The 53,700-nt window shown below is 60.5% G+C and carries 61 protein-coding genes and 1 pseudogene (1 of these 62 only partly in view); 15 read left to right on the top strand and 47 right to left on the bottom strand.

All coding sequences use genetic code 11. The annotated features are described in order from the left end of the window. The first annotated feature begins 38 nt into the window (after positions 1-38). The 5 genes from NKT35_RS17460 to NKT35_RS17480 all read left to right on the top strand — a co-directional run bounded on the left by NKT35_RS17460 (position 39) and on the right by NKT35_RS17480 (position 2,790). Positions 39-584: a GbsR/MarR family transcriptional regulator gene (locus tag NKT35_RS17460; protein ID WP_254295350.1), complete on the top strand. Its 546-nt coding sequence runs from the start codon at positions 39-41 to the stop codon at positions 582-584. Positions 585-759: 175 nt separating this feature from the next. Beyond that, positions 760-1,125 (top strand): hypothetical protein, encoded by a 366-nt coding sequence (locus NKT35_RS17465; protein WP_254295352.1) that lies wholly within the window; start codon positions 760-762, stop codon positions 1,123-1,125. Further along, a complete protein-coding gene (locus NKT35_RS17470) occupies positions 1,122-1,955 on the top strand; it encodes an NAD-dependent epimerase/dehydratase family protein (RefSeq protein WP_254295353.1) in 834 nt (277 codons plus the stop codon). Before NKT35_RS17465 ends, NKT35_RS17470 begins: the two co-directional genes overlap by 4 nt. Next, positions 1,952-2,320 (top strand): DoxX-like family protein, encoded by a 369-nt coding sequence (locus NKT35_RS17475; RefSeq protein WP_254295355.1) that lies wholly within the window; start codon positions 1,952-1,954, stop codon positions 2,318-2,320. Before NKT35_RS17470 ends, NKT35_RS17475 begins: the two co-directional genes overlap by 4 nt. After that, positions 2,317-2,790 (top strand): DUF2269 family protein, encoded by a 474-nt coding sequence (locus tag NKT35_RS17480; protein WP_254295356.1) that lies wholly within the window; start codon positions 2,317-2,319, stop codon positions 2,788-2,790. Before NKT35_RS17475 ends, NKT35_RS17480 begins: the two co-directional genes overlap by 4 nt. A gap of 71 nt (positions 2,791-2,861) precedes the next feature. On the opposite strand, the gene NKT35_RS17485 is transcribed toward NKT35_RS17480, so the two are convergent. The 3 genes from NKT35_RS17485 to leuC all read right to left on the bottom strand — a co-directional run bounded on the left by NKT35_RS17485 (position 2,862) and on the right by leuC (position 6,313). Continuing rightward, a complete protein-coding gene (locus NKT35_RS17485; protein WP_254295358.1) occupies positions 2,862-4,184 on the bottom strand; it encodes a 2-hydroxycarboxylate transporter family protein in 1,323 nt (440 codons plus the stop codon). Positions 4,185-4,247: 63 nt separating this feature from the next. After that, positions 4,248-4,886 carry a 3-isopropylmalate dehydratase small subunit gene (leuD, locus tag NKT35_RS17490; RefSeq protein WP_254295359.1) on the bottom strand — a complete coding sequence of 213 codons (639 nt, stop codon included), beginning with the start codon at positions 4,884-4,886 and terminating at the stop codon, positions 4,248-4,250. Further along, entirely contained in the window at positions 4,883-6,313 is a 1,431-nt protein-coding gene (gene leuC, locus NKT35_RS17495) for a 3-isopropylmalate dehydratase large subunit (RefSeq protein WP_254295361.1), read from the bottom strand. Before leuC ends, leuD begins: the two co-directional genes overlap by 4 nt. 79 nt (positions 6,314-6,392) lie before the next feature. On the opposite strand from leuC, the gene NKT35_RS17500 reads away from it, so the two are divergent. After that, the gene (locus NKT35_RS17500; RefSeq protein ID WP_254295363.1) at positions 6,393-7,349 is read left to right on the top strand and encodes a LysR family transcriptional regulator; all 957 of its coding nucleotides are present in this window, start codon (positions 6,393-6,395) and stop codon (positions 7,347-7,349) included. Between the two features lie 661 nt (positions 7,350-8,010). Then, complete coding sequence (locus NKT35_RS17505) at positions 8,011-13,197, top strand: calcium-binding protein (protein ID WP_254295364.1); 5,187 nt, start codon at positions 8,011-8,013, stop codon at positions 13,195-13,197. Between the two features lie 406 nt (positions 13,198-13,603). On the opposite strand, the pseudogene NKT35_RS24220 reads toward NKT35_RS17505, so the two are convergent. From NKT35_RS24220 to NKT35_RS17550, 10 genes and pseudogenes are all read right to left on the bottom strand, one after another. Further along, positions 13,604-13,705: pseudogene (locus tag NKT35_RS24220) on the bottom strand (phage integrase central domain-containing protein); the annotation flags it as partial. 387 nt (positions 13,706-14,092) lie between these two features. Beyond that, positions 14,093-14,368 carry a helix-turn-helix transcriptional regulator gene (locus NKT35_RS17510; protein WP_254295366.1) on the bottom strand — a complete coding sequence of 92 codons (276 nt, stop codon included), beginning with the start codon at positions 14,366-14,368 and terminating at the stop codon, positions 14,093-14,095. 123 nt (positions 14,369-14,491) lie between these two features. Next, positions 14,492-14,872 carry a hypothetical protein gene (locus NKT35_RS17515; RefSeq protein WP_254295368.1) on the bottom strand — a complete coding sequence of 127 codons (381 nt, stop codon included), beginning with the start codon at positions 14,870-14,872 and terminating at the stop codon, positions 14,492-14,494. Then, entirely contained in the window at positions 14,869-15,078 is a 210-nt protein-coding gene (locus tag NKT35_RS17520; RefSeq protein WP_254295370.1) for a hypothetical protein, read from the bottom strand. Before NKT35_RS17520 ends, NKT35_RS17515 begins: the two co-directional genes overlap by 4 nt. A 40-nt stretch (positions 15,079-15,118) precedes the next feature. After that, on the bottom strand, positions 15,119-17,374 hold the full coding sequence (locus tag NKT35_RS17525; protein WP_254295372.1) for a replication endonuclease: 2,256 nt from the start codon (positions 17,372-17,374) through the stop codon (positions 15,119-15,121). Next, on the bottom strand, positions 17,371-17,781 hold the full coding sequence (locus NKT35_RS17530) for a hypothetical protein (protein WP_254295374.1): 411 nt from the start codon (positions 17,779-17,781) through the stop codon (positions 17,371-17,373). The genes NKT35_RS17525 and NKT35_RS17530 overlap by 4 nt, the downstream gene beginning before the upstream one ends. A gap of 16 nt (positions 17,782-17,797) precedes the next feature. Next, a complete protein-coding gene (locus NKT35_RS17535) occupies positions 17,798-17,977 on the bottom strand; it encodes a hypothetical protein (RefSeq protein WP_254295376.1) in 180 nt (59 codons plus the stop codon). Between the two features lie 109 nt (positions 17,978-18,086). Continuing rightward, entirely contained in the window at positions 18,087-18,368 is a 282-nt protein-coding gene (locus NKT35_RS17540) for an ogr/Delta-like zinc finger family protein (RefSeq protein WP_254295379.1), read from the bottom strand. Positions 18,369-18,370: 2 nt separating this feature from the next. After that, positions 18,371-18,823 carry a YmfL family putative regulatory protein gene (locus NKT35_RS17545; protein ID WP_254295381.1) on the bottom strand — a complete coding sequence of 151 codons (453 nt, stop codon included), beginning with the start codon at positions 18,821-18,823 and terminating at the stop codon, positions 18,371-18,373. Positions 18,824-18,862: 39 nt separating this feature from the next. Then, positions 18,863-19,105 carry a hypothetical protein gene (locus NKT35_RS17550; protein WP_083370102.1) on the bottom strand — a complete coding sequence of 81 codons (243 nt, stop codon included), beginning with the start codon at positions 19,103-19,105 and terminating at the stop codon, positions 18,863-18,865. A gap of 66 nt (positions 19,106-19,171) precedes the next feature. Between NKT35_RS17550 and NKT35_RS17555 the strand changes: the two genes are divergently transcribed. The 4 genes from NKT35_RS17555 (at position 19,172) to NKT35_RS17570 (ending at position 22,250) form a co-directional block, all read left to right on the top strand. Continuing rightward, positions 19,172-19,531, top strand: coding sequence for a helix-turn-helix transcriptional regulator (locus tag NKT35_RS17555; RefSeq protein ID WP_254295383.1), 360 nt, complete (start codon positions 19,172-19,174; stop codon positions 19,529-19,531). 413 nt (positions 19,532-19,944) lie between these two features. After that, the gene (locus tag NKT35_RS17560) at positions 19,945-20,883 is read left to right on the top strand and encodes a hypothetical protein (protein WP_254295385.1); all 939 of its coding nucleotides are present in this window, start codon (positions 19,945-19,947) and stop codon (positions 20,881-20,883) included. After that, complete coding sequence (locus NKT35_RS17565; RefSeq protein ID WP_254295387.1) at positions 20,867-21,442, top strand: hypothetical protein; 576 nt, start codon at positions 20,867-20,869, stop codon at positions 21,440-21,442. The genes NKT35_RS17560 and NKT35_RS17565 overlap by 17 nt, the downstream gene beginning before the upstream one ends. 97 nt (positions 21,443-21,539) lie before the next feature. Continuing rightward, complete coding sequence (locus tag NKT35_RS17570; RefSeq protein ID WP_254295389.1) at positions 21,540-22,250, top strand: hypothetical protein; 711 nt, start codon at positions 21,540-21,542, stop codon at positions 22,248-22,250. A 366-nt stretch (positions 22,251-22,616) separates the two neighbouring features. Here the strand turns inward: NKT35_RS17570 and NKT35_RS17575 are convergent, their stop codons facing one another. From NKT35_RS17575 to NKT35_RS17620, 11 genes are all read right to left on the bottom strand, one after another. After that, positions 22,617-23,111 (bottom strand): type II toxin-antitoxin system HicB family antitoxin, encoded by a 495-nt coding sequence (locus NKT35_RS17575; RefSeq protein WP_254295391.1) that lies wholly within the window; start codon positions 23,109-23,111, stop codon positions 22,617-22,619. A gap of 19 nt (positions 23,112-23,130) precedes the next feature. After that, positions 23,131-23,547 (bottom strand): helix-turn-helix domain-containing protein, encoded by a 417-nt coding sequence (locus tag NKT35_RS17580; protein WP_254295392.1) that lies wholly within the window; start codon positions 23,545-23,547, stop codon positions 23,131-23,133. Next, positions 23,547-23,840: a type II toxin-antitoxin system HigB family toxin gene (locus NKT35_RS17585; protein WP_254295394.1), complete on the bottom strand. Its 294-nt coding sequence runs from the start codon at positions 23,838-23,840 to the stop codon at positions 23,547-23,549. Before NKT35_RS17585 ends, NKT35_RS17580 begins: the two co-directional genes overlap by 1 nt. 413 nt (positions 23,841-24,253) lie before the next feature. Continuing rightward, a complete protein-coding gene (locus tag NKT35_RS17590) occupies positions 24,254-24,517 on the bottom strand; it encodes a hypothetical protein (protein WP_254295396.1) in 264 nt (87 codons plus the stop codon). Between the two features lie 228 nt (positions 24,518-24,745). Beyond that, the gene (locus NKT35_RS17595; protein WP_254295398.1) at positions 24,746-25,942 is read right to left on the bottom strand and encodes a phage late control D family protein; all 1,197 of its coding nucleotides are present in this window, start codon (positions 25,940-25,942) and stop codon (positions 24,746-24,748) included. Further along, positions 25,939-26,397 carry a phage tail protein gene (locus tag NKT35_RS17600; protein WP_254295400.1) on the bottom strand — a complete coding sequence of 153 codons (459 nt, stop codon included), beginning with the start codon at positions 26,395-26,397 and terminating at the stop codon, positions 25,939-25,941. Before NKT35_RS17600 ends, NKT35_RS17595 begins: the two co-directional genes overlap by 4 nt. Then, positions 26,397-29,561 carry a phage tail tape measure protein gene (locus tag NKT35_RS17605; RefSeq protein WP_254295402.1) on the bottom strand — a complete coding sequence of 1,055 codons (3,165 nt, stop codon included), beginning with the start codon at positions 29,559-29,561 and terminating at the stop codon, positions 26,397-26,399. Before NKT35_RS17605 ends, NKT35_RS17600 begins: the two co-directional genes overlap by 1 nt. Further along, entirely contained in the window at positions 29,554-29,757 is a 204-nt protein-coding gene (locus NKT35_RS24225; RefSeq protein ID WP_081571663.1) for a GpE family phage tail protein, read from the bottom strand. Before NKT35_RS24225 ends, NKT35_RS17605 begins: the two co-directional genes overlap by 8 nt. Beyond that, positions 29,685-29,981, bottom strand: coding sequence for a phage tail assembly protein (locus tag NKT35_RS17610; protein WP_254295404.1), 297 nt, complete (start codon positions 29,979-29,981; stop codon positions 29,685-29,687). The genes NKT35_RS24225 and NKT35_RS17610 overlap by 73 nt, the downstream gene beginning before the upstream one ends. 51 nt (positions 29,982-30,032) lie before the next feature. Beyond that, positions 30,033-30,545, bottom strand: a complete 513-nt coding sequence (locus NKT35_RS17615) for a phage major tail tube protein (protein WP_254295406.1) — start codon at positions 30,543-30,545, stop codon at positions 30,033-30,035. A 15-nt stretch (positions 30,546-30,560) separates the two neighbouring features. Next, positions 30,561-31,733 carry a phage tail sheath protein gene (locus NKT35_RS17620; RefSeq protein WP_254295407.1) on the bottom strand — a complete coding sequence of 391 codons (1,173 nt, stop codon included), beginning with the start codon at positions 31,731-31,733 and terminating at the stop codon, positions 30,561-30,563. Between the two features lie 127 nt (positions 31,734-31,860). Between NKT35_RS17620 and NKT35_RS17625 the strand changes: the two genes are divergently transcribed. Together NKT35_RS17625 and NKT35_RS17630 are read left to right on the top strand one after the other, a co-directional pair. Then, on the top strand, positions 31,861-32,319 hold the full coding sequence (locus tag NKT35_RS17625) for a LuxR C-terminal-related transcriptional regulator (RefSeq protein ID WP_254295410.1): 459 nt from the start codon (positions 31,861-31,863) through the stop codon (positions 32,317-32,319). Between the two features lie 49 nt (positions 32,320-32,368). Then, complete coding sequence (locus NKT35_RS17630; RefSeq protein WP_254295411.1) at positions 32,369-32,575, top strand: hypothetical protein; 207 nt, start codon at positions 32,369-32,371, stop codon at positions 32,573-32,575. Positions 32,576-32,622: 47 nt separating this feature from the next. On the opposite strand, the gene NKT35_RS17635 is transcribed toward NKT35_RS17630, so the two are convergent. The 19 genes from NKT35_RS17635 to NKT35_RS17725 all read right to left on the bottom strand — a co-directional run bounded on the left by NKT35_RS17635 (position 32,623) and on the right by NKT35_RS17725 (position 45,396). After that, positions 32,623-33,243 (bottom strand): tail fiber assembly protein, encoded by a 621-nt coding sequence (locus NKT35_RS17635; protein WP_254295413.1) that lies wholly within the window; start codon positions 33,241-33,243, stop codon positions 32,623-32,625. 11 nt (positions 33,244-33,254) lie between these two features. Next, entirely contained in the window at positions 33,255-35,651 is a 2,397-nt protein-coding gene (locus tag NKT35_RS17640) for a tail fiber protein (RefSeq protein WP_254295415.1), read from the bottom strand. Then, positions 35,648-36,214, bottom strand: a complete 567-nt coding sequence (locus NKT35_RS17645) for a phage tail protein I (RefSeq protein WP_254295417.1) — start codon at positions 36,212-36,214, stop codon at positions 35,648-35,650. The genes NKT35_RS17640 and NKT35_RS17645 overlap by 4 nt, the downstream gene beginning before the upstream one ends. Further along, the gene (locus NKT35_RS17650) at positions 36,211-37,101 is read right to left on the bottom strand and encodes a baseplate assembly protein (RefSeq protein WP_254295419.1); all 891 of its coding nucleotides are present in this window, start codon (positions 37,099-37,101) and stop codon (positions 36,211-36,213) included. Before NKT35_RS17650 ends, NKT35_RS17645 begins: the two co-directional genes overlap by 4 nt. A gap of 1 nt (position 37,102) precedes the next feature. Beyond that, complete coding sequence (locus NKT35_RS17655) at positions 37,103-37,459, bottom strand: GPW/gp25 family protein (RefSeq protein WP_254295421.1); 357 nt, start codon at positions 37,457-37,459, stop codon at positions 37,103-37,105. After that, positions 37,456-38,127 carry a phage baseplate assembly protein V gene (locus tag NKT35_RS17660; protein WP_254295423.1) on the bottom strand — a complete coding sequence of 224 codons (672 nt, stop codon included), beginning with the start codon at positions 38,125-38,127 and terminating at the stop codon, positions 37,456-37,458. The genes NKT35_RS17655 and NKT35_RS17660 overlap by 4 nt, the downstream gene beginning before the upstream one ends. A 123-nt stretch (positions 38,128-38,250) precedes the next feature. Beyond that, positions 38,251-38,853 (bottom strand): hypothetical protein, encoded by a 603-nt coding sequence (locus NKT35_RS17665; protein ID WP_254295425.1) that lies wholly within the window; start codon positions 38,851-38,853, stop codon positions 38,251-38,253. Positions 38,854-38,918: 65 nt separating this feature from the next. After that, positions 38,919-39,368 (bottom strand): phage virion morphogenesis protein, encoded by a 450-nt coding sequence (locus NKT35_RS17670; protein ID WP_254295427.1) that lies wholly within the window; start codon positions 39,366-39,368, stop codon positions 38,919-38,921. Further along, positions 39,349-39,819, bottom strand: coding sequence for a phage tail protein (locus NKT35_RS17675; protein ID WP_254295429.1), 471 nt, complete (start codon positions 39,817-39,819; stop codon positions 39,349-39,351). Before NKT35_RS17675 ends, NKT35_RS17670 begins: the two co-directional genes overlap by 20 nt. Beyond that, the gene (locus NKT35_RS17680) at positions 39,803-40,009 is read right to left on the bottom strand and encodes a TraR/DksA family transcriptional regulator (RefSeq protein WP_254295431.1); all 207 of its coding nucleotides are present in this window, start codon (positions 40,007-40,009) and stop codon (positions 39,803-39,805) included. The genes NKT35_RS17675 and NKT35_RS17680 overlap by 17 nt, the downstream gene beginning before the upstream one ends. After that, positions 40,006-40,263: an Rz1-like lysis system protein LysC gene (gene lysC, locus NKT35_RS24230; RefSeq protein WP_371926375.1), complete on the bottom strand. Its 258-nt coding sequence runs from the start codon at positions 40,261-40,263 to the stop codon at positions 40,006-40,008. Before lysC ends, NKT35_RS17680 begins: the two co-directional genes overlap by 4 nt. Positions 40,264-40,566: 303 nt before the next feature. Then, on the bottom strand, positions 40,567-41,355 hold the full coding sequence (locus NKT35_RS17690; protein WP_254295436.1) for an N-acetylmuramidase domain-containing protein: 789 nt from the start codon (positions 41,353-41,355) through the stop codon (positions 40,567-40,569). Beyond that, entirely contained in the window at positions 41,346-41,660 is a 315-nt protein-coding gene (locus NKT35_RS17695; protein ID WP_254295438.1) for a phage holin family protein, read from the bottom strand. The genes NKT35_RS17690 and NKT35_RS17695 overlap by 10 nt, the downstream gene beginning before the upstream one ends. After that, complete coding sequence (locus NKT35_RS17700) at positions 41,657-42,025, bottom strand: putative holin (RefSeq protein ID WP_254295440.1); 369 nt, start codon at positions 42,023-42,025, stop codon at positions 41,657-41,659. The genes NKT35_RS17695 and NKT35_RS17700 overlap by 4 nt, the downstream gene beginning before the upstream one ends. A 4-nt stretch (positions 42,026-42,029) precedes the next feature. Then, entirely contained in the window at positions 42,030-42,242 is a 213-nt protein-coding gene (locus NKT35_RS17705) for a tail protein X (protein ID WP_254295442.1), read from the bottom strand. Continuing rightward, a complete protein-coding gene (locus NKT35_RS17710) occupies positions 42,242-42,724 on the bottom strand; it encodes a head completion/stabilization protein (RefSeq protein ID WP_254295445.1) in 483 nt (160 codons plus the stop codon). The genes NKT35_RS17705 and NKT35_RS17710 overlap by 1 nt, the downstream gene beginning before the upstream one ends. 94 nt (positions 42,725-42,818) lie before the next feature. After that, entirely contained in the window at positions 42,819-43,493 is a 675-nt protein-coding gene (gene gpM, locus NKT35_RS17715) for a phage terminase small subunit (RefSeq protein ID WP_254295446.1), read from the bottom strand. Beyond that, entirely contained in the window at positions 43,490-44,524 is a 1,035-nt protein-coding gene (locus NKT35_RS17720) for a phage major capsid protein, P2 family (RefSeq protein WP_254295447.1), read from the bottom strand. The genes gpM and NKT35_RS17720 overlap by 4 nt, the downstream gene beginning before the upstream one ends. A 32-nt stretch (positions 44,525-44,556) precedes the next feature. Beyond that, positions 44,557-45,396 carry a GPO family capsid scaffolding protein gene (locus tag NKT35_RS17725; RefSeq protein WP_254295449.1) on the bottom strand — a complete coding sequence of 280 codons (840 nt, stop codon included), beginning with the start codon at positions 45,394-45,396 and terminating at the stop codon, positions 44,557-44,559. Positions 45,397-45,544: 148 nt separating this feature from the next. On the opposite strand from NKT35_RS17725, the gene NKT35_RS17730 reads away from it, so the two are divergent. Both NKT35_RS17730 and NKT35_RS17735 read left to right on the top strand, forming a co-directional pair. Next, positions 45,545-47,314, top strand: coding sequence for a terminase ATPase subunit family protein (locus NKT35_RS17730; RefSeq protein WP_254295451.1), 1,770 nt, complete (start codon positions 45,545-45,547; stop codon positions 47,312-47,314). Next, complete coding sequence (locus NKT35_RS17735) at positions 47,311-48,351, top strand: phage portal protein (protein ID WP_254295458.1); 1,041 nt, start codon at positions 47,311-47,313, stop codon at positions 48,349-48,351. The genes NKT35_RS17730 and NKT35_RS17735 overlap by 4 nt, the downstream gene beginning before the upstream one ends. 597 nt (positions 48,352-48,948) lie before the next feature. On the opposite strand, the gene NKT35_RS17740 is transcribed toward NKT35_RS17735, so the two are convergent. The 4 genes from NKT35_RS17740 to trpD form a co-directional block, all read right to left on the bottom strand. Then, entirely contained in the window at positions 48,949-50,205 is a 1,257-nt protein-coding gene (locus NKT35_RS17740) for a tyrosine-type recombinase/integrase (RefSeq protein WP_254295466.1), read from the bottom strand. Between the two features lie 156 nt (positions 50,206-50,361). Beyond that, the gene (gene prmB / locus NKT35_RS17745; RefSeq protein WP_254295468.1) at positions 50,362-51,264 is read right to left on the bottom strand and encodes a 50S ribosomal protein L3 N(5)-glutamine methyltransferase; all 903 of its coding nucleotides are present in this window, start codon (positions 51,262-51,264) and stop codon (positions 50,362-50,364) included. An 89-nt stretch (positions 51,265-51,353) separates the two neighbouring features. Further along, the gene (locus tag NKT35_RS17750; RefSeq protein ID WP_254295470.1) at positions 51,354-52,730 is read right to left on the bottom strand and encodes a phosphomannomutase/phosphoglucomutase; all 1,377 of its coding nucleotides are present in this window, start codon (positions 52,728-52,730) and stop codon (positions 51,354-51,356) included. 60 nt (positions 52,731-52,790) lie between these two features. After that, positions 52,791-53,700 carry the 3' portion of an anthranilate phosphoribosyltransferase gene (trpD, locus tag NKT35_RS17755; RefSeq protein ID WP_254295471.1) on the bottom strand. 119 nt of this gene lie beyond the right edge of the window, so 910 of the gene's 1,029 nt are visible here — the last part of the coding sequence; the start codon falls outside the window, past its right edge — the gene reads right to left on this strand; its stop codon occupies positions 52,791-52,793.

The following is a 53,700-nucleotide window of genomic DNA, read 5'->3' on the forward strand; positions in this document are numbered from 1 at the left end:
TGTTGACAGAAATTTCGGAAATAACTATCGTGTATCTCATGGAACTCACACCTGTAAGCCAACGATTCGTACTGCACTGGGGCGAGATGGGCACCCGCTGGGGCGTCAACCGCACGGTCGCGCAAATACACGCGCTGCTGTTCATCAGCGGCAAGGCGATGTGCGCGGAGGAACTGGCGGAAACGCTGAATGTCGCCCGCTCCAATGTCAGCAACAGCTTGAAGGAGCTGCAAAGCTGGAAACTGATCCGCATCGCCCATGTGCTGGGAGATAGGCGCGATCATTTCGAGACCTCGGGCGATGTGTGGGAACTGTTCCGCATCATTGTCGCCGAGCGGCAGCGGCGCGAGATCGAGCCGACGCTGCAAGTGCTGCGCGAGTGCATGGAGAGTCCGGACTTCAAGCTGGAAAGCCCGCTGGTGCAGCAGCGGATACGCAATACCTGGCAATTCATGGACACCTTGACCGCGTGGACGCGGGAAATGCTGCGGCTGTCCACCGCCACGCTGGGCAAGGTGCTGAAGATGGGCGCTGGCATCCAGAAGTTGTTGGGCCGCAATGGCAAGCCGGAGGCGAGCGAATGAACGGCGAGCGCGGAGCCTGTTGCGCAGCAGGCCGCGCCTTGCCGGCGCGGGAGGCGCAGTGCGGCGCGCGTTGCAGAAGGTTTGGGCCTGCGAGCTTACGGCGCAGGTTTTTATGGCTGTTTTTTTTAAACCAATATTTCTGTTTTGACAGAAATTTCAGAATTAGGAGATTGCCATGGGCGGGTTCATCTTGATCATGATTCTGGTGCCGGTTCTTTGCAGTTTGCTGTGCTGGTGGCTGCTGGCGGAGCCATTGCGGCGGGTGACGCGCGCCTTGTGCGAAAGCGGCGAGGGCGCGCCGTTCTGGAGTCGGGCGTTTTTGCTGCTGGTGCTAGCCACGCCGCTGCTGACGGTATTGCTGCTGGCGCCGGAGCAGGCATCCTCCTCGCTATGGCTGGATATTCGGGCAGTGTTGAAATGGTCTTTGATAGGCGTGGTGGCGCAGTTGCTGGTGTTGGTGCGCTTGGTGTGGCGCCAGGTGGCGTTCAGCCGGCCTAAGCATTCTCCGCTGCCGGCCGCAGTTTCGGAGGCTGCGCAATGAAAATCCTGCTACTGGGCGCTCGCGGCTTTATCGGACGGAGAGTGGCCGCAGCTTTGCGCCGCCAAGGCTATCCGCTGTTGACGCCATCCCGAGCCGAGCTTGATCTGACTTGTCCGGGACCCGCTTGGACGGACTGGCTGGATGGCGTGGCGGCGATCGTCAATATGGCTGGCCTGCTGCGGGAGCGCCGGGAGGGCGAGCTGGAGGCTGCGCATCATTTCGGTCCGGCGCATCTGGCTGGTTTGGCGAGGCGGCTAGGCGTGCGCCGCTGGGTGCAGCTGTCGGCTTTGGGCGCGTCGGAGGAGGCCGACACCTTGTTTCTGGCCAGCAAGGGGCGAGGGGACGCGGCCTTGCTCGCCAGCGGCCTGGATGTCGCCGTCGTCCGCCCCTCGCTGGTGTATGGCGATGATGGCGCTAGCAGCCGCCTGCTGTTGGCCTTGTCCCGCTTGCCGTTCTGGCCGCTGCCCGAGGGCGGCGCGCAAAGAGTGAGGCCCGTGGCGGCGGACGAGGTTGCCGAAGGGCTGCGCAAATTGGTGGAGGGAGAGGTTTGCGGCGTGGTGGACTTTGTCGGGGCGGAGGAGGCCGCGTTGGCAGACTACTTGCGGCAATTGCGCCGCATGCAGGGCATCAGCTCGCCGCCGCGGGTATGGTCCATGCCCAGCCGCTTGGCCGATGGTTTGGCCGCATGCGGCGCGCGCGTGCCGGGCAGCTTGCTGGATGCCGACAGCCTGCGCATGCTGCGCCAGGGCTCCACCGCGGACCCGGCCGCTTTCGCCGCGTTGCTTGGCCGCCAGCCGCTGTCGTTCAGGCAGTTCGGGGAGGTCGCATGAAAGTTTCGCGGCGAATGGTGGAGTTGTCGCTGGCCGCGCTGTGGCTGTGGAGCGGCCTGCAGCCGCCGCTGACGGCCTGGAGCGTTTCTATCGATATGCTGGGCCGGCTGGGTTTGCCGCAGGCTGCGCTGGCGCCGCTGTTTCTGCTTTCCTGCGCGCTGGATGTCGCGTACGCGGTCTGGATCGTTTGGCGGCCTGGCGTACTGGCCTGGCGGCTGCAGGCGCTGACCGTGTTGTTTTACAGCGCAGCGGTGGCGGTGGCCTTGCCGGAGAACTGGCTGCATCCGTTCGCGCCGCTGGTGAAGAACTTGCCCATCCTGGCGATGCTGCTGTGGCTGGGCGCCAATCGGGAGGAAAAATCATGAATGCCTATTTGATCGTCAAGACCCTGCACATTCTGTCCGCCACGCTGATGGTGGGCACCGGACTCGGCTCCGCCTTCTACATGTTCTTCGCCAACCGCGGCGGCAAGGTGGCGGCGCAGGCTGAAGTAGCCCGCTTGGTGGTGCGGGCCGATTGGTGGTTCACTACGCCGGCGGTGATTTTCCAGCCCTTGTCCGGCTTGTGGCTGGCGCATCAGGCAGGCTGGCCTTTGAGCCAGTCCTGGATTGTCTGGGCGCTGGGCTTGTTTTTATTCTCCGGCGCGTGCTGGCTGCCGGTTGTGTGGCTGCAGATCCGGATGGCTGGTATGGCCCGAGATGCGGCGGAGGCCGGCCAGGCGCTGCCGGCGCGCTACTGGCGTTTCGCGCGGATCTGGGAGCGCCTGGGTTATCCGGCCTTCTGCGCGATGCTGGCGGTGTATTTTCTGATGGTATTGAAGCCGGACTGGTCGTGAACGCGGGGCCAGAGGCCGGGGACAAGGTCTTCCCGCAGATCAGGCAAAGGGCGGCCACGGTCTCTTGATGGCTAGTGGAGAAGCTTCATCAGCAGCGTGGCCAGAACGATCATCGACGCCCCGCCGATACGGGTGGAGATTTGCGCGAAGGGCATCATTTCCATCCGGTTGGCGGCCGACAGAATCGCCACGTCGCCGGTGCCGCCCAGGCCGCTATGGCAGGCGGTGACAATCGCCGACTCAATCGGATACATCTTCAGCAACAAGCCGATGCCGAAGCCGCTGGCCACCATGGCCGTAACAATCACCGCGCAGAGCAGCACATATCCAGCGGTGACGGAGGCGAGCATCTGGTTCCACGGCACAAACAGTGTGCCCAGCCCCACCAGGATGGCGTATGTCAGATTGCTGGTCATGAACTTGTACATCTGGTAGGCGCCCAGTTCCATCTGCGCCGGCATGAGCTTGCTCACCTTGATCAAGGCGGTGGCGATGATCATCAACACCGGACCGGGTATGCCGCTAATCGGCGCGAGCAGGGCGCCCAAGGTAAAAATAGCGCAGGTGAGAAGCAGGCCCGCGCCCATCAGGCTTAAATTGATCGGCGTCTCATGCTGAGCGGCAAGCAGTTCACGATCCTCGCCGCTTTTGACCAGCATGCCGTCGCCACTGAACTGCGGCCGCTTCTTGCCGTAAAAGTTGAGCAGGCCGGCCAGCAAGATGGCCACGACATTGCCGATCAGAACGGCCGGAATCAGCGTGGCGACAATCTGCGCTTGCGGGATTCGGGTCATTTCGGAATAGCCGATGGAAAGCGGCAGGATGCCCTCGCCGATGCCGCCGCCCAAAATGGGAATGATGATATAGAAGAAGGTGTGCCAAGGGGTATAGCCGAACAATAGGCCGACAAGCACGCCGGCGGCGACGGCGCCCAGCGTTCCCACCAGCAGCGGGATGAACATCCGCAAAAAGCCCTGCACCAAAACCTTGTGGCTCATGCCGAGAATGCTGCCGACCACCAGACAGGCAATGTAGAGGTATTGCAGATTGGCGGTTTTCATCGCCGTGGTCAGGGCCTTCAGCATGTCGGGGTCGAACAGCTTGTATCCCAGCAATGCCGAGGGGACAAACAGGCAGAGAATGGCCGAGCCGCCGATATGCTTGAGCACGGGAATTCTCTTGCCCAGCTCGCCCAGCAGGAAGCCGGACAACATCATGACGGCCAGGCCGCCGATCAGGTCGTTCGGCAGGCGATGCGCGATGGCCGCGGCGACCACAATGGCGGCGAGCGACAAATAGAGCGGCAAGGGCAGCGGTCCGATGCGCATGGCCATCAGCTTGCTCCATGGCCCATTGCCTGCCGGCGGGTTGCTAACGGTTTCCTCTATATGCATTTTTGTCTCCTCAGATAGGGCGTGACGGCGCCGCCGGACCGGAGGTCCGGCAGGGCGCCCCGCTTACGCCAAACGGTTTTTTGTCATGGAGGCGATGTCTTTCAGCCAGGGCCGCTGCTGCCAATGCTTGGCCGCGAATGCGTGGATCTGGTCTTGCATGGCCAAGGTCGCGCCTATCATGTCCAGGCCTTCGAGGAACATCCGGCGATGGCGTTCTGACAGCGAGAAAGACGCCATCAGACTCTTGCTTCGCACCGTCATGGATGCGACATCGATCGCGACCAGGCTGTTTTCCGGCGTGGAGACATCGGCCAGAATGGCCTCGACATCGGTCTCGGCCAGCGCCACCAGCATCAGGCTGTTGTTCATCGCGTTCGAATAGAAAATTTCGCCGAAGCTGGGAGCGATCACTGCCTGGATGCCGTATTGCCGCAGGCCCCAGACCGCGTGTTCGCGGCTGGATCCGCAGCCGAAATTGGGGCCGGCGACCAGGATCCTGGCCGCGGCGTATTCCGGCCGATTGAGCACGAATTCCGGGCGGGGCTTTCCATCCGGGCCGAAGCGCATGTCGTATAGCAGGCCCTCGGCCAGGCCCGCCTTGTCGATGCGGCGCAGGAATTGCTTCGGCATGATCTGGTCGGTGTCCAGATTGCTGAGCGGCAAGGGCGCGGCCATGCCTTCGATTCGGGTTTGAACGGTCATGCTTGGGCTCCCAGTTTGCGAACATCGGTGATGCAGCCGGCGACGGCGGCGGCGGCGGCCATGGCCGGACTCATCAGGTGGGTGATCGCATCCCGGCCTTGGCGGCCTTCGAAATTGCGGTTGGTGGTGGAGGCGCACCGCTCTCCGGGGTTGAGCACGTCGTCATTCATGGCCAGGCATAGGGAACAGCCGGGTTGACGCCATTCAAAGCCGGCCTCGATGAAGAGCTGAGCCAGGCCTTCCTGTTCGGCCTGGCGGCGCACTTCGCCTGAGCCCGGCACGATCATGGCGCGCACCGAAGGCGCCACGCTTCGTCCGCGCACGATCTCCGCGACAGCGCGCAAGTCCTCGATGCGGGCATTGGTGCAAGAGCCGATGAAGACGCGTTGGACAGGCAAGCCTTCCAGTTGGGCGCCTTCGGCCAGGCCGGTATAGCGCAGCGCCCGTTGCATGGTGAGCCGCTCAGGCCCCTCCGGCGTCAACGCAGCAGAGGGGACGCGGCCGCTGATCGGAATGGATTGGTCGGGGCTGGTGCCCCATGTCACATAGGGCTCGACGTCGCCGGCCTGGAATTCGAGCTCAAGGTCGAATGGGGCGCCGTCGTCGCTGCGCAGGGCGCGCCAGTCCGCTTTCGCGGCGTCCAGCGTCGCGCCGGCCAGGTCCGGGCAGTGGCGGGCGATGTATTCCAGCGTCAGCGCATCCGGCGCGATGAGCGCGCCGCGCGCGCCGGCCTCGACCGCCATATTGCACAGCGTCATCCGCGCCTCTATCGTCAGCGCTTCAATGGCTTCGCCGCAAAACTCGACCGCGTAGCCGCGCGCGCCGTGCGCGCCGATCCGGTTGATGATCAGCAGGATCAGGTCCTTGGCGGTGGTGCCGAGCGGCAAGCGGCCGGCTACATGGATGCGCATGGTTTGCGCGAGGCGATACACCAGGGTCTGGGTCGCCAATACGTGTTCGACTTCGGAGGTGCCGATGCCGAAGCCCAAGGCCCCCAGCGCGCCATAGGTTGTGGTGTGGCTGTCTCCGCAGAGGATGACCATGCCCGGGCGGATCATGCCCAGCTCCGGCGCGATGACATGTTCTATGCCTTGAAAACGGTCGTTGGCGTCGAAAAGCGGGATGCCGTGGCGGTCACAATTCTTTTTCAGGTTCGAGGCCTGCAATGCCGAATTCGGCTCCTCGATGATGCGGATCGCCACGGGGTGGGTCGGGATGATGTGGTCGACCACCGATACGTTCTGGCCGGGCTGCAAGACTGTGCGGCCGGCTTCCGCCAGCCCGGCGAAGGCTTGAGGGCTGGTGTACTCGTTCATGATGTGCAGGTCGGCGTAAAGCAGCACGTTCTGCGGATCCAGACGCGCTACCGTGTGGGTGTCGACCAGCTTCTGGTAAAGCGTTTGGGGTGGGGTTTGCAATGCGGTCACTCTTGTCTCCCGGTGAGCCTGAAAGCGAGGCGGCTTCCTTTGGAGGCAAGTTAGTGGATTGCAAATTTCTGTACAATAATTGAAATATCAAACTGTTTTTAACTTGAACGCAAAAATGAATTCCATATCCGACGTCGCTTTTTTCCTGGAAGTGGTGAAGGCGGGCACGCTGTCCGGCGCGGCGCAAGAGCTGGGCGTATCCACCGCCGCCGTCAGCCGGCGTTTGGCCAATCTGGAGGCGCGGCTCGGCATCCGGCTGTTGAACCGCACGACGAGACGGGCGGCCGTCACGTATGAAGGCGAGCTGTATCTGGCGGAGGGGAAAAAGATTCTTGGGGAACTGGAGGAACTGGAGCAAAGGCTGGCCAGCGCGCAGACCGTCCCGAAGGGGCTGTTGCGCGTCAATGCGACCTTCGGCTTCGGCCGGCAATTCATCGCCCCGGCCATCGCGGACTTCGTCGAGCTTTATCCCGATGTCGAAGTCCAGTTATCCCTGTCTGACCGCCCGGTCAATCTGATCGAGGAGGGCTTCGATGTCTGCATCCGTTTCGGCGAACTGCCCGACGCTCGCATCACCTCGAGGAAGATCGCCAGCAATCGCCGCCTGTTATGCGCATCACCGGCCTATCTGGAACGTTTCGGCGCGCCTGTCTCCCCGATGGATCTGCAGCGCCACCGCTGCATCGTGATCCGGGAAAGCGACGAAACCTATGGCGCGTGGCACCTTCATTCAGGAAATACGCAAGCCAATGTGAAGGTCCGCGGGACGGTCTCGACCAATGATGGCGAGGTCGCAGTCAGCTGGGCATTGCGGGGGCTGGGGATATTGCTGCGCTCGGAGTGGAATGTCGCGCCTTACCTGCGCTCGGGCCGATTGCGCGAAGTGCTCGGCGACTGGCGATTTCCGGCGGCCGACATTCACGCGGTCTATCCGATGAAGAGCAACCTGTCGGCGAAAGTGCGGGCCTTCGTCAGCCATCTGGATAAGCATTTTGAGCCCTATCGCTCAGGAGTGGGTGAAAAGGGTGGTTGGTAGTGTCCTTGCAAAATGGCGCAGATAGTCTCGCTATTCCCCTCCAGGCAGTTGGTGCAATGTCAGGTTTAAATCAATCGCATACTCCCTGCGCCACGAGAGCGGCAATGCTCCGGTGCATGCCCTGCCTATGCATCCTGGGCGAGCAAGCTAGCGGGCTCTTGCGCTTTGGCGTGCTTGTCTGGAATGCGGCAAGTCTTTGATGAAAAACGATTGCTTTGCATGCGGTGGAGGGCGTTGATCCAGGCACAATCATTCGAATGGCAAATGACATGACATTTATATGCTATTTGGTAGAATAGTCGTCATGCTGAATGCTTGCTATGACGCATGCTGATAGCGCTAGCCTGCGCTGTCTGGGGCTTCTTCAATACCTGTTGCGCGATGGCGTGCTCGTTAGGCATCGCTGTAGATCCAACAGACTCAGCTTGCCATCGGCTGTGCTATGACATGTCAATTGCACAGCTTGTATTTTGTCATGGAGGCTGACTTTCAATGGCGGGCAAGTCCGCAGGTATTTCATTAGGAGAGCACGCTCCCACCGCTCAGTTGCACTGAGCTGGCTAGCGTCGGGCAGGCTGGCGTATCGCTTGTGATAGGCATGTGTTGTTGGTGCAGCCGCGGTCTCGGCGGAGGCAAAAAGAGTTCAGATAAAGGAAATATAATGTCGAAATCAAATAATACTTCTGTTAGCCCCTTGGTCATTATTGGCGGGCAGAACGGCGTGATGAACGCTGGCAGCGAGCAAGATTTTTTTGTTCTGAATGCAGGCTGCGGTTTGATGGTGCTGAATGAAATGACCCATAAACTCAGCCAAAACACGGTAGATACGGTGAAACTGGGCTCCGGGTTCAACGCCAGCCAAACCAAGATCATACGCGACTTGTCGAATAATCTGATATTGGATTTCGGCAATGGCGACCAATTGAAACTGACTGCTTATTTTGATTCGGCCTTGTCCAAGCCGTTGATCAGCTTTGCCGATGGCAGCAGTTGGGATTATGCGGCCATCGCCAATCAGCTGGTGTTTGCCGACACCAGCAGCGGCAGCCAGTACCTGTATGGCTTGTCGGGAGTGGACAACCGCATCGTGGGCGGAGAGGCCGACACGCTGACGGCGGGAGCCGGCAACGATACCTTGACCGCGGGCCACCACAATACCCTGATCGCCGGCATCGGCCGCGACACCTTCGTGCTCAATCGGGGCTGCGGCCCGACCGTGCTGAACGAGTCCTCCAAACTCAGCCAGAACACGGTGGACGTGGTGGCGTTGGGCGCGGGCTTCAGCGCCAGCCAGACCAAGATCATCCGCGACCCGTCGAGCAATCTGATACTGGACTTCGGCAATGGCGACCAATTGACAGTCAGAAACTACTTCAGCAATCCGAATGTCACCCGGCCGCTGATTAATTTCGCCGACGGTGTCAGTTGGGACTTTCCGGCCATCGCCAATCAGCTGGTGTTTGTCGACACCAGCAGCGGCAGCCAGTACCTGTATGGCTTGCCTGGCGTGGACAACCGCATTGTGGGTGGGGAGGCCGACACGCTGACGGCGGGAGCCGGCAACGATACCTTGACCGCGGGCCACAACAATAACCTGATCGCGGGTACCGGACGAGACACCTTCGTGCTCAATCGGGGCTGCGGGCTGACAGTGCTGAATGAGTCCTCCAAACTCAGCCAGAACACGGTGGACGTGGTGGCGTTGGGCGCGGGCATCAGCGCCAGTCAGACTAAAATCATCCGCGACCCGTCGAGCAATCTGATACTGGACTTCGGCAACGGCGATCAACTGACCGTCAGAAACTACTTCAGCAACCCGAATGTCACCCGGCCGCTGATTAATTTCGCCGACGGCGTCAGCTGGGACTTCCCGGCCATCGCCAATCAACTGGTGTTTACCGACACCAGCAGCGGCAGCCAGTACCTGTATGGCTTGCCTGGCGTGGACAACCGCATTGTGGGTGGGGAGGCCGATACCCTGACTGCGGGAGCCGGCAACGATACCTTGACCGCGGGCCACAACAATAACCTGATCGCGGGTACCGGACGAGACACCTTCGTGCTCAATCGGGGCTGCGGGCTGACAGTGCTGAATGAGTCCTCCAAACTCAGCCAGAACACGGTGGACGTGGTGGCGTTGGGCGCGGGCATCAGCGCCAGTCAGACTAAAATCATCCGCGACCCGTCGAGCAATCTGATACTGGACTTCGGCAATGGCGACCAATTGACCGTCAGAAACTACTTCAGCAATCCGAATATCACCCGGCCGCTGATCAATTTCGCCAACGGCGTCAGCTGGGATTTTTCGGCCATCGCCAATCAGCTGGTGTTTACCGACACCAGCAGCGGCAGCCAGTACCTGTATGGCTTGCCTGGCGTGGACAACCGCATTGTGGGTGGGGAGGCCGATACCCTGACTGCGGGAGCCGGCAACGATACCTTGACCGCGGGCCACAACAATAACCTGATCGCGGGTACCGGGCGAGACACTTTTGTGCTCAATCGGGGCTGTGGACAGACCGTGCTGAACGAGGCCGTCAAACTCAGCCAGAACACGGTGGACGTGGTGAAATTGGGCGCGGGCATCAGCGCCGGCCAGACCAAGATCATCCGAGACCCGTCGAGCAATCTGATACTGGACTTCGGCAACGGCGATCAACTGACCGTCAGAAACTACTTCAGCAATCCGAACAACATCCGGCCGCTGATCCATTTCGCCGACGGCACCAACTGGGACTTTGCGTTCATCACCAATCAACCGCCGAATATTAATCCGGGCCCGACATTTGTTGCTGGTTCAAACAGCATGTTGATTGCGGATGCCAATCAGGATACTTTCATTTTGAACCGGGGTTGCGGGCTGACGATGCTGAATGAGTCAGCCAAATCCAACCTGGGCCCGATTGATGTGGTGAAGCTGGGCGCAGGCATCAGCGCCAGCCAGACCAGGGTCATCCGCGATTTGTCGAATAGTCTTATTCTGGATTTCGGCAACGGCGACCAGTTAACTGTTCCCCGCTACTTCAATAACCCTAATGCCAACCCTATCGCCCGGCCCGTGTTTATTTTCACGGACGGTAGCAACTGGGACTTCCCGGCGATAGCCAATCAACTGGTGTTCACCGATACCGGCAGCGGCAATCAATTGAGCGGTTTGAAAGGCGTGGACAACCGCATGGTGGGCGCGGCCGGCGATACGCTGACGGCGGGCGACGGCAAGGATACATTGACAGCGGGCTTGAACAATACGCTGCACGCGGGCTCCGGGCAGGATACCTTTGTGCTCAATCGCGGCTGCGGCCAGACGATGTTGTATGAGTCTTCCAAAATGAACCTGGGCCCGGTGGATGTGGTGAAGCTGGGGACGGGCATCCGCGCCAGCCAGACCAAGATCATTCGAGACCTGTCGGATAATCTGGTACTGGACTTCGGCAACGGCGACCAATTGACCGTTTATCGCTATTTTGGCGATCCAAATGCCAATTCCAGCTCCAGGCCGCTGTTCAGCTTCGCAGACGGTAGCAGCTGGGATTTTCTGGCCGTCACCAATCAACTGGTGTTCACCGATACCAGCAGCGGCAATCATTATCTGTACGGTTTGCGGGGCGTGGACAACCGCATCGTGGGCGCGGCCGGCGATACGCTGACGGCGGGCGACGGCAAGGATACGCTGACAGCGAGCTTGAACAATACGCTGCACGCGGGCTCCGGGCAGGATACCTTTGTGCTCAATCGAGGCTGCGGACAGACGATGTTGTATGAGTCTTCCAAAATGAACCTGGGCCCGGTGGATGTGGTGAAGCTGGGGACGGGCATCAGCGCCAGCCAGACCAAGATCATTCGAGACCTGTCGAATAATTTGATACTGGACTTCGGCAACGGCGACCAATTGACCGTTTATCGCTATTTTGGCGATCCAAATGCCAATTCCAGCTCCAGGCCGCTGTTCAGCTTCGCAGACGGCAGCAGCTGGGATTTTCTGGCCGTCGCCAATCAACTGGTGTTCACCGATACCGGCAGCGGCAATCAATTGAGCGGTTTGAAAGGCGTGGACAACCGCATCGTGGGCGCGGCCGGCGATACGCTGACGGCGGGCGACGGCAAGGATACGCTGACAGCGAGCTTGAACAATACGCTGCACGCGGGCTCCGGGCAGGATACCTTTGTGCTCAATCGAGGCTGCGGACAGACGATGTTGTATGAGTCTTCCAAAATGAACCTGGGCCCGGTGGATGTGGTGAAGCTGGGGACGGGCATCAGCGCCAGCCAGACCAAGATCATTCGAGACCTGTCGAATAATTTGATACTGGACTTCGGCAACGGCGACCAATTGACCGTTTATCGCTATTTTGGCGATCCAAATGCCAATTCCAGCTCCAGGCCGCTGTTCAGCTTCACCGACGGCAGCAGCTGGGATTTTCTGGCTGTCGCTAATCAACTGGTGTTCACCGATACCGGCAGCGGCAATCAAGTGAGCGGTTTGCATGGCGTGGACAACCGCATGGTGGGTGCGGCCGGCGATACGCTGACGGCGGGCGACGGCAAGGATACGCTGACAGCGGGCTTGAACAATACGCTGCACGCGGGCTCCGGGCAGGATACCTTTGTGCTCAATCGAGGCTGCGGACAGACGATGTTATATGAGTCTTCCAAAATGAACCTGGGCCCGGTGGATGTGGTGAAGCTGGGGACGGGCATTAGCGCCAGCCAGACCAAGATCATTCGAGACCTGTCGGATAATCTGGTACTGGACTTCGGCAACGGCGACCAATTGACCGTTTATCGCTATTTTGGCGATCCAAATGCCAATTCCAGCTCCAGGCCGCTGTTCAGCTTCGCAGACGGTAGCAGCTGGGATTTTCTGGCCGTCGCCAATCAACTGGTGTTCACCGATACCAGCAGCGGCAATCATTATCTGTACGGTTTGCGGGGCGTGGACAACCGCATCGTGGGCGCGGCCGGCGACACGCTGACAGCCGGCGATGGCAACGATGTTCTGACCGCGGGCCGCAACAATACCTTGAACACCGGCGCGGGGCGGAATACGTTTGTGATCAATCCGGGCTGCGGGCAGACTGTGCTTAATGCATTCGCCAAGTCCAACTCCAGCCCGGTGGATACGGTGAAGCTGGGCGCTGGCATCAATGCCAGCCAGACCAAGATCATTCGAGACCTGTCGGATAATCTGGTGCTGGACTTCGGCAATGGCGACCAACTGACCATCAATGGTTACTTCAGCAATCCTAACTACCGGCCGTTGTTCAGTTTCGCCGATGGCCGCAGCTGGGACTTTCCTGCCGTCGCCAATCAACTGGTATTCACCGATGCCAGCAGCGGCAATCATTACCTGTACGGCTTGCAGGGGGTAGACAACCGCATGGTGGGCGCGGCAGGCGATACGCTGACGGCCGGAGACGGCATGGATACGCTGACGGCGGGTTTGAACAATACGCTGAATGCGGGGGCGGGGCAGGACACCTTTGTGCTGCGCGCCGGGACGGGCGTAGTCACGGTGAATGACAGCGGCGCAAAGCGGGATGCGAATAGCCGCGATGTGTTGCAGTTCGCGGATGCGACGCCTGACCATCTATGGTTCAAGTATGTCAATGGCTCGCTTGAAATCGATGTCTTGGGCACGACGGATGCTGTCATGGTGACAGGCTGGCAAAGCAGCGTCAGCCCGCATATCGGCTCCATCCAGGCGGGAGGAGTGACGCTTGCCTCTTCTGATGTCGATAAGCTGGTGCATGCCATGGCGGCGTTCTCTGCGCCGCCTGGGGGCGTGCATGCCTTGCCGCAGGATCAACAAGCCCAACTGCAACCGATATTGAGCGCGAGCTGGCATTAAGGTCCACGGGGAAAACAACGAGACCGGTCCGATTGGGCCGGTCTTTACTTTTGCCGATTTCGAAGCGGCTTCGCGTCCCTCTATGAGCTGGGTTGCCATTATCTTTCCGAAAAATCAGGCGTCTTGTACCGCCTGTGATGGGAGGGGCACGATATGCAGAGCACCGCTTTCAGCGTCCACTTCAGCTTTCGTGTTTCCAGCGGAATCGTCCAGATGGCCTTGTCCAGATCTAAGTCATTCCCGCTGGCTTGAACCGTTTCGCCCACTCGGGTGAAGCAGATCATGATGGGCTTGATCAGGCATTTGGTTTGCAGGGTTGATGTTTGCGTTTGCGGCCAATGTGCCAAGAAGGCGGGCAGTTCCTCGCGTGAGAGCGAAGGTTGGGGCCTTGAGATGGGGGTAATTCTCAGGCGAGATCTGCCGCAGGGTTGGAAGTGAATCGCCCCGTTTTAACCGCGCGCCGCCATATGGCATTGCAACGTTCGTGCAGTCGATTGGCCGTATCGTGCGGTCCCCGTTTTCAACGGCCTGCAATGTGAGGAGTATCATATATCCCCAGATGTGCCCCGTGCTAGCCCCGGCTGTTACATTGTCTGATCGTACTGGCCAGGAATGAAAAAAGCCGCCAAACCCTTAGTTTTGGCGGCTTTGCGGTCTGTTTAGATGCCGGCGTTTACGATGTCTTCACGGGTCAGCATAGTGGCGAATTGAAGTGTAAGATGCTGAAAAATATATAAATTGTGTTTTCATTTTTGTTTTATACCCCCAAATATACCCCTTGATTTTGTCACGGTGCGAGTACGAAATGCGGGGGGAGGACATGAAAAAAGCCATCGCTAGGATGGCTTTTTTCATGTCGGGGGACAAGCCCAGGGCTCAAGATGGATGGCCCATTTTATGCCGCATCACCCCTTAGGCCGGCGCAGGCAAAGCGCCAGGCAATCCACATTTCGATATGCGACTCCAGAAACCCAACCGAGCCGCCGCCCAGGGCGATGGAAGGCGGGAAGTCGTCGGAGGCCATCCAAGTGTAAAGCGTGGTCTTGGTGACGCCCACGCGCTCCAGCACGACGTCGCGGCGCAAATAGCGGTCGCCTTTGACCGGGCCTTTGCCATGCCAGGGGCGATTGGTTTTGTTCTGGATGGGTGCAGTTACGTTTTTGAGGTTCATCTCGACTCTCGTTGTGATCGGTTGGCGGCCATAGGCGAGCGGCCTTGCCGGTTTTCAGAGGACGGCGCCCAGGTTGATGGGGAGGGCCGGCCGCTCGCCTATGGCCGCTGTGCGGCCGGTTGTTCAGATGGCTTCCACTACCAGCTCCAGGCTGGAGCGTTCTTCGCCGACGGTTAGGATCTGGAAGCGGTCCCGGCCCTGGGCGTCCTGGCCGTTGGCGACGAGCTGGCGCTCCAGGGCTCGGCCGGCAAGCGCCACCACATACTGCTGCATTGGCAGCAGGTCGATGGACAGGCGCAGCACGATATACGGCACGTAGCCGGCGCCGGCTTCCGCGCGGGCATCCAGCTCTATGTCGCTCAGGCGGCGGGCCATGCGCTCGGCGCGCTCGATGTTGCGCAGCTGACCGTTTACCGCCTCCAGCTCGGCGCGGTAGCTGCTGGTGGTGGCGATCATCAGCCGGGTGTAGAGGTTGGTTTGCGGTTGGATGGCTACGGTGTTCATTGCGCTTGCTCCTGTTCTTGGTTTTCCATCAGCTGGCGCCACCTGGCGCGCAGCACGTTGCAGTGCTCATCGCTCCGGCCGAAGTGACGCGCCAGGAAGACTTTTCCCACGCGCTGGCCTTTCAGCAGGTTGCGGCCAATGACCACGGCCTCGGCATTGCGTTGCTGTTCGGCGCGTTCCAGCTGATCGAACAGCTTTTTCTCCAATACGGCTCTATCCGGTCCAAACATGCTTCCTCCTCGCCGCTTACGCGCGGCCTGCTTGGTTGATCCACTGCCGCGCCCTGGCGGTTGCCTGGGCCAGCTGCTGAGAAACGGCGATGCCTGGGCCGCCAGCGCTCCAGCGCTCGTCGCGCGGGCGGGTTTGGCGGCGGCGCGGCTTGTCGGTGCCGAGCGCCTGGGCGCGGATAGCGGACAGCGCTTCCAGCCCTTGGCTGTGCGTCATGCCCAGATTGGCGGCCAATCGCTTGTTGATCTTCTGCATGCGCACACGCTCTCGCGCCTGTTCGCGGTCGCGCTGGGCTTGTACTTCGGCGGCCTCAACGCCGCGCATGGCCCATTCGCGGACAAACTCAGGGAAGCAGCGCAGATATCTGACGTGCGCCTCGTATTCGCGGCGGGCGGCTAGTTCTTCGGCGCTCAGCAGCTCGCTGTCGTCGGCGAGGATGTTGTATTCGACCTCATCGGCCGCGCTCCACAGCCATTCCGGCTTCAGCTCGCCCTGGGGCGGAACTGACAAAAACGTAGAGTTATTGACACGAGTCCAAGGGGAAGCTGCGCTTCCCTCAACCCCGGCGGCCTTGCGGCTGATCTGCCACTCATGGACGCGGGTTTGCGCCAATTGGCCGCTGGCAAGCTCCACCACGCCAAACACGCGCTTTTGTCCTGGCTCGCCGTAGCGGTTTTCCGCCGGCAGGCTGTCGCGGGCGGTGCTGAGCGGCATGTCGGCGCGCTTGGCCTCATGGCCGCCCATCAGGTGGACAAAGCGGCCCCAATTGCCGGTGTCCGCGGCAATGGCGGCATGCATCAGCACGTCTTCGGCGTCGGCCGCTTGGTAATCCCAGCGGCGCAGCTCGCGCCACACGCCCACCGGCGGGCCGCCAATCTGCTGGAACTGGCGAATGCCCCAATGGCTGGCCCAGGCATCCACGCGGATGGCGGTAACCGTGGCATCGGTGGCGGCGGCTTGGTCTTTGCTCGCGCCATCGTCCGGGCCGGCCACGCCGGCGTGGTCTTGCGCCTCAAAGTCATCGCCGATGGATTGGCCGTTGTGCTTCATGCCGTCTATGTTTTTGGCCACATACTTGGCCAGGTAGCCGGCAGCGGTACCAATGCTCCAATCGATAGGCTTGAACCACACCCGCGGCTTGATGCCTTTCCACACCCAGCGCGGCGGATTGGCCCAGAAGTCAGCTTCAATGCCCAGTTTGTTGGCCATTTCGGCCAGCCTGCCCTTGGCGCCATTGGCGCGCAGCCCACGCGCCGCCTGCATGGCTTCGGTCTTGGTCAACAGGTAGGTCAGCCCCAGCTCTTGGCGGTCTTCGCGTACAGCGTGGCGCGCCACCACTCGGCGGAAGTCTGTGACTGCTTCTTTGGGCATGAACAGCAAGGCATGCCAGTGCGGCGTGCCGTCGTGGTGCGGCTCCGCCACGCGGAAGCCAAACGGTTTGATGCCCATGCGCGCCAGCGCGGCGGTAATGCGTGACCACACGCCCTGTAGGTAGTCGCGGGTGTCGATAGGCGTGGCGCCGTTGTACTTGGCATTGCGTTGTCCGCTGCCCTTATGGCGTGGGTGGAACCGGCTGGGGGCGGTGAGGGTGATGAACTCGCCGGCATAGTCCAGCCCTTGGGCGATGTGCTCGAAACCCGCAATCCGCACCATCAGTTCCGCGCGACGGATGGCAGGGTTGCTGATGCTCAGGTCCGCCAGTTCTTGCAGCGTGTATTCCTGGCCCAGCTCGTTGATGGCGGCCAGCGCCTCCAGCAAGCCGCGGTTGCGGCGCTTTTGCTCGCGGCGGCGAGCGATGGCGTCATGACTGGCGTATAAGCCGTGGCGGCAATGCACCAGCCCCAGCTGGATGGATAAGTGTTCGCTGCGGCGGGCATTGGCGCGGCGCAGGGCGCGGCGCCACCACAAGCTGCACGCCACGCGCTTGGCGCGGCCGGTAGCTGTTTTGCCGGCCGGCGGCTCCACGCCATAGCGGGCGCAGTAGCGTTCTAGCTGCTCCATGTTTGCGCCGCGGCTGAGCAGCTGGTCCGCCTCAAACGCGCGCTGCTTGGCAAATTCCACCAGCTCCATTTCGCACGCGCCCAGCGGCAGCGCGTCGCGCGGCATAAAGCGGGTGAGGTCGCGCAGCCAGGCGTTGGCCTCGGCCTCGCGCGGGTCTGCCTGATCCTGGGCCAGCACCAGGGGAGCGCCCCGGCGCTGGCGCCACTCGCGGCCAATCGCCCGGCCCAGGTGGCGCGGGAAACGGTCCAGATCAGGCAGGCGGCAAGTCTTCATGCGGCGCGCTCCTCGCGGGCGGCCGACTGGATGGCTTGCGGTTGTTCGGCGCGCAACGACTGGCCGCCGCGCAGCAGCTTGGCCTCCGCCACGCGGCTTTCCGAACATTGCGTCTCAATGGCGTAATTCATCATGCCCGACTGCCACAGGTTCAGAATGCGCAGGTCTAGCCCGTGCAGCAAAATCAGTTGATTGATGGCTTGCGCAGTCTCTTCAAGCACCACGATGGCGTCTTGGATGTCTGCCATCGCGTCTTTTTGAGCCGCACTCAGCACCTTGAGCCGCAGCGACTCCACGGACTCCAATACTGGACGGCACGCCGGCGAACGGACGGCCTCGATGTGGCGCAGTGCCTGCATGGCCATATCGTGGCCAGTGGGAAGTGGGAATTGCGAACGGGCATTCATGGCGATGGCTCCAGAGTCAGGCGGGCAAAACGAACTGCAGCACGATCAGCAACAGCACCAGGGCGCAGCAGGCCAGGTATTCCAGCCATTCACCCAGGCCGGCAAACTCTCGGCCGGCGGACGAATAGCAGGCGGTGCCATTGGCAAAACGGACATAACGGAGCTTGGCAAGGCGGGGCGCTTCGGGCTGTTGCATGGCGTTTTCTCCTGAGTGCTGCGTTTTTTGGGCGTAACAAGCCCCCTCGCACTGTTCGAGTGCGATTTTTTCAAGGGCTTTGGTTAGGGCTGGCTAGCCTGGGAAATGGCTAGAACAAAGGCAGTTGGTTATCTGATTCGCGCCGCTTGCTTCGATACTGATCGAGCGCTTCTTGGCGGCGGGCCGCTGGCGATTGCGGCAATTTTGCTCGGTGCATGCTGGCAGGCAGCAAGCCTTCCACCATCCAGTCCAGCCACTCCATCACCCCGCGCGGTTGATTGCCGCAGACCTTACAGACAGCGTAGATTTCACGGGTAACGGGGGATTGCTCTCTGCTAGTGCGGATGGTGATAGCGGCTTCACCACAGGCCGGGCAACGCATCGCGGTCATGGCTATTGTCCCTTCTTGCAGAAAACTTGAAACGTCAGGTGGTTCATCTGCGTCACCTTGGTGCAGATGGCGTCGCGGATGGCCTCCAGGCGCTGGCGTTCGCGCTTATCCACCTCCCCGTCGCGGGTGGCTTCGCGCCATTCGCGCGCCAGGCGGCCCACTTCGTCCACCAGCTCCATGTACACGCGCTGGATTTCTTCATCGTCCACCGCTTCCACGTCCGGCAGAGGGATAAACACCCCGCCGGCCTCCGCCGCCACGGCCTCGGCAAACAGCGTAGTGCCGCTAAAGGCTTGCATCTGCAAGGCTTCATGGACAGATACCGATTGGCCCTTGCGCTCGTACACGCGGTTTTCCAGACCATCCTTGCTAAAGCCCAGGGCCGCCGCCATGGCCGGCCAGCCGCCCGGCATGGCCTTGCACATCGTCTGGTATGCGGTTCTCAGTCTGTCCATTTCTTGCTCCATTCCACCAGCAGGCTCGGTGTTCGGTGGTTATGCTGAAAATGCTTTTTGGATAGCATTTGCCCATTCCGTCAGACCGTGTAGAGCCAGGAAGGTAGGCAGGCCAACGAGATAGATTTCACGGCTTAGGCTGCTCTCCGACATGCCTAGCTTTTCTTTCAGCTTATTGAAGAGGTAGCGTTCAATAGGCAGCAGGCGCATCTGCACGGGTTTTGACTGTGCTACACCACGTGGACCGTAAACCCTTCGTCCACTCTGTGCGGTGGTGGTCATATGCGGTACCATCATCTGAAATCTGAATTGCTTTGCATCGTACATCTGAAATCTGAATGTTGCAACATGTTTCCGTCTGAAAATGGATGGGTGCGCTTTGCGAGAGGTAAAAAATTGAATATCGGGGACCGGCTTCGAGAGGAAAGAAACCGACTTGGCCTTACGCAGCAGGATGGTGCAAAGGCCGCCGGTGTTGGCTATACGACTTATATGGCGTATGAAGCTGGCCGCAGCTTTCCCAACGCTGAAGCCCTCAACCTTCTGCATGCTGTAGGTTTCGATGTCCTGTACGTTGTGACAGGTGTTCGCAATGGCTCGGCGCTGTCTAACGAGGACAGTAGTCTCTTGGCCGATCTGAACCAAGTAGACGAGAAGGGCCGCGCGCTTGTGCGCAGCCTACTGGACACCTACAAGCGCTTGTCGTAGATCAAGCTCACCCGCCAGAGACAAAGCCCGGACTTAGCCGGGCTTTGTCATATGTGATTCACATGAATCAATCATGGTATCCTTGCTTTGCAAATGGCATTTTGTGCCAACAAGAACAAAGCGCAGGACATAAGCCATGAAAGATCTATCGCTCGCCATTTTGGCGCTCCCCCTCTCCAGCCCACTGCTGGCCGCGCCCAAATCCAAGCGCCAAGGCGCTGGCGCAAGAAACGCTGCAGTTCATCAACGACATGGAGGCGACCCTGCATATCGCCATCCTTAACGGCGACAAGTACGACCTCTACAGCTACATTACGTTGTGTAATTTCTTTTTTTAGCAGCACTGATAATTTCTGTTCGGGAAATTAAACTTTAACCGTCTTTAGTTTTTTGTTTATTGAAAGCTTTCTATAATGCACTCCATATCACCGTATACAATACGCTGTTTTGATCCTGAAAATAAAAAGAACAAGCTGCCGGATTATTGTAAGTTGGAGGATATTCGAGGTAATGATTTATATGTCATTTTGAAGTCTTTTTTTGAAGATGCCAGCGATGGAAGAGTTAAAAGAATCGAGGATGAAAAAAGAAGCTATTATTTTTCTGGCTTGAAATGCGATGACGATAGGCGTGAATTGTCATGCAATATGATGTCTGGATTTTATGGCGTTGGGACAGACATAGTTGATATTGATAGTGGGGAAACAGTCTTTAAGAAGGGTGTGAAGAATTCGGACATGATTCAGTATTATGTCCATCTCTTTATTCCTCGTGGGTGCGATGAGGCTATATGTGTGATGAGTACATTTCGTGGGGATGGTGTTAAAACTGTTTTCCTGAGTGAGTTTAGTGATTTTTTTAGAAAGAGAGTTCCGCTAGCAATTTCGATGCACCCACTTTCTTATGAAAAAGCATTGATTGAGTGGCAGGATGCTATCGCAAAGGAAATAAAAGTAGTAAAATTTAATGCAGTAAAAGCACTGGAGGATGTTGAAGTAAATGGTGGTCATTTTGAGCCAACATTGATTATAAAGCCACAGCGCAGGAAGCATTTTGGAGCATTCAAATGCTTCTTTCAGCCCGATACCGAACAAGCAAAGTTAGTTGAGGTCTTATCTCCAATGGGTGAGCAAATAAAGACAGTAGTACACCTAGGTGATAGGAAGCGTGTTTTTAGAGTAGGGCGTGTTAATGATAATGTGGTTTGCCAGATTGATGTGCCTTCTGAGGTTGAGCAAGTTGATGGCATGCCAAAGCTGGTTAGCATTCGAAAGTGGGCGACCAGTATAATTTCGGAATTTTGTGAAAATCTTTACCCTGGCGTGGAGATATATCATGAGCGCAAAGATTAACTTTTTCCTCATAGTGAAAGATCATCTTGGGACGTTAAGTGATGTTTCTGGGAGGAGGTTGAAGATTGACATCTTTACATTCTATGGTGTCCCATTCTTATTTGGCGTTTTGTTTTCTATAAAAGGTGGTGGGGTAAAGCCGGAAGTGCTCTCCATGCTTGTTAATTTTGGCGCAATATTTACTGCACTGCTGCTAAGTGTTTTGATGCTTGTCTATGAGCAGCAGAATAAGCTTGAAGAAAGAAATGCTGTAGCTGGTAGTGTTTCTTTTTTTAATGAGAAGAAGAAATTGCTTGAGCAATTATATAGCAATATATCGTATTCAGTTGTGGTATCAATGTTGTTGGTCATGTTTTCACTTTTCTATGTGTTGATTGACTCTTTTTCTATTGAGTTGGATTTCAAATTTCTTTCCTTTGATGGTGTTGAGTTAAACTCTGGAAATTGGGTTTGTAATTATTTAATTGCACCATTTTTAATTTTCATTACGGTAAATTTAATTTTAACCATATTGATGGTGGTGAAAAGAACGTATAGCTTGCTAACTATGAAAATTTAAATATTTCATTCTCTACCTCTATGTTGAATGCTAGGTTTGGTTGTGCATTCAGAGTCTTTGTAAAGATTTTAATCTAATTTTTTCTATGGGGGAATTCATGTTGCATTTCAAAGCGGCTTGTCCTAAGTGTAATGAAAAAGTGGTGTTTAATGTTTTACACTGCAGCTCAGGTAATGCCTCGGAATATGCTGAAATTTTTCTTCATGATGATTGGAGGGAATATGATTTTTCTCTTTTTTCAATTTCATCAGTTTGCAATAATTGTAAGCATGTAGTTAGTGCCAACATTTCTCCTGTTTATGATTATGAGAAAAACAAAAATGCAGTGTTAACTGATTATGCAAGTGAACATGATGAACTTGTAAGTGGACCTGAATTGCTTATTCAGTTTGATTGTCCGCCACTTATTCCAAATAAAAAAGCAGGTGAAGGAAGCATTGTTGATATAGATGATTTGTTGGCTCAGGCAGAGGCTTGTTTTAAGATAAATGCATGGGATGCTGTTGGTGTTCTCTGTAGAAAAATTCTTGATGTAAAGACACTTGAAGAGTGGGGTGGGCGAAATGAAAAAATACCCACGTTGAACGATAGAATAATAAAAATATTTAATGTGAAAGAAAATAATCCGCACAAAGATAAGTTTGATTTTAATTTGGAAAACCATCAATTAGCATATGATGCTCACCTAGTTCGGCTTCTTGGAAATGATGCCGCCCATGATCAAATAGTATTTGATGGTGGTGATGCCGAGTGTATTCTTGTATTTACAAAGTCGTTTTTGGATAAATATTGCTCATCAAGAGCATGAGCCGCGTACCCAGATATCTCTAAGCTCGTAGGGTGGATGCCCCGCAGGGGCGATCCACCGCTTTTCGGGTTGAAAGTGTGACAGCCACCGCCCACATCATTGCCACACCAAACAAGCGCCTCTCGCAAGAGGCGCTTTTTCATTGTCCTGGCGCTGGCGGCGATGGCTTCGTTCAAGTCGTCGTCGGACAGGGCGGCGTAGTGGTTCAGGCGGCTAAAGTCCATGGGGCGCTCCGGCATGTGGATGCGCCCACTGTAGCCGCGCCGGCCACAACATCAGCGCCAAAAATAAGCGCCTCCAGCACGAGGCGCTTTGTCATTGCCCTGGCGGCGGTTGCGCACAGGGTTATCCACCGGCGGCGGTGGATTAGAAGTCCAACTGTTCCAGTGCCAGGCCCCGCGCGGCGGCGATCTTCTCCAGGCTGCTCTGGGGCAGTTCTTCGCTAGACTCCTGCTGGCCGTAGGCGGACTGGCTGGTGCCCAGGCGGCCCGCCATGTCTTCCAGACTCAAGCCCAGGTATTCGCGCCATGCTCTGGCCGGTGTCGCGCCATCCACCACCGACTGCATGACGGCGTGAGGGATGGTCGCCAAGCTCTTGCCGCCGCCACCATCCACCCGAACCACTGCCCATAGAAAGCCTTGAAATTCGGGCTTGTCGGCGTGGTCCTTCACTTGGCTTGCAGTGGGGATGCTTCCGTCTTCCTGACTGATCCACTCCAGATGAAAGTCTATCGCTTGCCGGACGTTGCGCATGGCCTCTTCCAGTGTATCGCCGGCAGAGAAGCAGCCGGGCAAGTCCGGCACGATGACGCCATAGGCGTGGGTGTCGTCGCCGGGCTCGATGGCGATAGGGTAGTGCATCGCACGTCCTCGCGGTGGTTCAGTCGATGAAGGTTGCCGGGCTGACGCCGAAGCGGGTAGCCAACTGCTTGACCTGGCGGAGATTCAACTCGCGCTTGCCGCACAAGACTTCGGACACTACGCCTTGACTGCCAATCTCCGGCAAGTCGCCCTGGCGCAAGCCATGCTCTTGCATGAGGTGGCGCAGGGCATCCAGGCCGGTGGCGTTCGGCATCGGGTGATGCTGGTTTTCGTAGTCGTGAACCAGATCCCCGACCAGCTCGCTCAAATCCCACAGCGGGTGCTGTTCATCGCCCTGGGTGCCTTCCCACAGCGCGTCCAGCAGCTCGCACATGCGGTCATAGTGGTCGGCATCGCGGATAGGGCGGATGTCGGTTGCCTGGCTGAAAGCCCGCCAGGCGGGCAGCAGGCTGGCTGCATCGATACGGGCGTTCATTATTTCCAGTCTCCTTTGTCGTACTGGCTATGCGTGAGCACAGCTTTCACATAAACCACTTGCCGGGGGAACTGCACAAAGGCGATCAACCGGTACTTGTTGCCCCCGATGTTGAACACCATCAGCTCGCCGACCTTATCCACACTGTTGAAGGCTTGCTTCAGCTCGGCATAGTTGGCGAAGACGTTCTTCTCTATGGTGCGGCGCCAGCCTTGCAGCGGCGGTTCTGCGTCGGGGTGAATCTGGGCGAAGTCGCGCAATGCGCGGTTGCTGATGAGTTTCATGCGGTCCATTGTATCTCATTTTGAGATAAAATCAATCAGCCGATGCTAAAAAGCATTAGCCCCGACTTGCGGGGCTGCCCAGGAGGAGTTGGTAGTTCTTGCGCCTACGCTTGAATTTTCCTTGCTGAAAATTTTAACGGTACAAAACGTGCATGCTGTTCTTATTTTGAATAAAATTCATCAATTTAATGATTTATTTTAAATAGCCTAGCATCGCTAAAATAGCAATGACGACGGGTATTATATAAATTAATTTGCCAATTTTTGGCATGTTTAATTTAAAAAATATAACGGAGATGATGGTGGTTACAAAAACTGAAATGAATACTGGATGTAATTTCATTGTTATTTCTCAATGAGGAAAGCAACCACTTGGGTTGCTTTGAATATCGGATCTAATCCGATTTGGCTGCAAAGTATTGCTAGTACATGTATGGACGAACGGTGGGATAGTTGCCTCTAGAATGACTGATTGCGCCACCTGTTAAGTATCCGCAAGCCATTTGACCGATTGCTGCTCCAGTGCCTAAGCCCGCCGAGAAACCAGGAAAAGCACCCACTCCAGCGAAAAAACTTCCCGCAACACCACCAGCCATAGCAGTTCCCAAGGTTATGGAGCCGATACATTCATCGTATGCGGATGCACCTGAGCATGTATTAATTTCAATTTCGGATAGAGTGTCCATTATTTTCTCCTTTGAAGTAATTTCATTTGAAATTCAAATGTGAAATCATTATTGCATTTTCATTATTGTATTTCAATGCCATTTGCATTTTATTTGGCAAAAGCAACATTGTGCTGTGATTTTTTAAATGGATGAAATTTATATTGGCCATCCGATGGTTTGAGCCTGGCGTGTTTATATTGAGAGCTCAGCAGGACAACTTCTGTCCATGATGGTAGGGGGCATGGCTCACATCGCCACATCCTCCAACCTCGCCTCCAGCTCCAGCGCGGTGGTATAGCCGCCATCGCCCAGCTGGTGGGTGACTTTCTTCAGCACCCAGCCGGTGGCGTCGATGACGGGCTTGAAGCCTTGCACCTGGGCGGGTAGTTCCGGGAACAGCTCCGGGCGACCTTCGGCCAGGGTGATGGAGAATTCCGCCACGCCGCGTTGCAGCTTTTGCCAGGCGGCTTTTGCGCCTTGTAGCGCGGTGGCCTCGCTGACATAGACATGGCGCAGCACTTTGATGTTGTCGCTGCTGGGCTCGATGCCCTTGGCCTGAATGGCGGTGAGCTTGGTTCGTTTGCTCTTGCGGCCCAGCTTGGTGACTGTGGCGCGGCGTTCAAATTTGGTGTCTTTGTTGACGATGACTTCGCCTTTCTTCGCGCCGCGCACGTCATGCCAGTAGGCCTTGACCGCGGTGTAGGCATCCCGGTCGGCCACGTTGAAGCGGTGGCTGTCGCCGCTACCGCGCCGGATCAGGCAGGCGGGGAAGGGCTGGCCGCTGACGGTTTCCGCATCGCCGGCTTTGCAGAAGATCAGCCGGCCTTGCTTGACGGTGGCGACGGCGTCGTATTGCGTGGCCAGGCGGCTGAGCAAGTTGGCGTCGCTTTCGCTGGTTTGGTCGATGTGTTCGATCTTTTGCTTGGCCAGCCAGGCGGGGATGGCCGGCGTCAGGCCGTTGGCTTTGGCGATGGCCTGCACGATGGCGCCCAAGGTGGTTTGGTGCCAGCTCTTTTCCCGCTTGGTGGCGATGCCGGCGCGCAGGTCGGTGGCGCGGGCGCGTAGGGTGAGCGTGTCCGGCGCGCCGGTGTGTTCCATCTCGTCCACGATGTAGCTGCCCTTGTCCACCAGTGGGCCATCTGCCCAGCCCAGCGCCAGCTTGACGGTGACGCCGCGTTCCGGGATGTCCAGCCGGCCGTCAGCATCGTCCAGCACAATGTCCAGTTGGTCCGCCTCAAATCCCCTGTTGTCGGTGAGCGTGAGGCTGATCAGCCGCGGGCTGATGTTGCTGGTGATGTCTTTGCCGGCCAGCTGGATCTGGCATAGCGGCCGGCGCGGCTGGCTTAGCCCGCCCGCAAGCGCGCCCAGGGCGCCGCCCACCATGTCGCCCACTTGATCCATTACCCCGCCGGCCATGTCGGCCGCGTCATCCAGCAGGCTCATTTGATCAGCTCCAGTACGCCGCGCGTGAGCGCGCCCAGGGCATCCAGCAGGCTGTCATCGGTGCGTTTCAGCGACAAGGTGAAGTCGATGGCGCGGGCCTTGCCATCGCTGAAGAACTCTTGCTTGCCGATATCCAGCGACTCCACCACGTAAAAGCCGTAGATAGCGCCGGTGCCTTCGATCAGCGGCCAGGCCTTGCCTTGGTCGGCCATCAGCTTGAGCAGCGACAGCGCCGTGTCGCCGCCGGTGAGTTCCGGCAGCAGTCGGCCGGACAGGGTGATGCACTCTTCGTCCGCGCCCAGAAACTGATAGGCGGGGCGGCGGCCGACGCGGCTATTGCTGGGCCAGCGCCAGGCGAATTTCTGCTTGAATTCCTGATAGGGCAGGGTGTCCATCATGAACACGAACATGCCTAGCGCCATCATGGGCAGTTTGATCGGTCCCAAACTCAGCATTAGTCCATATCTCCTAAACGTGAACGCCGCGCGGCGGCCTGACGGCTGGCGGCCTGGGCCAGCGCCTGCTCGACTTTGCGCTGCACCAGGGCGGCGAGCTGCTGCTCGTTCATGCCCGGCGCGGCGTGGATGGTGAGGTTGACGGCAGAGGGCTGCGCCGCGACGGCCGGCGGGCTGGCGCGCAGCGGCGGGCGGTGGTCCAGGTGGCCGGCCATGGCGGGCGCGGTGGCGATGGCCACGCCGGCGCCGGCGGCGGTGAGCCGTTTGGCGGCTTCGCGCATGCTGGCCAGCGGCCCGGCCTGGCCTTTGTCTATGCCTTGCTCCAGGCCGGCCATGGTATGACCGCCGATGGTTGCGAATACGCGTGACGGGCTGTGAATGTCCAGCTTCTTGCGCAGCCACTCCGGCAGCATGTCGCCCACGCCCAGGATGGCGTCCTTGACCCACACGATGCCCTTCTTGATGCCTGACACGATGCCGGACATGATGTCCAGGCCGACAGTGATGAACTTGGCGGCCAGCTCCGCGCCGATGACGATCAGGTTGGCCAGCCACTTGCCGAAGCCCTTGCCGCTATTTGCCGCCGCGTCCAGGCTTTGCTTGCTGGCGTCCACCGGTCCCAGCAACTTGGACACCCATTCCCAAGCGGTTTTGAACGCGCCGACCAGCCAATCCCATACCGGACGCAGCGGCTCCAGCGCCGGGCCGATGGCAGCAAAGACTTGATCGAATATCGCGCCCAGCGGCGCCAGCCCTTCTTTCAGCCCCTCCCAAAAGCCGCTGAACCAGGCCTTGATGGGTTCCCAATACTTGTAGATGAGCAGGGCGGCCAGACCAATGACCAGGCCGATGGGGTTGGCCATCGCCAGCCGGCCGACAAACATCAGCGCCTGTCCAATGCCCATGATGGCACTGGCCGCGCCGCCCGCCACGCGGGCAATGCCACCGCCGATCAGCCGGCCGCCGCCCTTGACGCCATCCCAGGCCATGCCTTTGACGCCGCGGGTTTTGACATACTGCGTCACCGCGCCGAGTTTTGACCCTGCGCTGGCGCGCGCCAGCGCTAGCTGGGCGCCAACGGCGCGCCAAAGCGCACCGGCGTATTTGTAGACCGCGAGCTTGCCGGCCTTGAACTTGTCCACCAGGCCGGTGCCCATGGCGCGGGCCAGCTCCACGCTACGCGCGCCAGCGGCGCGCATTGCGGCGGGCAGATTGGTTTTCAAGCCCTTGGTCCATTCCCACAGTCGTTTCAACGGCTCGCGCGGGCTGGATGCGCGCCAGACATCGGCCAGCCCCTGCCCTGCGCGCTTGGCGGCGGCCACGCCGGCGGACAACTTGCCGGATAGGGATTGCCCCGCGCCCGCGCCGGCCTTGCGCAGATCGACCAGCTTTTCCACTACCCCGCCGGCTCGAATGCCAAGGGTGGACAGGCTGAGGCGGGCCAGCGCGATGGGGCCAAGGACGGCGGCGATGGCCAGGCCCAGCGTCCCGGCTACGGCCAGCAGCACCGATACGGCCGCGGCGATCTTGACCAGCGTGGCGGCCAGCGCCGGGTTGGCTTTGGTCCAGGCGCTTATCCGTTCCAGCACATCCGCGGCCGCCTTCATGATGTCCATCAGCGGCTGGCGCAGCGCCTTGCCCATTTCCGACGATTGGTTGAACAGCCGGTTCTTGGTGAGCTGCCATTGCGCGGTGAGGGTGTCTTTGCTGGCGTCACCTTCGCGCTGCATGCTGCCCTTGGCCTTGGCATCGTTGACCAGCGCCAGCTGCTTGCGGTATTCGCCCAGGTTATCCGCCAGCTTGGCGGCGTCGTCGCCATATTCCTTGCCGAACAGATCCACCATCACGCCCATTTGCTTGACCTTGGGCAGTTTGTTGACAGCCTCCAAGACTTTGAGGATGGCCCCCGTCGTATCGTGCGCCATCTGCGCTTCGATTTGCTTGGCGTTGAGGCCCAGCTCTTTCAGGCCGCGCTGGAAGCGCTTGGGTTGTTTGGCGGCGATTTGCAGCTCACGCACCATGGCTTTGCTGGCGGTGGCGGCCACTTCCGCCGATGCGCCCAGGGACAGGAAGGTGCTGCCCAGGGCGGCGGCCTGCTTGTAATCCATGCTGCCGACGTTGCCGGCGATGCGCTGCATCACGTTGATGATATCTGCGCCTTTGGATTGGGCGTTGTCGTCCAAGTAGTTGATGACGTCGCCCAGCTCGCTGATGTTCTTGATCGGCACTTTGTAGACGTTGGCGATCTTGCCCATGTCTTCGGACAGCTGGTCCGCAGGCAGGTCAAACGCCGTGGCGGCCAGAGCGGCCACGCGGGCGAACTCCAGCAAGTCCGCTTTGCCCTTCACGCCCATGCGCGCGCCGCCTTCCACCAGGGCGGCAATCTCAGTGGTGGCCATCGGGATTTGCGTGGCCATCGCCTTGATGGCATCGCCCATTTCGTAATAGGTGGCGGTCAGCTTGCCGTTGTCGTCGCGGGCGCCATCCACCTGGCGCGCGACGCCTAGCATGGCGTTTTCAAACTGGCTGAAGTCGCCAACCATTTTGAACACCGGCGCGCCAATGGCTGCGCCAGTGGCAACGGTGGCCGCGCCGCCGCCGGCGATCTTGTCGCGGACTTCCAGCTGGTGACTGTAGCGTTGTTGCGCCTCGTTGAGCAGGCGTTGACGGCGCGCGACGGCATCGAGCTTGCCTTGCCGCGCCTCCAGCGCGCGGTTGGTTTCTTGGATGCGGGCGGCGAGGGTGGTTTCGGTGGCGGAAAGCTGGCGGGTGTCGATGCCTTCTTTCTGCAGCGCGGCAGACGCGGCGCGGGCGGCATCCAGGCGCTTGCGGTGGGCCATGCTGAGTTTGTCTACGGCGCGCTCGGCGGCGGCGTATTCGCGGGATAGTTTGATGCTGGCGCCGCCGGCTTGCTCCATCTGTTGGCGGACGGCTTCCAAGCGTTGGCGCGCGCCGGCCAGCGCTTGGCCGGTGTCTTTGCTTTCTTTGGTAAGTTTGCGGAAGGCGTCGATGCTGCTTTGCGCGGCTTGGAATTGCTTGAGCTGGTCCCGGCTTTCTTTCACCGCGCGCGCCAGCGCTTGGTTGCCGGCCATGGCTTGCTTGAGCGGCCGGGTCAGTTTGTCCACGGCCGCCAGCAGCACTTCGATTTTCAGCTTGCTATTCATCGTCGGCGGCTCCTGATCTTAGGCGGGCCGCCTCGCGCCAGCTGGCCAGCTCGGCCAGCGGCATGGCGCTATAGGCCGAGGGCGGCCAATGAAAAATGGTGGCGATGTCGGCGATGGCGTCGTCTACGCTGCCGGGGAGGGGCTGGCGGGCTGCTCCGATTTCTTCAACAAAAAACCGGCCACCACGGTGGCGCATTGCAGCAGGTCGGCCGGGTCCAGCCGCTTGGCTTCTTCTTCCGTCAGCGCCGGCATGGACAGGCGCGGCAGCAGCTTGATGGCGGCGTCCACGTCCAGCTGCAGCACGTCGGCCAGTTTGAGGCCGCGCAGTTCGCCGGCGCCGGGGCGGCGCAGCTCGATGGTTTCGATCTTGGTTTCGCCGCGCTGGATGGGGGCGTCCAGCTGGATGGTGTTTTCGTTCATGGCTTGGGTTCCTAAGTGTTGGGGCGGCCCGCCGGCGACGGGCATTGCGGTTTACAGGCCGACGTTGGCGCGGTGTTGGGCCATGCGGTCCTGGCCGGCCACCTTGAACACGTCGTTGACGATGTCGATTTCGATCAGCTCTTTGCCGTCCATGATCCATTTCAGGTAGGTCAGGTCGGTTTTGACTTTGAATTCGCCGTTCTCGCCGGCTTTGGCGTCGCCGGGGTCCAGCTCGTTATGGCGGCCGGCGGCGACGATTTCCACCGCATGGCTTTCGCCGGTGGCTTCATTGGCGTAGCTGCCCATCCAGCGCAGCTTGGCGGCATCGTGCTTTTCCGCGCCGAAGGTGGCGATGATTTCCGGGATGGGGCCGTTGTAGGTGTGTTCCAGCTCCAGCTTTTCCACGCCTTTGAGCAGCGCCACCGGGCCAATCATGCCGGCGCCGGAGTACTCCTCGGTTTTCATCTTGAGCGCCGGCAGCTTGACCGACAGGCATTCGGCGATGAAGGACATGCCATCGTTGAACAGGTTGAATTTGCGCAGGGTGCGCGGCAGTGCGGCCATGTGGGGCTCCCTTGTTTACGCGGCCACCTGGGCGGCGAAATCCATGAAATAGCGGTCGGTGATGCGTTGGCGCAAATTGAGGTTTTCCAGCGGCGGGACCGGGGTGTAGTCGTAGTCGATGGCCAGCTTGCCCACCTTGAGCGCGCCCTTGTCGTTGGCGCTGGCGTCGTACCAGCAGTGAAAGCCCAGCAGATAGCCGTTGCGCACCATTTCGCGGCCCTTGGCGTTGACGCTGTCCACGATGTCTTTGACCAGCGTGGGCGTGAGCGGCTGGTCCATGGCCCAAAACTGCGCTTCGGCCAGGGTGTCGGCCAGCACCTGGGCGGCGCGGACGGCGGATTCGAACGCGAACAGCGGGTCGCTGCTGCAAGTGCGGCTGCCCCAGAAGCGGAAGCCTTCGCGCCGGATCAGCGTAGTGACGGCTTTTTCATTGAGAAAGCCGGCGTCGGTGGCCGGGTTTTGCAGATCCCAATAGACGTCTTGGCTGATGCCGGTGACGCCTTGCACCACGACATTGGAAAGGGTTTTGTGCCAGCCGGTGGTTTCGTCGATCTGCGCGCGCAAGCCCAATGCGCTGGCGATGGCCGAAACTGGCGTGTCTTTGTTGGCTGCGGCGTCCCAGGCAATGAAGTCCGGCCAGATGACCATGACTTCGCGCTGGCCAAAGTTTTGCCGATAGGCGACGGCGTCTTCCTTGGTTTTGCAGCCGTTGGCGCTGACGTAGGCCATGGCGCGCAGCTTGGCGGCGAGGGCGGCCAGTTCGGTGGCCACCGGCAGGGTATCCAGTTGCGGCACGCCAAGAATGCGCGGGCGGACGCTGACTTTTTGCTCGGCGGTGAGCAACGCTTTCAGGCCGGTGTTTTGGCCGGCGGGCGTGGTGGTGCCGATGATGAGGCTGTTTTGCTCGGCGGCGTCCTTGCCGGTTTTGACGCGCACCGCCACCACCAGCGGGCTGGCGTTGTCGCTGATGGCTTTCAGGCTGGCGGCCAGCGTGCCTTTGACGCCGGCTTTGCCGATGGCGGCATCCAAATCCGTCAGCAAGACCGGGGTGTCCAGCGGGAAGGCGGCCGGGTCGGCATCGTCGGCGGTGCAAACCATGCCGATGACGGCGGTGGAAATGGTGCGGATGGGGCGGGTGCCGGTGTTGATTTCCAGCACTCTGACGCCGTGGTGGTAGTCCTGGGGCATGTCTCAGTCTCCGGGTGAGGTTCCGAGCATGTTGCCCCGCATGATTTCCCGGCGCGAGCTGAGCTTGTTGTATCAGGCCGCGCCACAACCTAGCATTGAATTTGACCGTATTTCTACCTAGGACTTTATGCCGTTTCCCGCCTCCGACCTGCTCCAGCGCTTTCTGGAGAGGGCTGACATTCGGGATATGCTGTCGGTGTTGGATGCGATAGCGGAAATAGCGAAAGAGGATGCCCCCACGCATTTGCGGGTTGGGCTGGCGGAGGATTTGCGGCAGGTGCTGGCCGACGCCGCGCTGCGTCAACACGTGCAGGCCCGGCAATTAGGACAGTTAACCGATGCGGAGGTATCAGTAGTTTTACTTATCGCCGCCGGACGCAGCTACCGCGCCGCCGCCCAGGCGCTGGGCATTACCGAGCGCACCATTCGCGCGCATGTGGAAAATTCATCTAAAAAACTAGGGCTTAAGGCCGAGAGCGGAAAGCGGCTGGATGCGCGTTTGCTCGTTGCGCATATTTTTTTGCCGGATGTTATGCGGCGTATTGGCTTAAACGCCAATATGAATGCGGAGTTCATCCCAGAATAATAGCGACATGGCATTTCATGCCGCAAAATAGATAAAACAAGGACTAAAAATGCACAACCGCGATGACGCCCATATTTTGAACCCCTTGATTGGCCATGACCCGCGCGAGACGTTGGAAAACCTCTGCGTCTGCCTATCGCACTTGGGCCGGACCTTGGCCAGCCACCACGAAGACCCGTCGATCCACTTCATCGCCGTCAGCGCCGCCGCGGCGCTGAGGTATGAGGCGGCGCATATCGAACAGCACGCCGCCTGATAAACGGCTGCCGGCAAAGAACAAGCCCCGCATCTGCGGGGCTTTCGTCATTCTGCGGCCGGCGGCGCGGGCCAGTCGATTTTGGCGGGATATCCGGATTGCTGCGGCACGCGCGACAGCTCCACCCGGTAGCGGCGCCAGGCGGTGAGCTGGTCGGTTTCTGCCGTTGTCGCCATCTTCAGCTCTGCCGCATCTTGCAGCGGGATAATGGCTGCGTCGGCCTGGCTGCGCTTGGCTGCAATCTCGGCCTCGGCTGCGGCAGTTTGCGCGGCCAGTTGGGCGGCCGTGTCCACGATCCAGGCCTTGCCTTTCCAGACGCCAAATGGCGGCGGCTCCAGCTCGGTGGCTTCCAGGCTGTCCGGCGTGTCGCCCAGCTGGGCGGCCACCGGCTGCGCGGTGGCCTTGGACCACAGCGGCACGCTGCGCCAATCGGGCAGCAGCTGCCAGCGGCCGCCCAGAATGCAATGCTGCGGAATTGCGCCATCCACAGTCCGCCATGCCACTGCCTGGCGAGGCCCAGCCATTGGCGGCGCGGTTTCGGCCGCCCAGGCCGGGATCAAGTAGATCTCATCCACATCCAGCGGCGAGCGTTGCGCAGTGGTTTCGCCGGCGTATTCGCCGGTGGCTGAGCTGTAGCAATAGACGGTTTTTTGTGCAGTTTCAGTCATGGTGTTCTCCGTCAGATTTTGATGCAGGCGAGCATGGCGATGTTGCGGGGGCGGACTTCGTTCGAAACGGGAACCACTCGACTGGCATCAAAGATAAAGTCATCGGTACGGCCGTTCTGCGTCGCAGAATTGGCAACCGAGCCGGACTGGGTGTCTGCAAGTGCAATGGCTCCACTCGCGCCATCAAAGCATGTACCAGACGCGCTGAGTGATCCCGTAATGTTGCGGATCGCATCCATTTGTAAACTGCCAAAAGCGCGTCCTGAGTCTGCGTCTGTGCGCCCGGCGCTCCAACCCCGCACAAATTCGCCGCGTAAGTCCGGGATACCAAAAGTTGTTTTGCCATCCCCTACGCCGAACCGGTCGCCAATGGCGGCAAACAGCGCCGCATACGCTACGCGTGAGACATTTTGCGCGCCGTCACATTTCAGCCAGCCGGCCGGCGCGGCATCGCGGGCAAAAAATGCGATCTGCCCAGGCGGAGCGGCGGAGGCCACATCGTCAGTTGTCGCCAGGCGTGTCCCGATACGCGCCGGCAGAGAGCTGAGATCTATGGCTATGCCGCGATTTTCCCCTCCGGTCTCAAAAATTCTCAGGCAATTCCGCCAAATATCGATGGCAACATCACCATTGAGGCTGGAGTTTACCGACCGCTCAAAATTCAGCTGCCCACCCTCATCTCCACCCTGGGCAGTGATGATGGTGTCAGGCGCCAGGCGCTCGATCTTCGTTACCCCCTTCAGGACTGGATTGCTGGACAATGCGAACTTATCATGCAGCCAACCATAACCTTGCGCCCAAAGCCCGCCGGTAACATCCGCGACGAGGACATCTTTAGAGTCAACCCGCAAATTGATGGTTTTACTGCCGGTGTTGGGGTTGGAGCCGGAATAGTCGGCAAACATGCCGGTATCGCCATCCGGCCCGAATGCGAAGCCGACAGCCGCAGAGTCATTCATCGGCAGGCCTTTTGCCGCCCGGAACGATTGCGCGCTGGCTCGGCCGGCACCATCCAGCGGCACCGCGTCGGCGATGCCGTAACCGGCTAGCGTAGTGGCGTCGTCGGCCAGCCGCTTCCATGCAGACCAGCGGCCGTTGTATTGCGCGCGGTAGTAAAACCCAGTGTTGTCGTATGCCTGGTACGTTTGATAAACCATGCCGTCACTGGCATATACAAACAACATTCCCGCCACGCCCACCGGGTAGTTCGCGCCGGACACCGCTTGCGCATTCGCTCGCTGGTGGTAGATACCCGTGCCAGTGATGCTATTGAGGTCGGCCTTGTCGCCCAAGTTCGGGCGAAGCGGCATCGCGTCGGCGATGCCGTAGCCGGCTAGCGTGGTCGCCCTATCCGCTTTGTTTGACAAGGCCTTGGCAATACTGCCGGCGAAGTTCTGATCATTCCCCAGCGCAGCCGCCAGCTCCTGCAAGGTGTCTAGCGCGCCTGGCGCGCCGGCCACCAGATTATTAACGGCGGTTTGCAGGTCGGTTTTGCTTGCGGCATCGGTGATGCCGTAGCTGGCCAGCGTGCTTTGCTGGCCACTTTTCAGCACTTTCACCCATGGCTGCCAGATGCCATTTTCCACCCGAGCTTCGAACGTCGCACCCCCCCATGACTGGTAGGCAATGCTGCCCCAGCCTGGAACCAGGAAATTCACTGCCAGCATGCCATTGCTGGCGATGGGCCTGTCTTTGACTAAATCGGCAACGTGATACAAACCATTCGGCCGAAACTCCAAGCATGAGCCTTGCGTGATGTTTTTTGCAAAGCCTAGCAAACCGGCATTGGCCAAGTCGGCTTTGTCTGCCTTGTTCGACAAGGTATTGGCAATGGTGCCGGCGAAGTTCTGATCATTCCCCAGCGCGGCCGCCAGCTCCTGCAAGGTGTCTAGCGCGCCTGGCGCGCCGGCCACCAGATTATTGACTGCGGTTTGCAGGTCGGTTTTGCTCGCGGCATCAGTGATGCCGTAGCCGCCCAGCGTGGTGGGCTTGCCGGACGTGATCTTGGTCCAATCCAGCGACGGGACATCATAAGCCGCCAGCGCGCGGCCAGCGGTGACGCGCCCCTTCGCATCCACGGTGGTCATCGCCCAGGTGCCGGGCGTGACCGGGGTATTGGCCAGCGTCAGCGCGCCGCTGACGTTGCCGCCGGCGTCGAATGTCACGCTCCAGCTGCCGTCGCCTGTCATGGCGATGTTGCGCGGGGTTTTGAGGCGGTCGGCGTATTCAGCTGTCAGCGCGCCGGACACGATGTCGTCTATCTGCTTTTTCAGAAACTCGGTGCGTTCCAGCAGTTCGGCGGGCGCCCGGTTGAGCGGGCCGCCGTCGCCGCCCAGCAAGCGCTCGGTCACCTCGTAGCGGGTGACGCTGGGCCAGCCGGGTTTGGCGGGAAGGGGAAGGGCGGTCATGTGCGTATCACTCCTGCGGTATAAGCGCCGTTGGCGCTGGCGTAGCCATTCGCGATCAGCGTGGCGCCGGTAAAGTCCAAGCCCCACAGCACGGAACGCGCGGGGGCGACATCGTTGAGAATCTTGCGGGCGGCGGCGGCCTGTTCCAGCGACAGCACCTTGTCTATTTGCACGCGATATTCCGGCCAGCCCATCGGGTCGCCGGCAGTGGGGAAACCATCGGCCGTCATGCTGCCATCGGCCAACCAGCGATGGTTTCCTTCGCTGATGCGCACTTCGCCCAAGTCCAGGTCGCGGAACACCTGGCGCACCGCGGCCGGCGTGCCTTTGCGGCGATGCACGGCGACGGAAGAGGCGATCAGCGCGCGTTGCTGTTCTTCAGTGGCGGCGGCATCAAGGTTTTCCACGCTGCGCGACCACGCCAGCCACGGCAGCAGCGCGGCCGGGCAGCGTGCGCTATCGGCCAGGCCGCGAATGGGCGACGGATCTAAAGCCAGCTCGCAAGCATCCGCCAGCGCCGCTTCAAGCGGCGTGCGATTGGGGGGCAGCAAGTGCGCGCTCATGAAGCCACCACCGAGAGGCCGGCGCAGCTGGGGAACTGGCCGACGCCGCATTGCACGTCCGCTGCGGGGCTGGTCAGGATGACGCGGTTAACGCCTGGCACATGCAAGGCGGCGTCAATCGCCGAGCGCGGCACGCTGCCGCGAATCTTGCGCCGCTCGGCCAGCATTTTGGACAAGCGAAGATTGGCGCCGGCCAAGCCGCCGCTGACGGCCTCACCGCCTGGCTGATATTCGATGCGGGCCTCGATGGCGAAAGACAGCGGCGCGGCAGCGCGCACGTCCACCGTGTCGCACAGCGGGCGCACATCTTCGGCATTGAGCGCGGCTGCGACGGTATTGCATAGGGTGGAGCTGGCGGCGCCATCGCGGCCCAGCAGCCAGACGCGCACCGTGCCGCCGGCCGGCGTGTCGACATCCACATCCGCCACATCGGCGCTGGCGCTGAATGCATGAAAGGCATACGCGCCGCGCGGGCCGGCGCTGGCCAGCCCCTCCATCGCCATCTGGCAACGCATGCGCAGCCGCTCATCGCTTTCCCATTGCGCCTCTGTCGGCGGGTTGGCGTCTGGCTGGGCTGGCTGGATCAGCAGGCGCTGCACGCCGTAGTCGGCGGCGCGGTTGTCCAGGTCTTCGCGCTCCGCATAGGCCAGCAGGCTGGCGCGGGCGGCTTCGTTGATGCGCTGGCGCAGCAGCATTTCGCGGTAGCAGGCCAATTGCAGCGCCATCAGCAGCGGCTCGCTTTCCAGCTGCAAGGTGGCGGCTATGGCCGCGCGCTGCTCTGCGGGAACGAGCGTCAGCAGCTTGGCTTTGTATTCCGCGAGCAGGCTTTCATAGTCGATGGTTTCCATGATGGCCGGCGGCGGCAAGCGGGTGAGGTCGATAGCCATATCAGCCTTTCAGGGGGAGCGAGTATTGCAGCGCGTGGCCGGTGCCGCGGCGGCGGGCGTCGATATCGATGGTCAATGAACCGGCCGACTCGCCGCTGCCGGTTTGCAGCATGACGCGCGTCAGTTCGATGCGAGGCTCCCAGGCCGTTAAGGCCATGACGGTGGCCGCCATGGCCTGCATGCGGGTTTTGCCGTTGAGCGGCCTGTCGATCAGATCCGGCAGGATGCTGCCGAACTCGCGGCGCTCGATGCGCGAGCCCTGCGGCGTGGCCAGAATGCGGATGATGGACTGGCGGATATGGTCGGCGTCGTCAATGGCGCGACCGGTGGCGGCATTCATGCCGGTGTAGCTGCTCATCGGGGAGGCTCCGTATTGCCGCCGTGCGGGTCGGGGTGGGTGTGGCTGTGCAAGGTCACGCCGTTGGACGACAGCGCGCCGCCCTGATGGATGATGTTGCCGCTGAGCATTGCCGCCGCGCCGCTGGCGCCGCCCTGGCCGGACATGCCGGATTGGTAGCTGAAAGGGCCTGCCACCACCGCCGCCGCCTGCAATAAGGTTGCGCCGGTGACGGTCAGGCTGCCGGTGATGGCGACATTGCCGTGAATGAAGGTTTCCGGACAATCCACGGTAACGAGTCCAAAGGCCTGCACGGTTGCGGTGCGCACGCCGGACACGCTGAGCGAGCCGGTGGCGTGGTTGTAGAGGAGGCGGGCGCCGTCCGGGTAGACGGTCAGGTGCTCATCCGGGCTGCTGGATGGCGCGTCGAAGGCATCGGAATAGATGGCCAGCAGGGCCACGCCGCCGGCCGGGTCGCCGCTGGGGCAGAGCAGCAGCACTTGCTCGCCCGCCGTGGGCGGGCTCCAGTCGCGGGTTTGGCCGGCGCGGCTGGCCGCCCAGGGCAACCAGTTGCTGGTCAGCGCGCCAGTCTGGACGCGCACGCGCCGCGCGGCATGGTCCACCTCGGCGATGGTGCCGAGGCGGATCAGCGACTCGATGCGGCGGGAGAGGTCAGCGAAGTTTTCCATGCCGGCCAGTTTGCACAGGCCGGCGCGGGGTGTCGCGCGGTGGGTGTTGTGTGGTGGGCTAAGACAACGAGATCTGAATAGATGAAAAAAGCCCGCATCGCGGGCTTATGTGAAAAGCTTCTGTTACATACTCATGCCTCTGTCGTAAGAGCGAGTTCGCTGCTTTTCTTGCTGATGGACATAATGCTTACCCAACGCTAAGCCGAACTCTTTCAAAGACGCGCATGCGACAACTTCGCCATTGGCGTTAACTCCCATTACTTGTTCATATGCTTGCAAGTCCATGCCGCCAGAGCTGCTGACTGTCTCTTTGAATTTTGCAAACTCTACTAAGTATGCATTAAATGTCTCAGGGTCAACTCCGCATGAAAATATTTCGTTGCATTTTATTTTATTAAGTGAGAAGTAATTCACGGCTCGAAGGTTTATGTCAAGCTTTCCATCAACTTCGCTTAGCTGGCCAAATATCAGGAAATGATGGGTGTCTTTCCCTGTTAATGATTTCTTAGCCTCAATCCATCGGTTGCCAAATTTTTCAATCTCTGAATTAATACTTGAAGCGTCTTTTTTAAATTCAATTAAAACCCATTTCAAGCCTAGTCCTAGTATGGCATCTCCAGCAGCCTCATGCTTTCCATCAAGCGGAGCAATCATGTGATTGTCCTTGATGAACTGACGGACAAACTTATACTCAACAGTTTTTTCCCACCATATTGGTTTACTCACTTTAAATCACCATTTTGTTTGCAGGTGATTAATTATGCTTTTGTTCTTTTGTGGGTGGAAGTGATTTATTTGTCCGCAAGCAGAGACAGCAATTTATCCTTGAGCATCTCGAAATCTTGTTCGCTCAAACCCAGCAGCTCGCGCGCCGGGTATTGCGCCTCGCGGTGGGTGTGGCGACTGATGCGGTCGCGCAGGCCGTATTGATGGACGCGGGCGATACGCTCTACTTGGCGCAGGAAACCGACCTCGACGCCGCTGGCGGTGGCCTCGATCTTGAGCCAGCGCGCGGCGCGCAGTTTGGCGAACATCTGGCGGCGGATGCGGCCTTTCTGCTCGCGGTATTGCTGCCGGCGCGGGGCGTAGCCGCTGCCGTCCGGGTTTTGCTGGGCGGCGATGCGCTTTTGCTGGCTTTGGCGCAGCGCGCGGCCGATGTCGCGGGCCAGGGCGCGGCGGGCAGCCGGCTCCACTTTGTGCAGCAGTCCGGACAGCTCGGATTCAAGCCGGGCGATTGTCATAGACAGTTTTGCCTTTCACGGTCACCACCCAATAGCGCACATCCGCCAGCGGGTCGGCCGGTTCGCCGTAGTGGGTGGCGGTGACGTTGCCGTCCTGGCCCACTTCCACGCGCACGCTTTCGGATAGTTGCAGGGTGATCTGCACATCCACGGCGGTGGCGCTGATCCATTCCACCTCGAATCGAAAACCTTTCTCCAGCCGTTCCGGGTTTTGCACCAGCGGCGGTTCGTTCTGCTCGATCCAGGCGCGCAGCGGGATGACGAGCTGGTCCAGGTGGCCGGTGAAATCGGTGATGACGATTTTCAGGGTGTAGCGATAGCCGAAGTTCAGTCGGCCCGGCGCGGTGACGATGCCGCCATCCTCCACCAGCATGATGAGGCGGTCGGGGTTGTCGCGCAGTTCCGGCAGGGCGGCCTCGATGGCGCGGCGCAGGTCAGCGGGCTTGTTCATGGTCTTCCTGGCACTGCACGCAGCGGGTGCAGCCGGCGACGATGCGTTGGCGCGCTTCCGGTATCGGCTCGGCGCAATCTTCGCAATGGCTCAGGCTGGCGCCGTTGTCGAGCCTGGCGAACTGGCGAGCGAGGGCTTCTTCGCGCTGGCGTTGTTCCAGCGCCTGGGCGCGGTCGTAGAAATCAGTCATGGCGTGTTCTGTTGGCAATGGATGATGCTGTTGATCTGCGCGGCGCAAGCTTCAAGCGCCGCCCGGTGTTGCTGCCAGCTGTCCGCCAGCTGGGCGTTGGTCTTGGGCGTCAGCGCCGGCAGGGCGCAGGCCGTCACTGCTGGGCAACGCTGGGTCAGCAATGGTTGCGGATGGCCGGCCGGCGGTGTCGAGCAGGCGGGCAACAGGCTCAGGGATAGCAGCGCTAGCCCAGGCGGCAGCGGCAGGCGTGGCATGGATGGCGGCCTCCAGTTTCGCCGCGGCGGCGGCGTGTTGACGGGATAGGGCGGACAGCTGGCCGGCCAGTTCGCGGCTGGCGGCGATCTGCAGCTTGATGTCGATATCCTGGGCGGCCAGTTGCTCGCCCTGGGCGCGGTTGCGCTCGGCCAGCGTGGCGGCGTCGCGTTGAGCAGCAGCCAGACTGGCGGCTTGGCCTTGCAACTGGCGGCTTTGCTGCCATAGGGTGTAGCCGGCCAGCAGGGCGGCCGTGAGCAGAATGACGGCAAGGACGCGACGGACGAGGGGGAGCAGGGAGGCGATCATGCGGCCAGCCTTTCCGCGCGCTCATAGGCGGCCTGCAACTTGGCGTCATAGAGGTTTTCACGGTATGCCGGGCCGTTGTAGAGCCGGGCCACGTCCGCCCATTTCTTGGCTTGCAGCGCTTTCAGCAATGCCGGCTCGGCCAGGATGAAGCGCACGAAGGCGTCGAGCTGGGCCGGTTCGCCGGATTCCATCGCCCGCCGCCATTCGAGCGCCCCGACATAGCCCAGCCGCTGCCAGTGATAGCCCATGATCTGGAACGCGCCCCAGCTGCAAGACTCGATAGCCAGCTGCTCGCCGCCGATGATGGCCAGGCTGGTGAAGCGCGTCCACTCGGCCGCCCCGCCTGCATAGCCGCCGCGCGCCTTGTTACAGATTGCCGGATATTGCGCCGCCAGCTGTTCGGCTTGCTCACCAGCGCGCTGATAGACGACATGACGCTCCAGCAAGATGACGGGGCGGCCATCCGCCAGGAAGCCTGAACCGCTGGACTCCACCGCGTTGAAGGCTTTGACTACGGACACGCTGACGCCCAGGCGTTCGGCGGCGGCTTGCAAGTCGGTTTCGCCCAGCCGGCGCGGGCCAGCCTGGCCAATGAGCGCGAAGAGTGTTTTAGGCCCGGCAATGCCGTCCACCACCAGACCGGCGCGGCGCTGGAATGCAGCCACCGCGGCCTCGGTGGCGTCGCCAAACCAGCCATCGACAGTCAGCTTGGCGCCCAAGGCAGCGAGCCGTTGCTGCAGCGCTTGCACGTCCAGGCCGTGCGCGCCTTTCTTCATCAGATCCATGTGGCTTTCCTCAGCAGGATGGCCAGCCGCGACTGGCGCGGGCCGCCATTGCGAAACAGATCCACCACGTTGCCGCGCTGGGCGATCAGCGCCAGCAGCAAGGCCAGATTGATGAACAGCTGCGGCAGGTCGGCCAACTCATGCCGGCCGAATAGGCGCAGCACGGCCACCGCGCCGGCGGAAACGATGAGCAGATAAGCCAAAAGTGCAGCGAATGGGCGGTGTTTGGACGTTCCGCGCTGAAAACCGAGCAAAACGATAGACGAAAGGATAAGCACCAGGATGTGCAGGACATTGAGCGTCATGGCTTGCCCCCCTTGATGCCGCGCACGGCTGCGGCCGGATCGTCGGCCATTCTGATCAGCCACAGCAACACTTTGACGGCGAGCGCGGCGGCGATCAGCGCGCCCACGCCGGGGCTGGACTCGATGGGCAGCCAGCGCGCCAGCAGACTGGCCACGCCGGCGGCGGCCACCAGGCCGGCCAGAAAGCTGACGATGAAGAAACCGGCCTTCTTGGCCAGGCTCAGGCTGTCCGAACTCAGCACGAACACAGCCGCGCCGGCGAACGCGCCGAGCACCACGGCCGCGTCGATGCCGGGCAGCACGGCCAGGCCGGCGACGGCGGCCAGCGTGGCGGTGGTGGCGGTACTGCTTACAGGTTCTGCCATGGTGTTAGTCCCATAGGTTGATGAGGGTTTGCGCGGGCGCGGGATCTGCCGGCAGGTCCGGCAGCAGCACCCGCGCGCCGCTGGGCAGGACCGGGCCATGCTCGGCCAGCCCTGGGTTGTGTTGCAGCAGCAGTTCCACCACGCCGCGGGTTTTGCCGTAAACGCGCCAGGCGATGGCGTCCACGGTGTCGCCCTGCATGGCGCGAATGGCGCGCATCAGATCAGTTCCACCGTGCAGCGGCCGACGCTCATCAGCGCGCGGATGGCGGCGCGGGCATCCGCGCGCAACTGGTCGGCGGTATCGTCCAAATCGTCCGCCCGCTGGCGAGCCGCGCCGGTGGCGTCAAACGAGCGGTAGCGCTCGGCCAGGTCCGCCGCCGCGATGGCGTAGACTGCCCGGCGCCAGCGCTGCACCAGTGCCGATTCGCCGTCGATCTGTTCCGCCTCGATGTCGACCAGGCGCAGCGCGCCGCCGGCGATCTTGACAACGCGCCAGCCGGCCAGCTCGCCATTGACGGCGGCGATGGCTTCCACCAGTGCATGGCGCAGGCGGGCGGCGGTGACGGTGCCGTCGTAGCGCATGGCTGCGCGGAAGTGGCTGGGCTCGATGTCCGGCCAGAAACGGCTGGATGGGATGGCCTGGCCATCAGTCGGCGCGGGCGCGCTCGTGGGCGTGGCGTTGACGGTGTTGATTTGCATGGCGCTGTCCTTGTGGGTGACGGTGGAGGGGGCTTCGGCCGTTGGCTTGCGCCTGGCGTCCACCCCCTGCCGTCAGTCGCGCGGGGTCGCTCGGTTACGCCTGGCTGCCGGTGGGCGGCGGGGCGCTGTTCTTGATGGCGCGTTCAATGCGCTCGATGTCCTTTTTGACGCCGACGGCGCCATGCAGCTGCTGGGCGCGGCGCAGATGCTCCAGCGCGGCGGACGGCTCCGCTTCCGCCATGGCCAGGCCGGTTTCCTTGAGCAGCTTGGCGCGCACTTGGTCCGGCATATCGTGCTTGTCGGTCAGTTCGGCGGTGTAGGTCAGCGTCTGAAGCTCGAACGGCTGCTTGCCGTCGCGGGCGCGCTTGGCGGCGTCGGCGATTTCCTCGGCCACGGCCGTGGCGGTGGTGCGGCTGAACTGGTCCGGCAACGGCAGGCCGTGGGGGAGCGCGTACTCGGCGATGTCCAGCGCGCCGCTGTAGTCGCCGGCGTCGATGCGCCACATCAGGACCGTCATCAGCACATCGTCGGGCTGGCCCTTGCCGCCTTGCAGCGCGCCTTCCACCCAGGGGGCGTAATCGGGCAGGATCTGGCGCTTGACCTCGGCCTTGCCTTCCGTGGACTGGACTTGCTTCAAGCGCCGCTTGTCTTCGGCCAGCTTGACCAACATCATTTCGTAAGCGGTGCAGTTGACGGGGCCGTCTTCCACGGCCAAGGCCGAAGCCTTGGCCGCGCTGGCCCGCTGGAAGTGGGCGCGGGCGTGGCTCATGCCGCGTTCACCATCTCGATGTTTTCTACCAGGCAGCCGGCCTCGTAGCGCTCCACCACGTAGGCTTCGTTGTTGCTCTCGTAGTTGGCCACTTGGTTGTAATCCGGCTCTTCGCGCAGGTGACGGCGGCGGCTGCCGCTCTGGTAGTAGATGGACAGATTGGACAGCGGGGTAATCAGCATCGCGCCGGCCGGGAAGTAGGGCACGGAAACAGGCGGCAGGCCGCCAACGCGCTTCTGGCTGATGACGACGTCGGCCGCCATCTGTTCGCTGGGCTTGTTGTCCTGATTGACGATGGGGAAGTACTTGTCATGCAGCAGGTCGCGGCCCAGGACCACCACCAAGTCGGGATTGCCCGCCATGGCCGGGTCAATCAGACCCGCTACGGCATCCATCACCAGCGCGTCGAGGTTGGCGTAGTCGCCGCCCTTTTCCTTTGCCCCGATCATGACCTTGCCAGACCCCTTCTTCACTTCCGCCATCACGCGCTCCGGCGCATGTTCGCGGTATTGCTGCAGCCAACCCTTGTTGACGTCTTGCAGCAGCGGAAACTTCTCGCGGTTGGTCTGTTCCGCCACGCTGACGCCATTGAAGCCGATCATCATGCGGTCCAGCCCCTGCTGCTTGACGATGACGTCGCGCAGCTTGGTCTGGAAGTCCGGGAACTTGGCCCAGGCGTCCAACTGGACGAAGGGGATAGCGGTGTCGAACTCGGTGAATTCGCAGCGGTATTTATGGCTGTTCAGGTCGCCAAGGTTGCGCGGGCGGCGCGGGTTGGTCGGCGTCACCTTGGTGCGGCCGGCAACGGTGCCGAAGATGCCCAGGCCCAGCTTTTCGCCCTCCAGCTCATCGACGCCGTTGATGTTGATGCGGGTTAGGAATTCGCTCGATTCCTGAATGCGGGTTTCCAGCTTCTGCTGGATGGACGGCTGCACGCTGAAGGATTTTTCGACGGCGGCGGCGCTGACGCCGTTCAGCTTGGCGATCTGCTCCAGCAGCTGGGTGAACACGTTGCGGGTATCGGTTTTCATGCGGTATGGCTCCGGTAATGGGTGAGGGCTGGTCAGCAGTCGGTGACGTGTTCGGCGGCGGCGCCAGTGGCGGTGCTGCGCGGCGGCGTGATGGGCTCGCTGCTCAGCTTGGTGACGAGAGCGTCATGGTCGGTTTTGAGCTGGCTGTATTGCTCGCGCAATTTCGCCACGTCAGCGGCGTTGGCTTTGCCGCTGAATTGCTCCAGCAACTCGCCCTGGCTTTCGGCGATGGTTTGCACCGCGGCGGACAGCTCGGCGGTGTCGGCGTTTTGGCGGCTGGAGAACTTGCCTAGCAAGCCCTTGATCTTGTCGCTGAAGCCGGCCAGCGGGCTGGCGTTGTCATCCTCAAATTCCAGATTGCATTCGATGGCGGCGGTGAATAGGTTGTCTGGCGACTGCTTGCGATGGGCGAGCGGATTGATTTGCGCGCCAGCGCAGAAGCGCAGCATCTCGGTTCCCAGACTGGCCGGGCTATCCGTTGCGGCCAAACCTACCAAATACGCTTCGCCCGATTTGGCGAAGTTGGGTTGAACTTCGATAGAGGTGTAGACCTTTTGACGCTTCACGTTGACCAGATCCACTAGACCTGGCGTCGGGTCTATCTGCGCCATCAGTTGAAGCTTGCCTTCGGCGTTTTCTTGGGTTTTGAGCGCAATGATGTCGCCATACATGCCGAACGGGCCATCCGGCATGATGCCGCGGACGTGTTCGATGTTGACGCGGGCGCCGTAGCGTTCCGGGTTGTAGTTGCGAGCCATCTGCTCGATGTCTTGGCGGCTGATTTCGCGGCCGTCAGTGGTGTCGCCTTCGGTGGCGATGCGGAAGAATTTCGACTTCTTGCCGGTGGGCTTCGGGTTGTCCTGGCTTGCCATGGTTTGCGGTCCTCGGTCGGGTGTCTGTCGTGGCGATGCGCCCATAATCCCGGCCGCGCGGGGCGGGGTCGAGCGGTGGCTGTTGTGTGGCGAACGGACACAACCGGCAGGCGGAGAATCGCGCCGAACAAGGCGGCAGACTGCCGGGATGGATACTCAAGCCCTTATTTCCGAGATGGACCTAGACCCGCGCCGCCTGGCCCGCGCCCTCTATTGGCAGGGCTGGCGCGTGGCTCGCATTGCCGAGCATGTGGGCGTGAAGCCGGCGACGGTGCATAGCTGGAAACGGCGCGACGCCTGGGACGATTCCGACCCGGCCGACCGCATCGCCTCCACCATCGAAACGCGGATGCAACAGCTGATCCTGAAAGAGGACAAGGAGGGAAAGGACTTCAAGGAAATCGACTTGCTCGGCCGCCAGGTGGAACGCCTGGCGCGTGTGGGCAAGTACAGCCAGACCGGCAAAGAGTCCGACCTAAACCCGAACATCGCGAACCGGAACGCGGCGCCGAAGCGCCAGCCGGAGCGCAACCCGATTACCGACGAGCACCAGGCCCAGCTGGTAGCGGCCTTCCTCGATGGCATGTTCGACTACCAGAAACACTGGTACAGGGCAGGGCAGCAAGAGCGCATCCGCGACATCCTGAAAAGCCGGCAGATCGGCGCCACCTATTATTTCGCCCATGAGGCGCTGATTACCGCGCTGGAAACGGGGCGCAATCAGATCTTCCTGTCTGCCTCCAAAGCCCAGGCTTTCCAGTTCCGGTCCTATATCTGCGACTTTGTGAAGAACGTCACCGGCGTGGAGCTGAAGGGCGAAGTCATCAAGCTGCCCAACGGCGCGGAGCTGTCATTCCTGGGGACCAATAGCCGCACCGCCCAGGGCCGCCACGGCGATTTGTATGTGGATGAGTATTTCTGGATTCCGCGCTTTCTGGAGCTGCGCAAGCTGGCCAGCGGCATGGCCAGCCAGAAGATGTACCGCCAGACCTATTTTTCCACGCCGTCCGCCATGTCCCATGAAGGGTTCAAGGTGTGGACCGGCGAGCATTTCAACCGCGGTCGGCCCAAGGCGGAACACATCAAGCTCGACGTGTCGGCCCAGGCACTGGCCGGCGGCGTGCGCGGCCCGGATGGCCGCTGGCGACAGATCGTCACCATCATCGACGCGCTGGCCGGCGGCTGCGATCTGTTCGACATCGACCAGCTGCGGCTGGAGTACAGCCCGGAAGAGTTTCTGCAACTGTTCATGTGCCAGTTCATCGACGACGGCGCCAGCGTGTTTTCGTTTGCCGCGCTGCAACGGGCGATGGTGGATGCCTGGGCCGAGTGGGACGATTTCAAGCCCTTCGCCGCGCGGCCGTTCGGCCATCGTCCGGTATGGCTGGGCTATGACCCTAGCCATACCGGCGACAGCGCGGCGCTGGTGGTGCTGGCGCCGCCGGCGGTGCCGGGCGGCAAGTTCCGCATCTTGGAGCGGGCGCAGTTCAAGGGCATGGATTTTGCCAAGCAGGCTGATTTCATCCGCCAACAAACCCTGCGCTACAACGTGGAATACATCGGCATCGACACGTCCGGCCTGGGGACGGGCGTCTATCAGCTGGTGAAGCAATTCCGCCCAGACGCGGTGGCGATCAGCTACAGCGTGGAGGTGAAAACCCGTCTGGTGCTGAAGGCGCTGGATGTGATCAACAGCGGCCGGCTGGAGTTCGACGCCAGCCACAACGACATCGCCGCCGCCTTCCTGTCGATCAAGAAAACCAGCACGCCGAGCGGGCGCGGCGTCACCTTCGCCGCCGGCCGCTCCGAAGAAACCAGCCACGCCGACTTGGCGTGGGCCACCATGCACGCTCTGGCGCACGAGCCGCTTGAGGGCGCGACTTCTACCAATTCCAGTTTCATGGAGATTTTCGGATGAACAAACCTCGCCGCAGCCATAACCATCCCCACGCCCCGGCGACGCCGGCGGCGCCATCCGCGCCGGCCAGCACGCCGCTGGCGTTTTCCTTCGGCGAGCCGGTGCCGGTGCTGGACCGGCGCGAACTGATGGACTATCTGCAATGCGTGGACAATGGCCGCTGGTATGAGCCGCCAGTCAGTTGGGACGGCCTGGCGCGCAGCCTGCGCGCCAACGTCCATCACGCCAGCGCCTTGACGGTAAAGCGCAATGTGCTGGTCAGCACCTTTAAGCCGCATCGGCTGCTGAGCCGGTCGGCGTTCAGCGCCTGGCTGATGGATTATCTGGTGTTCGGCAATGCCTACCTGCAAGCCATCACCAACCGGCTGGGCGGCGTCATGGAGCTGAAGCCGGCGCGCGCCAAGTATGTGCGCCGCGCCAAAGACCTGGCCGGGTTCTGGTGGGTGCCGGGTTTCGACCAAGAGCAGCTGCTGGCCGGCCACGTGCTGCATTTGATGGACGCGGACATCAATCAGGAGGTGTACGGCCTGCCGGAATACCTGGCTGCGCTGCAATCGGCCTGGCTCAACGAGTCCGCCACGCTGTTCCGCCGCAAGTATTACCTCAACGGCTCGCACGCCGGCTTCATCCTCTACATGACCGACGCCGCCAACAATGAGCAGGACATCGACAACCTGCGCAAGGCGCTGCGCGACAGCAAGGGGCCAGGCAATTTCAAGAATCTGTTTATGTACGCGCCGAACGGCAAGAAAGACGGGCTGCAGCTGCTCCCCATCAGCGAAGTGACGGCCAAGGATGAATTCCTCAACATCAAGAACGTGACCCGCGACGATGTGTTGGCCGCGCACCGGGTGCCGCCGCAGCTGCTGGGCGTGATTCCCGGCAACGCCGGCGGCTTCGGCGACGCGCCCAAGGCGGCCGGTGTGTTCTACGAAAACGAGATCAAGCCGCTACAGCTGCGATTGCAGGAGGTCAACGACTGGCTGGAGGAGGAGGTGATCCAGTTTGGGGAGTATGCGTTGGCAGCAGTTGCATAATGTATAAGCCCAGCTATTGTTGTAATGTCATTTTTATGCCATGGGGCTGATATGTTCGGAACGACTAGACCGTCACCTGCTCCTCAGGAGGAGTTGGACTCTGCTTGGCAATTTTTCTGCGACCATCCCGACGAGCAAGAATACCCTCAGCGTGGTAATCCTGAGCACCCTATAACTGAACACAGTTATAGCCAATCAGACCGTCGGGAGGATGGATTCCACTTTATTGAAGCTGTACATTTGCGAGCTAAGGTTATGAGGCCGGGACAAAGCGTTCCTCCGATGGAAAATGTGATTTACCGCCGCCGGGCTCCCTTGGGTGGCCGCCCTGCTGAAGCGTGGGAAGCTTTGGCAGACTAAGACTTAGAATACCAGCCCGACCCCGCACTCGCGGGGTTTTCATTTTACATCGAGCAGTCTATGTCGGGAGGTAGTGAGGGACCCTTCCAGCCCCCAGCGCGCGCCATCGAAGCCCCGCCTCGCCCCCGCGCTTCATGTGTGGGAAATCATGCACCTGCATGAGTACCCCGCAAACGCCTCAGTTACGGCGCTCGCGGAGGCTGGCGGAGTGCCGGCATTCATGCGCTTTCATGCGCGCTATGCATGCATGGCGGCTAGCAGCGTGGTATCGCCCCCTTGTTCGACTTTATCGAGGTAGTCGGCCCAGCTTTGCAGCATGGCCCGGCGCTCTTCCATGTATTGAGCGCGATTGTAGGCGGCTCTCACTTGGTTGGGTTCCTTGTGCGAGAGCTGCCGCTCGATGGCATCGGGGTTGAAGCCGGCCTCATTCAGAATAGTTGAGGCGGTCGCGCGGAAACCGTGGGTGACGACATGCCCATTTTCGGTATTTTTTCCGCTATACCCCATGCGTTCAAAGGCTTTGAGCAGCGTGGTCTTGCTCATGTGCCGGCCGCGATAGAAGAAGCTGGGAAAGACGAAATCGTTTCCTTCCATCCGATGCATGCTCAGCTGTTTGAGAATGTCCACGGCTTGGGAGGGCAGGGGCACGATATGCGGCGCGGCCGCGGCTTTCAAAGCGCGCTTTAGCTTGCGGGTTTCCGGCGGGATGGTCCACAAGGCTTGATCCAAGTCGAAGTCATGCCAGGTGGCTTGAACCGTTTCGCCAATCCGGGTGAAGCAGATCATGACCAGCTTGATCAGGTATTTGGTTTGCAGCGTGATGTGCTCATTGCCGGCCAATGCGGCCAAAAACGCAGGCAGCTCTTCACGGGCTAAAGACGGCTGGGGCTTGGAAACCGGCGTGATCAATTCGCCGGCGAGGTCTGCGGCAGGGTTGTGTTCGGCTCGTCCGGTTTTGACTGCTCTTCGCCATATGGCATTGCAGCGTTCACGAAGCCGATTCGCGGTGTCGTGCAGCCCTCGTTGTTCAACGGATTGCAAAACGAGCAGCAAGTCCATCGCGCTGATATCACGGATAGGGCGGTGTCCAAGTTCGGGTAATAGATGGATCTCCAGCGAGCGCCAGACCCCGTTTGCATGGTTCGGCGCCCATTCGGCAGACATTTTGCTCCACCATTCTTGGGCTACGGCTTGGAGGGTGGACGACGCTTCGTACTGTTGTTTGCGCGCGTTTTTCTTTTTGAGCTCGCCAGGATCTTCGTCTTGGGCCAATAGGCGGCGGGCATCATCTCGTTTCAGCCGGGCATCCTTGAGGGAGACTTCGGGATACACGCCGAGGGCAAGCACTTTTTCTTTGCCGGAAAAGCGATATTTCAGGCGCCAGTACTTGGAGCCGTTGGGCATGACCAGCAGATACAAGCCTTGGCCATCTGTGACTTTGATTTGTTTTTCGCCCGGTTCGATCCGGTCGATCTCCAGCTTGGTAAGCGGCATGTGTTCACCTCGGAAGCGTAGGGTATTTTATTTGATACCCCTTTTTATCCCCCCAAATGTACCCCGCAATAGCCTCGATTGTCACGGTGTCCGATAGTGCCGAACCGGAATGGAAAAAGCCGCCAAACCCTTGGTTTTGGCGGCTTTGCGGTCTGATTAGATACCGGCGTTTACAATGTCTTCGCGCGTCAGCAGGAAGACGAATCCGTCGCCGCTCTGCGTCTCCATCCACATGAAGGGCAGGGTGGGGAAACATTCTTCCAGCATGTCGCGGTTGTGGCCGATTTCCACCAGCAGCACGCCGCGCTCGTTGAGGAATTCCGGCGCGCGGCGCAGGATTTCGCGGGTGGCGTCCAGGCCGTCTTCGCCGGAGCCCAGCGCGATTTCTGGCTCGTGCAGGTATTCCTGCGGCAGCGCGTCTACCGACTCGGCATCAACGTAAGGCGGGTTGGAGATGATCAGGTCGTACTTCTCTTCCAGGCCTTCGAACAGGTCGGTGTGGATCAGGTTGACGCGGTCTTCCAGGCCGTAGCGCTCCACGTTCACCGCCGCCACTTCCAGCGCGTCCAGCGAGATGTCCACTGCGTCGACTTCGGCGTCCGGATAGTGGTGGGCCAGCTGGATGGCCAGGCAGCCGGAGCCGGTGCACAGGTCCAGCGCGCGGTGCACCAGTTCCGGATGTTCGATCCACGGTTCCAGCGCTTCGCCCATCAGCTCATAGATGAAGGAGCGCGGCACCAGCACGCGCTCGTCCACGTAGAAATTGAACTCGCCCTGCCAGGCCTCATTGGTCAGGTAGGCGACGGGCACTTTGTCTTCGGCGCGGCGACGGATCAGCTCCAGCGCGGCGGTCATTTCATCGGGCAGCAGCTTGGCGTCCAGATACGGGTCCAGCTTGTCGATGGGCAGCTGCAGCGCCGACAGGATCAGGTAGACGGCCTCGTCGTGGGCGTTGTCGGTGCCGTGGCCGTAGGTGAGTTCGGCCTCGTTGAAACGCGATACGGCGAAGCGCAGCAGGTCGCGCACGGTGGAGAGGTGGCTGGCGGCCAGTTGGTACATGAGATTCCTTTCAATGCAACGGGGACATGGTTGGCCCATGTCCCCTGATAACACTATCCAAACGGCCGCTCAGCGCGGCCGCGGCAAGCTTAGAACGGCAGCTTGGCGTCGGTGGCGGTGCCCAGCACGCGGCGGAAGTCGCCCTTGATGCGTTCCAGCGCCTCTTCGTTATCCGCCTCGAAGCGCAACACGATGACCGGCGTGGTGTTGGAGGCGCGGGCCAGGCCGAAACCATCCTTATACTCTACGCGCAGGCCGTCCAGCGTGTTCACTTCTTCGGCGCCGTCAAACTTGGCCGATTCCTGCAGCTTGGCGATCAGCGCGTGGTTTTCACCTTCCTTGGCCATCTTGATGTTCAGCTCCGGCGTGGAGACGGCGTTGGGCAGCGCGTTCAGCAGCGCGCTCGGATCTTCCACGCGAGACAGCACTTCCAGCAGGCGGGCGCCGGTGTAGATGCCGTCGTCGAAACCGTACCAGCGTTCCTTGAAGAACACGTGGCCGCTCATCTCGCCGGCCAGCAGCGCGCCGGTTTCCTTGATCTTGGCTTTGATGAAGCTATGCCCGGTGCGAGCCATGACCGGGGTGCCGCCGTTCTGTTTGATCCAGGGCTTGAGCAGACGGGTGGATTTGACGTCGAAAATGATTTTGGCCTTGGGGTTGCGTTCCAGCACGTCTGCCGCGTACAGCATCAGCTGGCGGTCCGGCCAGATGATATTGCCGTCCTTGGTGACCACGCCCAGGCGGTCGCCGTCGCCGTCGAAGGCCAGGCCGATTTCAGCGTCGGTTTTGGCCAGCGCCTCTTGCACGTCCTTCAGGTTTTCCGGCTTGGCCGGGTCCGGATGGTGGTTGGGGAAGGTGCCGTCCACATCGCAGAACAGTTCGCGCACCTTGCAGCCGAGGCGGCGATACAGCACGGGGCCAAAAGCGCCAGCCACGCCGTTGCCGCTGTCCACCACGATGTTCATCGGGCGTTCCAGCTTGATGTCGGACGTGATGCGCTCGATATAGGCTTCGGCGATGTCTTCAGTGCGATAGCCGCCTTCGCCTTCCGCCAGGTCGCTGTCCACGATGCGTTGATACAGTTTCTGGATGTCTTCGCCGGCCAGCGTGTCGCCGGCCAACATCATTTTGAAACCGTTGTAATCGGGTGGGTTGTGGCTGCCGGTCACCATGACGCCGGACAGCGTGCCCAACTGGTGGGCGGCGAAGTACAGCATGGGAGTGGCGACGCGGCCGACATCGATGACGTCCACGCCGGCGGCGCGGATGCCTTCCGCCAGCGCTTCGCTCAGTTCCGGGCCGGACAGGCGGCCGTCACGGCCGATCACGATGGCCTTGACCTTGCGGGCGCGCGCCTCGGAACCAACGGCCTGGCCGATCTGGCGGGCAACCGGCGCGGTCAGGGTTTTGCCGACGATGCCGCGGATGTCATAAGCCTTGAAGATGTCTTTCGATAGTTTATTCATGATGTTCTGACACGGTCTGTTTTATCACAAAGCTGGCAGCTGGCCAGCCTCTTGCAAAATTCATCGGGCGAACTGCTGGCTCAGCTTGATCAGCTGTTCCAGCTTGCGGCGGGCATCGCCGCTGTCCAGCGCTTCGCGCGCCATGTTAACACCGTCGGCCAGGCTTGCGGCGATATCGGCGGTATAAATTGCTGCGCCTGCGTTGTAAAGCACGATGTCGCGCGCGGGGCCGACGTCTCCATTCAAGACTGACAGCAAGCGTTCTTTCGACTGCTCGGCAGTGTCGGCGCGCAGCGCTTTCAGCTCGCAGCGCGACAGCCCGAAGTCTTCGGGCGCTACCTCGTACTCTTCGATCGCGCCGTTTTTCAACTCCGCCACGCGGCTGGGGCCGGACAGTGTCAGCTCGTCCAGGCCGTCGCAGCCGTGAACGACCATCACGTGCTTGCTGCCCAGTTGCTTGAGCACGCGCGACTGGATGCCGACCAGGTCGGGGTGGAATACGCCCATCAGTTGATGGCCGGCGCCGGCCGGATTGGTCAGCGGCCCGAGGATATTGAAGATGGTGCGGGCGCCCAGTTCCTTGCGGATGGGGGCCACATGCTTCATCGCGCTGTGATGGTTGGGCGCGAACATGAAGCCCAGGCCGATTTCATCTATGCATTGGCCGACTTGCTCCGACGTCAGGGCCAGGTTGACGCCCAGCTTCTCCAGCACGTCGGCGCTGCCGGAGCTAGATGAAACCGAGCGGCCGCCATGCTTGGCCACCTTGGCGCCGGCCGCGGCGGCGACGAAGGAGGCGGTGGTGGAAATATTGAAGGTATGCGATTTGTCGCCGCCGGTGCCGCAGGTGTCGATCAGGTTGCGGCGATCGGCGACGGGGACGTGGGTGGCGAACTCGCGCATCACCGTGGCGGCGGCGGCGATTTCCGAGACCGACTCCACCTTGACGCGCAAGCCGATCAGGATAGCT

This window comes from Chromobacterium sp. IIBBL 290-4, assembly GCF_024207115.1.
In the GTDB taxonomy this organism is placed as follows: Bacteria; Pseudomonadota; Gammaproteobacteria; order Burkholderiales; family Chromobacteriaceae; genus Chromobacterium.

Bases quoted from the DNA above. Each gene is read 5' to 3' on its own strand.
- NKT35_RS17460 (WP_254295350.1), top strand. From the start codon at position 39: ATGGAACTCACACCTGTAAGCCAACGATTCGTACTGCACTGGGGCGAG.
- NKT35_RS17465 (WP_254295352.1), top strand. From the start codon at position 760: ATGGGCGGGTTCATCTTGATCATGATTCTGGTGCCGGTTCTTTGCAGT.
- NKT35_RS17470 (WP_254295353.1), top strand. From the start codon at position 1,122: ATGAAAATCCTGCTACTGGGCGCTCGCGGCTTTATCGGACGGAGAGTG.
- NKT35_RS17475 (WP_254295355.1), top strand. From the start codon at position 1,952: ATGAAAGTTTCGCGGCGAATGGTGGAGTTGTCGCTGGCCGCGCTGTGG.
- NKT35_RS17480 (WP_254295356.1), top strand. From the start codon at position 2,317: ATGAATGCCTATTTGATCGTCAAGACCCTGCACATTCTGTCCGCCACG.
- NKT35_RS17485 (WP_254295358.1), bottom strand. From the start codon at position 4,184: ATGCATATAGAGGAAACCGTTAGCAACCCGCCGGCAGGCAATGGGCCA.
- leuD (WP_254295359.1), bottom strand. From the start codon at position 4,886: ATGACCGTTCAAACCCGAATCGAAGGCATGGCCGCGCCCTTGCCGCTC.
- NKT35_RS17505 (WP_254295364.1), top strand. From the start codon at position 8,011: ATGTCGAAATCAAATAATACTTCTGTTAGCCCCTTGGTCATTATTGGC.
- NKT35_RS17510 (WP_254295366.1), bottom strand. From the start codon at position 14,368: ATGAACCTCAAAAACGTAACTGCACCCATCCAGAACAAAACCAATCGC.
- NKT35_RS17515 (WP_254295368.1), bottom strand. From the start codon at position 14,872: ATGAACACCGTAGCCATCCAACCGCAAACCAACCTCTACACCCGGCTG.
- NKT35_RS17525 (WP_254295372.1), bottom strand. From the start codon at position 17,374: ATGAAGACTTGCCGCCTGCCTGATCTGGACCGTTTCCCGCGCCACCTG.
- NKT35_RS17530 (WP_254295374.1), bottom strand. From the start codon at position 17,781: ATGAATGCCCGTTCGCAATTCCCACTTCCCACTGGCCACGATATGGCC.
- NKT35_RS17535 (WP_254295376.1), bottom strand. From the start codon at position 17,977: ATGCAACAGCCCGAAGCGCCCCGCCTTGCCAAGCTCCGTTATGTCCGT.
- NKT35_RS17540 (WP_254295379.1), bottom strand. From the start codon at position 18,368: ATGACCGCGATGCGTTGCCCGGCCTGTGGTGAAGCCGCTATCACCATC.
- NKT35_RS17545 (WP_254295381.1), bottom strand. From the start codon at position 18,823: ATGGACAGACTGAGAACCGCATACCAGACGATGTGCAAGGCCATGCCG.
- NKT35_RS17550 (WP_083370102.1), bottom strand. From the start codon at position 19,105: ATGACCACCACCGCACAGAGTGGACGAAGGGTTTACGGTCCACGTGGT.
- NKT35_RS17555 (WP_254295383.1), top strand. From the start codon at position 19,172: ATGTTTCCGTCTGAAAATGGATGGGTGCGCTTTGCGAGAGGTAAAAAA.
- NKT35_RS17560 (WP_254295385.1), top strand. From the start codon at position 19,945: ATGCACTCCATATCACCGTATACAATACGCTGTTTTGATCCTGAAAAT.
- NKT35_RS17565 (WP_254295387.1), top strand. From the start codon at position 20,867: ATGAGCGCAAAGATTAACTTTTTCCTCATAGTGAAAGATCATCTTGGG.
- NKT35_RS17570 (WP_254295389.1), top strand. From the start codon at position 21,540: ATGTTGCATTTCAAAGCGGCTTGTCCTAAGTGTAATGAAAAAGTGGTG.
- NKT35_RS17575 (WP_254295391.1), bottom strand. From the start codon at position 23,111: ATGCACTACCCTATCGCCATCGAGCCCGGCGACGACACCCACGCCTAT.
- NKT35_RS17580 (WP_254295392.1), bottom strand. From the start codon at position 23,547: ATGAACGCCCGTATCGATGCAGCCAGCCTGCTGCCCGCCTGGCGGGCT.
- NKT35_RS17585 (WP_254295394.1), bottom strand. From the start codon at position 23,840: ATGGACCGCATGAAACTCATCAGCAACCGCGCATTGCGCGACTTCGCC.
- NKT35_RS17590 (WP_254295396.1), bottom strand. From the start codon at position 24,517: ATGGACACTCTATCCGAAATTGAAATTAATACATGCTCAGGTGCATCC.
- NKT35_RS17595 (WP_254295398.1), bottom strand. From the start codon at position 25,942: ATGAGCCTGCTGGATGACGCGGCCGACATGGCCGGCGGGGTAATGGAT.
- NKT35_RS17600 (WP_254295400.1), bottom strand. From the start codon at position 26,397: ATGCTGAGTTTGGGACCGATCAAACTGCCCATGATGGCGCTAGGCATG.
- NKT35_RS17605 (WP_254295402.1), bottom strand. From the start codon at position 29,561: ATGAATAGCAAGCTGAAAATCGAAGTGCTGCTGGCGGCCGTGGACAAA.
- NKT35_RS24225 (WP_081571663.1), bottom strand. From the start codon at position 29,757: ATGCGCCACCGTGGTGGCCGGTTTTTTGTTGAAGAAATCGGAGCAGCC.
- NKT35_RS17610 (WP_254295404.1), bottom strand. From the start codon at position 29,981: ATGAACGAAAACACCATCCAGCTGGACGCCCCCATCCAGCGCGGCGAA.
- NKT35_RS17615 (WP_254295406.1), bottom strand. From the start codon at position 30,545: ATGGCCGCACTGCCGCGCACCCTGCGCAAATTCAACCTGTTCAACGAT.
- NKT35_RS17620 (WP_254295407.1), bottom strand. From the start codon at position 31,733: ATGCCCCAGGACTACCACCACGGCGTCAGAGTGCTGGAAATCAACACC.
- NKT35_RS17625 (WP_254295410.1), top strand. From the start codon at position 31,861: ATGCCGTTTCCCGCCTCCGACCTGCTCCAGCGCTTTCTGGAGAGGGCT.
- NKT35_RS17630 (WP_254295411.1), top strand. From the start codon at position 32,369: ATGCACAACCGCGATGACGCCCATATTTTGAACCCCTTGATTGGCCAT.
- NKT35_RS17635 (WP_254295413.1), bottom strand. From the start codon at position 33,243: ATGACTGAAACTGCACAAAAAACCGTCTATTGCTACAGCTCAGCCACC.
- NKT35_RS17640 (WP_254295415.1), bottom strand. From the start codon at position 35,651: ATGACCGCCCTTCCCCTTCCCGCCAAACCCGGCTGGCCCAGCGTCACC.
- NKT35_RS17645 (WP_254295417.1), bottom strand. From the start codon at position 36,214: ATGAGCGCGCACTTGCTGCCCCCCAATCGCACGCCGCTTGAAGCGGCG.
- NKT35_RS17650 (WP_254295419.1), bottom strand. From the start codon at position 37,101: ATGGCTATCGACCTCACCCGCTTGCCGCCGCCGGCCATCATGGAAACC.
- NKT35_RS17655 (WP_254295421.1), bottom strand. From the start codon at position 37,459: ATGAGCAGCTACACCGGCATGAATGCCGCCACCGGTCGCGCCATTGAC.
- NKT35_RS17660 (WP_254295423.1), bottom strand. From the start codon at position 38,127: ATGGAAAACTTCGCTGACCTCTCCCGCCGCATCGAGTCGCTGATCCGC.
- NKT35_RS17670 (WP_254295427.1), bottom strand. From the start codon at position 39,368: ATGACAATCGCCCGGCTTGAATCCGAGCTGTCCGGACTGCTGCACAAA.
- NKT35_RS17675 (WP_254295429.1), bottom strand. From the start codon at position 39,819: ATGAACAAGCCCGCTGACCTGCGCCGCGCCATCGAGGCCGCCCTGCCG.
- NKT35_RS17680 (WP_254295431.1), bottom strand. From the start codon at position 40,009: ATGACTGATTTCTACGACCGCGCCCAGGCGCTGGAACAACGCCAGCGC.
- lysC (WP_371926375.1), bottom strand. From the start codon at position 40,263: ATGCCACGCCTGCCGCTGCCGCCTGGGCTAGCGCTGCTATCCCTGAGC.
- NKT35_RS17690 (WP_254295436.1), bottom strand. From the start codon at position 41,355: ATGGATCTGATGAAGAAAGGCGCGCACGGCCTGGACGTGCAAGCGCTG.
- NKT35_RS17695 (WP_254295438.1), bottom strand. From the start codon at position 41,660: ATGACGCTCAATGTCCTGCACATCCTGGTGCTTATCCTTTCGTCTATC.
- NKT35_RS17700 (WP_254295440.1), bottom strand. From the start codon at position 42,025: ATGGCAGAACCTGTAAGCAGTACCGCCACCACCGCCACGCTGGCCGCC.
- NKT35_RS17705 (WP_254295442.1), bottom strand. From the start codon at position 42,242: ATGCGCGCCATTCGCGCCATGCAGGGCGACACCGTGGACGCCATCGCC.
- NKT35_RS17710 (WP_254295445.1), bottom strand. From the start codon at position 42,724: ATGCAAATCAACACCGTCAACGCCACGCCCACGAGCGCGCCCGCGCCG.
- gpM (WP_254295446.1), bottom strand. From the start codon at position 43,493: ATGAGCCACGCCCGCGCCCACTTCCAGCGGGCCAGCGCGGCCAAGGCT.
- NKT35_RS17720 (WP_254295447.1), bottom strand. From the start codon at position 44,524: ATGAAAACCGATACCCGCAACGTGTTCACCCAGCTGCTGGAGCAGATC.
- NKT35_RS17725 (WP_254295449.1), bottom strand. From the start codon at position 45,396: ATGGCAAGCCAGGACAACCCGAAGCCCACCGGCAAGAAGTCGAAATTC.
- NKT35_RS17730 (WP_254295451.1), top strand. From the start codon at position 45,545: ATGGATACTCAAGCCCTTATTTCCGAGATGGACCTAGACCCGCGCCGC.
- NKT35_RS17735 (WP_254295458.1), top strand. From the start codon at position 47,311: ATGAACAAACCTCGCCGCAGCCATAACCATCCCCACGCCCCGGCGACG.
- NKT35_RS17740 (WP_254295466.1), bottom strand. From the start codon at position 50,205: ATGCCGCTTACCAAGCTGGAGATCGACCGGATCGAACCGGGCGAAAAA.
- prmB (WP_254295468.1), bottom strand. From the start codon at position 51,264: ATGTACCAACTGGCCGCCAGCCACCTCTCCACCGTGCGCGACCTGCTG.
- NKT35_RS17750 (WP_254295470.1), bottom strand. From the start codon at position 52,730: ATGAATAAACTATCGAAAGACATCTTCAAGGCTTATGACATCCGCGGC.